General features: G+C 65.8%; 49 protein-coding genes, 1 other RNA gene and 1 pseudogene (2 of these 51 only partly in view). 34 read left to right on the top strand and 17 right to left on the bottom strand.

Annotated features, from left to right (window positions below):
- A protein-coding gene (locus KMZ68_RS21160; RefSeq protein WP_215613101.1) for a L,D-transpeptidase crosses the window boundary here: on the bottom strand, positions 1–680 show its 5' portion. 4 nt of this gene lie to the left of the window's left edge; the window shows 680 of its 684 coding nt (coding positions 1–680); its start codon is at positions 678–680; the stop codon falls past the left edge of the window.
- 239 nt (positions 681–919) lie between these two features.
- On the bottom strand, positions 920–2,326 hold the full coding sequence (locus tag KMZ68_RS21155) for a TAXI family TRAP transporter solute-binding subunit (protein WP_215613100.1): 1,407 nt from the start codon (positions 2,324–2,326) through the stop codon (positions 920–922).
- 155 nt (positions 2,327–2,481) lie between these two features.
- Between KMZ68_RS21155 and KMZ68_RS21150 the strand changes: the two genes are divergently transcribed.
- The 3 genes from KMZ68_RS21150 (at position 2,482) to KMZ68_RS21140 (ending at position 4,996) form a co-directional block, all read left to right on the top strand.
- A complete protein-coding gene (locus KMZ68_RS21150) occupies positions 2,482–3,537 on the top strand; it encodes a glycosyltransferase family 4 protein (RefSeq protein ID WP_215613099.1) in 1,056 nt (351 codons plus the stop codon).
- A gap of 22 nt (positions 3,538–3,559) precedes the next feature.
- Positions 3,560–4,246 (top strand): class I SAM-dependent methyltransferase, encoded by a 687-nt coding sequence (locus tag KMZ68_RS21145; RefSeq protein ID WP_215613098.1) that lies wholly within the window; start codon positions 3,560–3,562, stop codon positions 4,244–4,246.
- A 123-nt stretch (positions 4,247–4,369) separates the two neighbouring features.
- Complete coding sequence (locus tag KMZ68_RS21140; protein WP_215613097.1) at positions 4,370–4,996, top strand: hypothetical protein; 627 nt, start codon at positions 4,370–4,372, stop codon at positions 4,994–4,996.
- A 199-nt stretch (positions 4,997–5,195) separates the two neighbouring features.
- Here the strand turns inward: KMZ68_RS21140 and KMZ68_RS21135 are convergent, their stop codons facing one another.
- Positions 5,196–6,860, bottom strand: a complete 1,665-nt coding sequence (locus KMZ68_RS21135) for an aminotransferase class III-fold pyridoxal phosphate-dependent enzyme (protein ID WP_215613096.1) — start codon at positions 6,858–6,860, stop codon at positions 5,196–5,198.
- Between the two features lie 34 nt (positions 6,861–6,894).
- On the opposite strand from KMZ68_RS21135, the gene asd reads away from it, so the two are divergent.
- Positions 6,895–7,776, top strand: coding sequence for an archaetidylserine decarboxylase (asd, locus tag KMZ68_RS21130; RefSeq protein WP_215613095.1), 882 nt, complete (start codon positions 6,895–6,897; stop codon positions 7,774–7,776).
- 83 nt (positions 7,777–7,859) lie between these two features.
- A complete protein-coding gene (locus KMZ68_RS21125) occupies positions 7,860–8,525 on the top strand; it encodes an NUDIX hydrolase (RefSeq protein WP_215613094.1) in 666 nt (221 codons plus the stop codon).
- 39 nt (positions 8,526–8,564) lie between these two features.
- Here KMZ68_RS21125 and KMZ68_RS21120 read toward each other — a convergent pair whose 3' ends face one another.
- From KMZ68_RS21120 to KMZ68_RS21110, 3 genes are all read right to left on the bottom strand, one after another.
- Positions 8,565–9,686: a FecR family protein gene (locus KMZ68_RS21120; RefSeq protein ID WP_371741361.1), complete on the bottom strand. Its 1,122-nt coding sequence runs from the start codon at positions 9,684–9,686 to the stop codon at positions 8,565–8,567.
- Between the two features lie 183 nt (positions 9,687–9,869).
- Complete coding sequence (locus KMZ68_RS21115) at positions 9,870–10,190, bottom strand: hypothetical protein (RefSeq protein ID WP_215613092.1); 321 nt, start codon at positions 10,188–10,190, stop codon at positions 9,870–9,872.
- A 211-nt stretch (positions 10,191–10,401) separates the two neighbouring features.
- Complete coding sequence (locus tag KMZ68_RS21110) at positions 10,402–11,148, bottom strand: DUF2147 domain-containing protein (protein ID WP_215613091.1); 747 nt, start codon at positions 11,146–11,148, stop codon at positions 10,402–10,404.
- A gap of 182 nt (positions 11,149–11,330) precedes the next feature.
- Between KMZ68_RS21110 and KMZ68_RS21105 the strand changes: the two genes are divergently transcribed.
- The 4 genes from KMZ68_RS21105 to KMZ68_RS21090 all read left to right on the top strand — a co-directional run bounded on the left by KMZ68_RS21105 (position 11,331) and on the right by KMZ68_RS21090 (position 14,693).
- Positions 11,331–12,194, top strand: coding sequence for a DUF2147 domain-containing protein (locus tag KMZ68_RS21105; protein WP_215613090.1), 864 nt, complete (start codon positions 11,331–11,333; stop codon positions 12,192–12,194).
- 376 nt (positions 12,195–12,570) lie between these two features.
- Entirely contained in the window at positions 12,571–13,758 is a 1,188-nt protein-coding gene (locus KMZ68_RS21100) for an extensin-like domain-containing protein (protein ID WP_215613089.1), read from the top strand.
- A 96-nt stretch (positions 13,759–13,854) separates the two neighbouring features.
- Positions 13,855–14,457 (top strand): pyridoxamine 5'-phosphate oxidase family protein, encoded by a 603-nt coding sequence (locus KMZ68_RS21095; RefSeq protein ID WP_215613088.1) that lies wholly within the window; start codon positions 13,855–13,857, stop codon positions 14,455–14,457.
- Positions 14,458–14,477: 20 nt separating this feature from the next.
- Positions 14,478–14,693 (top strand): hypothetical protein, encoded by a 216-nt coding sequence (locus tag KMZ68_RS21090; RefSeq protein WP_215613087.1) that lies wholly within the window; start codon positions 14,478–14,480, stop codon positions 14,691–14,693.
- Between the two features lie 44 nt (positions 14,694–14,737).
- On the opposite strand, the gene KMZ68_RS21085 is transcribed toward KMZ68_RS21090, so the two are convergent.
- The 3 genes from KMZ68_RS21085 to KMZ68_RS21075 form a co-directional block, all read right to left on the bottom strand.
- Positions 14,738–14,920 carry a hypothetical protein gene (locus tag KMZ68_RS21085; RefSeq protein ID WP_215613086.1) on the bottom strand — a complete coding sequence of 61 codons (183 nt, stop codon included), beginning with the start codon at positions 14,918–14,920 and terminating at the stop codon, positions 14,738–14,740.
- Positions 14,921–15,258: 338 nt separating this feature from the next.
- Positions 15,259–16,392, bottom strand: a complete 1,134-nt coding sequence (locus KMZ68_RS21080; protein ID WP_215613085.1) for an acyl-CoA dehydrogenase family protein — start codon at positions 16,390–16,392, stop codon at positions 15,259–15,261.
- A gap of 14 nt (positions 16,393–16,406) precedes the next feature.
- Positions 16,407–17,597, bottom strand: a complete 1,191-nt coding sequence (locus tag KMZ68_RS21075) for an acyl-CoA dehydrogenase family protein (RefSeq protein ID WP_215613084.1) — start codon at positions 17,595–17,597, stop codon at positions 16,407–16,409.
- 224 nt (positions 17,598–17,821) lie between these two features.
- Here KMZ68_RS21075 and KMZ68_RS21070 point away from each other — a divergent pair, with 224 nt between their 5' ends.
- Positions 17,822–18,199, top strand: coding sequence for a VOC family protein (locus KMZ68_RS21070; RefSeq protein ID WP_215613083.1), 378 nt, complete (start codon positions 17,822–17,824; stop codon positions 18,197–18,199).
- A 33-nt stretch (positions 18,200–18,232) separates the two neighbouring features.
- Here KMZ68_RS21070 and KMZ68_RS21065 read toward each other — a convergent pair whose 3' ends face one another.
- The 4 genes from KMZ68_RS21065 to KMZ68_RS21050 form a co-directional block, all read right to left on the bottom strand.
- Entirely contained in the window at positions 18,233–19,156 is a 924-nt protein-coding gene (locus KMZ68_RS21065; protein WP_215613082.1) for an FAD binding domain-containing protein, read from the bottom strand.
- Positions 19,153–21,843 (bottom strand): molybdopterin-dependent oxidoreductase, encoded by a 2,691-nt coding sequence (locus tag KMZ68_RS21060; protein ID WP_215613081.1) that lies wholly within the window; start codon positions 21,841–21,843, stop codon positions 19,153–19,155. The genes KMZ68_RS21065 and KMZ68_RS21060 overlap by 4 nt, the downstream gene beginning before the upstream one ends.
- Entirely contained in the window at positions 21,840–22,529 is a 690-nt protein-coding gene (locus tag KMZ68_RS21055) for a TetR/AcrR family transcriptional regulator (RefSeq protein WP_215613080.1), read from the bottom strand. Before KMZ68_RS21055 ends, KMZ68_RS21060 begins: the two co-directional genes overlap by 4 nt.
- Positions 22,530–22,607: 78 nt before the next feature.
- Positions 22,608–23,249: a TetR/AcrR family transcriptional regulator gene (locus KMZ68_RS21050; RefSeq protein ID WP_215613079.1), complete on the bottom strand. Its 642-nt coding sequence runs from the start codon at positions 23,247–23,249 to the stop codon at positions 22,608–22,610.
- A 185-nt stretch (positions 23,250–23,434) separates the two neighbouring features.
- Here KMZ68_RS21050 and KMZ68_RS21045 point away from each other — a divergent pair, with 185 nt between their 5' ends.
- The 5 genes from KMZ68_RS21045 (at position 23,435) to KMZ68_RS21025 (ending at position 30,822) form a co-directional block, all read left to right on the top strand.
- On the top strand, positions 23,435–24,778 hold the full coding sequence (locus tag KMZ68_RS21045) for an HlyD family secretion protein (protein ID WP_215613078.1): 1,344 nt from the start codon (positions 23,435–23,437) through the stop codon (positions 24,776–24,778).
- Positions 24,779–24,840: 62 nt separating this feature from the next.
- Positions 24,841–26,427, top strand: a complete 1,587-nt coding sequence (locus KMZ68_RS21040; protein ID WP_215613077.1) for a DHA2 family efflux MFS transporter permease subunit — start codon at positions 24,841–24,843, stop codon at positions 26,425–26,427.
- 315 nt (positions 26,428–26,742) lie between these two features.
- Complete coding sequence (locus KMZ68_RS21035) at positions 26,743–28,089, top strand: MATE family efflux transporter (protein ID WP_215613076.1); 1,347 nt, start codon at positions 26,743–26,745, stop codon at positions 28,087–28,089.
- Between the two features lie 107 nt (positions 28,090–28,196).
- Positions 28,197–29,519, top strand: coding sequence for an O-antigen ligase family protein (locus KMZ68_RS21030; RefSeq protein WP_215613075.1), 1,323 nt, complete (start codon positions 28,197–28,199; stop codon positions 29,517–29,519).
- Positions 29,512–30,822 (top strand): O-antigen ligase family protein, encoded by a 1,311-nt coding sequence (locus KMZ68_RS21025; protein WP_215613074.1) that lies wholly within the window; start codon positions 29,512–29,514, stop codon positions 30,820–30,822. The genes KMZ68_RS21030 and KMZ68_RS21025 overlap by 8 nt, the downstream gene beginning before the upstream one ends.
- Here KMZ68_RS21025 and KMZ68_RS21020 read toward each other — a convergent pair.
- Complete coding sequence (locus KMZ68_RS21020) at positions 30,813–31,736, bottom strand: DMT family transporter (RefSeq protein ID WP_215613073.1); 924 nt, start codon at positions 31,734–31,736, stop codon at positions 30,813–30,815. The two genes, KMZ68_RS21025 and KMZ68_RS21020, sit on opposite strands and share 10 nt — an antisense overlap.
- A gap of 188 nt (positions 31,737–31,924) precedes the next feature.
- Between KMZ68_RS21020 and KMZ68_RS21015 the strand changes: the two genes are divergently transcribed.
- The gene (locus KMZ68_RS21015) at positions 31,925–32,638 is read left to right on the top strand and encodes an alpha/beta fold hydrolase (RefSeq protein WP_215613072.1); all 714 of its coding nucleotides are present in this window, start codon (positions 31,925–31,927) and stop codon (positions 32,636–32,638) included.
- A complete protein-coding gene (locus tag KMZ68_RS21010; protein ID WP_215613071.1) occupies positions 32,639–33,514 on the top strand; it encodes an MBL fold metallo-hydrolase in 876 nt (291 codons plus the stop codon).
- Between the two features lie 236 nt (positions 33,515–33,750).
- On the opposite strand, the gene rnpB is transcribed toward KMZ68_RS21010, so the two are convergent.
- The 3 genes from rnpB to KMZ68_RS20995 form a co-directional block, all read right to left on the bottom strand.
- An RNA gene (gene rnpB / locus KMZ68_RS21005) (RNase P RNA component class A) lies at positions 33,751–34,167 on the bottom strand.
- 260 nt (positions 34,168–34,427) lie between these two features.
- Positions 34,428–36,716: a heavy metal translocating P-type ATPase gene (locus KMZ68_RS21000; RefSeq protein ID WP_215613070.1), complete on the bottom strand. Its 2,289-nt coding sequence runs from the start codon at positions 36,714–36,716 to the stop codon at positions 34,428–34,430.
- 95 nt (positions 36,717–36,811) lie between these two features.
- On the bottom strand, positions 36,812–37,594 hold the full coding sequence (locus tag KMZ68_RS20995) for an N-acetylmuramoyl-L-alanine amidase (protein WP_215613069.1): 783 nt from the start codon (positions 37,592–37,594) through the stop codon (positions 36,812–36,814).
- Positions 37,595–38,204: 610 nt separating this feature from the next.
- Between KMZ68_RS20995 and rsmH the strand changes: the two genes are divergently transcribed.
- The 17 genes and pseudogenes from rsmH to ftsZ form a co-directional block, all read left to right on the top strand.
- Complete coding sequence (rsmH, locus tag KMZ68_RS20990; RefSeq protein ID WP_215613068.1) at positions 38,205–39,200, top strand: 16S rRNA (cytosine(1402)-N(4))-methyltransferase RsmH; 996 nt, start codon at positions 38,205–38,207, stop codon at positions 39,198–39,200.
- A 2-nt stretch (positions 39,201–39,202) separates the two neighbouring features.
- Positions 39,203–39,595 carry a cell division protein FtsL gene (gene ftsL, locus KMZ68_RS20985; RefSeq protein ID WP_215613067.1) on the top strand — a complete coding sequence of 131 codons (393 nt, stop codon included), beginning with the start codon at positions 39,203–39,205 and terminating at the stop codon, positions 39,593–39,595.
- A complete protein-coding gene (locus tag KMZ68_RS20980) occupies positions 39,592–41,340 on the top strand; it encodes a peptidoglycan D,D-transpeptidase FtsI family protein (RefSeq protein WP_215613066.1) in 1,749 nt (582 codons plus the stop codon). The genes ftsL and KMZ68_RS20980 overlap by 4 nt, the downstream gene beginning before the upstream one ends.
- A gap of 107 nt (positions 41,341–41,447) precedes the next feature.
- A complete protein-coding gene (locus KMZ68_RS20975) occupies positions 41,448–42,908 on the top strand; it encodes a UDP-N-acetylmuramoyl-L-alanyl-D-glutamate--2,6-diaminopimelate ligase (protein WP_215613065.1) in 1,461 nt (486 codons plus the stop codon).
- Complete coding sequence (locus KMZ68_RS20970) at positions 42,905–44,287, top strand: UDP-N-acetylmuramoyl-tripeptide--D-alanyl-D-alanine ligase (RefSeq protein WP_215613064.1); 1,383 nt, start codon at positions 42,905–42,907, stop codon at positions 44,285–44,287. The genes KMZ68_RS20975 and KMZ68_RS20970 overlap by 4 nt, the downstream gene beginning before the upstream one ends.
- Positions 44,288–44,341: 54 nt before the next feature.
- Positions 44,342–44,497, top strand: a complete 156-nt coding sequence (locus KMZ68_RS20965; protein ID WP_215613063.1) for a hypothetical protein — start codon at positions 44,342–44,344, stop codon at positions 44,495–44,497.
- Positions 44,478–45,584: a phospho-N-acetylmuramoyl-pentapeptide-transferase gene (gene mraY, locus KMZ68_RS20960; protein ID WP_215613062.1), complete on the top strand. Its 1,107-nt coding sequence runs from the start codon at positions 44,478–44,480 to the stop codon at positions 45,582–45,584. The genes KMZ68_RS20965 and mraY overlap by 20 nt, the downstream gene beginning before the upstream one ends.
- A gap of 4 nt (positions 45,585–45,588) precedes the next feature.
- Positions 45,589–46,989, top strand: coding sequence for a UDP-N-acetylmuramoyl-L-alanine--D-glutamate ligase (murD, locus tag KMZ68_RS20955; protein ID WP_215613061.1), 1,401 nt, complete (start codon positions 45,589–45,591; stop codon positions 46,987–46,989).
- 242 nt (positions 46,990–47,231) lie between these two features.
- On the top strand, positions 47,232–48,383 hold the full coding sequence (ftsW, locus tag KMZ68_RS20950; RefSeq protein ID WP_215613060.1) for a putative lipid II flippase FtsW: 1,152 nt from the start codon (positions 47,232–47,234) through the stop codon (positions 48,381–48,383).
- A gap of 205 nt (positions 48,384–48,588) precedes the next feature.
- Complete coding sequence (gene murG / locus KMZ68_RS20945) at positions 48,589–49,692, top strand: undecaprenyldiphospho-muramoylpentapeptide beta-N-acetylglucosaminyltransferase (protein ID WP_215613059.1); 1,104 nt, start codon at positions 48,589–48,591, stop codon at positions 49,690–49,692.
- A 78-nt stretch (positions 49,693–49,770) separates the two neighbouring features.
- Positions 49,771–51,180 (top strand): UDP-N-acetylmuramate--L-alanine ligase, encoded by a 1,410-nt coding sequence (gene murC / locus KMZ68_RS20940; RefSeq protein ID WP_215613058.1) that lies wholly within the window; start codon positions 49,771–49,773, stop codon positions 51,178–51,180.
- 38 nt (positions 51,181–51,218) lie between these two features.
- A complete protein-coding gene (gene murB / locus KMZ68_RS20935) occupies positions 51,219–52,103 on the top strand; it encodes a UDP-N-acetylmuramate dehydrogenase (RefSeq protein WP_249779661.1) in 885 nt (294 codons plus the stop codon).
- Positions 52,103–53,089, top strand: coding sequence for a D-alanine--D-alanine ligase family protein (locus tag KMZ68_RS20930; protein WP_215613056.1), 987 nt, complete (start codon positions 52,103–52,105; stop codon positions 53,087–53,089). Before murB ends, KMZ68_RS20930 begins: the two co-directional genes overlap by 1 nt.
- Positions 53,090–53,155: 66 nt before the next feature.
- Positions 53,156–53,478, top strand: a pseudogene (locus KMZ68_RS26070) (D-alanine--D-alanine ligase); the annotation flags it as partial.
- Entirely contained in the window at positions 53,445–54,428 is a 984-nt protein-coding gene (locus KMZ68_RS20925; RefSeq protein WP_215613055.1) for a cell division protein FtsQ/DivIB, read from the top strand. The pseudogene KMZ68_RS26070 and the gene KMZ68_RS20925, both read left to right, overlap by 34 nt.
- A complete protein-coding gene (gene ftsA / locus KMZ68_RS20920) occupies positions 54,425–55,747 on the top strand; it encodes a cell division protein FtsA (RefSeq protein ID WP_215613054.1) in 1,323 nt (440 codons plus the stop codon). Before KMZ68_RS20925 ends, ftsA begins: the two co-directional genes overlap by 4 nt.
- 90 nt (positions 55,748–55,837) lie before the next feature.
- Positions 55,838–56,400, top strand: the 5' portion of a protein-coding gene (ftsZ, locus tag KMZ68_RS20915) for a cell division protein FtsZ (RefSeq protein ID WP_215613053.1). Its footprint extends 1,246 nt past the window's final position; 563 of the gene's 1,809 nt are visible here — the first part of the coding sequence; it begins with the start codon at positions 55,838–55,840; its stop codon lies off the right edge, out of view.

Below are 56,400 nucleotides of genomic sequence, written 5' to 3'. Positions count from 1 at the left end.
CCCCGCTTGCCGATCGAATTGTCGGCGCGGCGGTCCATCGGCAGCACGATCACCTTGGTGCCGACGTTGACGCGCGAATAGAGGTCGGTGACGTCTTCATTGGTCAGCCGCAGGCAGCCGGAGGAGACGTGGGTGCCGATCGTGTGCGGCGCGTTGGTGCCGTGGATGCGATAGATGGTGCCGCCGAGATACATGGCGCGGGCGCCGAGCGGATTGCCGGGGCCGCCGGCCATGTGACGCGGCAGGTAGGGCTGGCGCGCGATCATCTCCGGGGGCGGAGTCCAATCCGGCCATTCCGCCTTCTTGCTGATGGTCTGCACGCCGGACCAGGTGAAGCCGTCGCGGCCGACGCCGATGCCGTAGCGGATCGCCCGTCCGCCGCCCAGCACGTAATAGAGATAGGTGTTGGGGGTATCGATGATGATGGTGCCGGGCGCCTCGCGGCTGGCGTAGCTGACGATCTGGCGCTTCAGGCGCGCCGGCAACTCGGCCACGGTGCCTTCATCGTCGGAAGGTGCGGCCTGCACCGGCGGCGGCGCTGCTTGCACCGGCGGGGTCATGATGAAGGGAAACAGCTGCAGCGGCGCGGCCGCGGCGGAGCCGGAAAATGCGAAAGCACCGATCGTCAGCGCGCCGACGGCGGCTGCGAGGCGGGAATTCAGCCTGAATGAGTTGAACATCGGTCGTCCCCTGTTTGCGCCTTGCGCGCCATTTTGGCGCGTCGTTGGGGAAACCAGTACCGATCAACCGTTTCAAGACGTTTGCACAATGTCGCCAAAATGGTTTCATCGCGGTAAGAATTGTTTCATCGCCGGCCTTTCGACGACATAATCCGGCTTGGGGTTATTCCTTCCCGACCCCAAGCGGTAAGTTTTTATCGATTGGTTTCAGGCATTTATTAGGGGTGGCGAGTGCCGGGCTACAGCGCCCGCATGCGCGCCGGTTCGGCGCCTTCGGAAGCCGGGCCGATGGCGGCGCGGCGGTCGGCCACCGCATGGTTGAACTGGTCGAGCACGAGGCCGATGGCCGCCAGATCGCCTTCCTCGATCGCCCCGTCGTCGTAGCAATCCAGCGTTTCCCGCAGCAGGCGGTCCGCCTCGGATTGCAGCGCCGCCAGTTCGTCGGGTGTATCCGCCAGCCGCACCCTCGAAATGATGGCGAGCAGATGATCGCGATGCTCGTCGTACTGCTCCCTCTCGTCCCGCTTCAGATAGTGCCGCAGCCAGGCGCCGGCCGAGCCGAGCCCCGAGAGCACCAGAATCGCGCCCCAGATGTAGTCGGTATATTTCTCGAGGAAGGTGCGTTCGGTGCCGTCGATAAAGGCCGCCGCGCCCTGGTGCGCGGGCAGGGCCGCGTCCTTGTCGGTATCCGGCTTCTCGATCTTGGCAGCGCTCGGCACTTCCCTGGCGAGCGAGGAGCGCACCGTGAACAATTGCCGGACGAAGGCGGCGACCGCGGTTTCCGACAGCGCCTTCGGCGCGACGATCAGATGGTTGACGCTGACGGTGTCGACCTTGTCCTCGGGGCGCGCGGGCGACGTATTGAAGGTGCTGCCGGGAATTTCCTCGGCTTCGTAGAGCGGATGTTTCTGGGCGAGCGCTTCCGACACCTCGATCGGCAGGAATTTCGGCTCGCCCCGCGCTTTCGCGGTGGCGGCGATGGCTTCGGTGGTGATCTTGCTGTTGAGCGGCCCCACCGCCATGAACGCGTCGATGGCGGGATCGCGCGCCATCTCGGCGATCTGGCTGGTCGCGAACTGGGTGACCGTCACCTTGTCGGGGTTGACGCCGGATTCGGTCAGGATCACGCGCAGCAAGTTGACGTTGGCCTTGGTCCGGCCGATGACGCCGACGCGGTGTCCGGCGAGATCGCCGATCTCCTTGATCTTCGGCGCCGGCGGTTTCTTCGAGCCCTTGGGCGGATGGCCGGCAACCGACCACAGCACCACCACGTTCTTGCGCAGGATGGCGACCGACTGGGCGTCGGCCGGCAAGTCCAGGTCGCCGCGCGCGACCGCGAGGTCGGCCTTCTTCGCCGCCATCAGCGCGATGCTCTCGACCGCGCCTTCCGTCGTGATCGGCGTCAGCCGCACCGGACTTGCGTCGCGGGCGAAGGTCTGCGCCAGCGCCTGCACCAGTTTCTGGTCGTCGCTGCCGGGCGGGCCGACGGCGATGCGCAAGGTGACCGGGCGCAGCACGTAATACAGTCCGCCCGCGGCCGCGCCGAACAGGAAGATGCCCGCCGCCAGCACCAGCAGCGAATAATCGCGCCGTTTGCGGCGCCGGGGAGCCGCGGCCGGCGTTTTGTCAAGTTCTGATGACGACATCGTTGTGCCACGCTACACGAAAAACCCGCGAGCGGCTCGAAAAAGACGGCCCCGCGCCGGGTGACGTCATACTCTTGAAGGGGTGACGTCACACGCCTGAAATATCCTTGGCCGAACGTCCGCAACTGAGAATCATTAGCTCTCAGGTTCCCTTCATGCGGATTCTAGTTGCGACCGACGCTTGGCATCCGCAGGTGAACGGCGTTGTCAGGACGCTGACCTCATTGGCCCGCAGCGCTTCCGCGCTCGGCGCCGAAATCGACTTCCTGACCCCCGACGGGTTTCCGTCCGTTGCCGTCCCGACCTATCCGGGGTTGCGGGTAGCGGTGCCGAACCGGCGCGAGATTGCCCGCAGAATAGAGGCGGCATCGCCGGACGCCATCCATATCGCGACCGAGGGGCCGATCGGATGGGCGGTCCGCGCCTATTGCCGGCGCCGCAGGCTGGCATTCACGACCTCTTACACGACACGCTTTCCGGAATACATCGCGGTGCGCTCGATCATTCCGGCTTGGCTCAGCTACGCCGTGCTGCGGCACTTCCACGCGTCGGCGTCGATGACGATGGTCGCGACCTCGTCGCTCAGGCAGGAACTCGGCGCCAGAGGTTTCCGGAAATTGGGCAACTGGACGCGCGGGGTCGACACCGATCTCTTCAAACCCGACGATCCGGCCGAGCTTGATTTGCCGAGGCCCATTTTCATGACCGTCGGCCGCGTCGCGGTCGAGAAGAACCTCGAGGCGTTTCTCGCGCTGAACCTGCCCGGATCGAAGGTGGTGATCGGGGACGGACCGCAGAAGGCGGTGCTGGAGCGCAGATATCCGAAGGCCAAGTTTCTCGGCGAAAAGACCGGCGCGGATTTGACCTCGCATATGGCGGCGGCGGACGTCTTTGTCTTTCCGAGCCTCACCGACACCTTCGGCGTCGTTCAGCTCGAGGCGCTGGCCTGCGGCACTCCGGTTGCGGCGTTTCCGGTCACAGGACCGCTGGACGTGATCGCGGATCACCCCGTCGGCGTTCTGGATAGCGACCTTCGCCGCGCCTGCATCGGGGCGCTGAGCATTTCCCGCGAAGCATGCCGGCGTTTTGCGCTGGAGCGTTCCTGGGAAAACAGCGTGCGACAGTTCATCGGCAATCTGAGCGCATTGCAGCCGAGCCGTTCGCTGCGGCCCGCCCGCCGCATGGCGAGCAGAAGCGCAGTGCAGGGCTAATCGGAAAAAAGGCAGAGTAGCGATGGCAGAAATAATCAAGCTTGACGGTGCAAGGCAGTTGGACTTCGACCGCGAGATGGTCGAGCAGGCCTATGACCGCTGGGCGCCGATCTATGACCTCGTGTTTGGCGGGGTGTTCAGCAAGGGCCGGCGCGCCGCCATTCTCGCCACCAACGGCATCGGCGGCCGCGTGCTCGAGGTCGGCGTCGGAACCGGCATCTCGTTGCCGCAATATGCCTCTCACCTTCGTATCTTCGGCACCGATATTTCGGAAGCCATGCTGCGCAAGGCGAAGGCGCGGGTAGCCGATCTCCGCCTCGAGAATGTCGAGGGTCTTGCGGTCATGGACGCCGAGAAGCTGGAATTTCCGGATTGCTCGTTCGATGTGGTGATGGCGCAATATGTCGTGACGGCGGTGCCCAACCCGGAAGCCGCGCTCGACGAATTCGCCCGGGTTCTGCGGCCCGGCGGCGAACTCATCCTGCTGAGCCGCGTCAGCGCCGATGCCGGGATACGCCGCTTCATCGAGCAGCAGCTGCAGCCGGTGGTGCGTCAACTGGGCTGGCGCACCGAATTCGCGTGGTCGCGCTACGCGCAGTGGCTGGCGGGCGCGCGCGGCATGGAACTGGTCGAACGCCGCCCGGTGCCGCCGCTCGGCCATTTCTCGCTGATCCGCTTTCGCAAGACCGAGGTTGCGGCCGCCGCCTAGGCGCGTCGGCAGGCATCCAACGACCGCCGCCCGGCGAAACGTCACATGTCATTATGATGTCGTCACGCCCCGGACATCGAATCTCGGTAAACGATATCTCGACTGATTTTGGGGGAGAAGAAGATGAAGAACTTCCGCGAACAATTGCGCACGCAACGCTGGGATGACCATCGCTACTACCATCACAGCCGCATCAATCAGAGCCTGCACTTTGTCAGCGCCGCCAGCTTTCTGATCGCCTATGCGATGCTGTTCGTCGATCCGCTCGCCGCCGCGCTGATCGGCTGGCTGGTCTCGATGACCACCCGGCAGGCGGGGCATTTCTTCTTCGAGCCCAAGGGCTACGATCATATCAACCAGGCGACCCACGATTACAAAGAGGAAATCAAGGTCGGCTACAATCTGAACCGGAAGATCGTGTTGATGGCGATCTGGGCGCTTTCGCCGCTGGTGCTGTTCCTCGACCCGACCCTGTTCGGAGTCTTTACGCCATGGAATTCGCCGGCTGACTTCATGCGGCAGGTCGCCAAGGTCTGGCTGGCAATCGGGATCGGCGGCCTCCTGTTCCGGACCGTGCACCTGTTCTTCATCCGCGACGTCGAGACCGGCCTGGTCTGGATGACCAAGATCCTGACCGACCCGTTCAGCGACCTCAAGCTGTATTACAAGTCGCCGCTGTACTTGATGAAGGGCGAGTTGATCGATCCCGGCCACGATCTAATTGATCACGGTGTCGAAAAGCACGCTTGAGTGCTTGATTCGGACAAGGGGATAGGCTGCGGTGCAACAAGACTTCGCCATGCCCGGCCTCGTGCCGGGCATCCACGTCTTGGCAGCATTGCGGCAAGGAAGACGTGGATGGCCGGGTCATAGGCGAGCGGAAGCGACGCCGTCCTTTGGACGGCTATGCCCGGCCGTGACGGAGGACAACAGATCCCGCCTCTCGCCTTCACTGCGGCCGTCTTCGCGTGATCATCTCCTTCAGGATCTGCCGGCGGATGTTCTTGTTGGTGAGCGAGGCGGCATGCCGCCACCAGCCGTCCTGCTTCATCTTCGATGCCGCAGCAACAAACCGGTCGGCCACTTCCGCAAAATCCGCATCGGTATAATTCAGGCTGAAAATCAGGCGACCGGTCCCGACCCAGCTCAGGGCGAGCCCTTCCGCCCGCAGATAGTATTGAAGCATCCAGTTATAGCGCGACGGCTCGGTATATTGCACCATCCAGATCGACGACAGGTTGGAGAGGCGGACCGGCAGATCCTGCGCGGCCAGCCTTTCGTTGAGCTGCCGCGCCCTCCCGTCCCAGGTGTCGTCGAGCCCGTCATAGACCGAACGGAACGCTGGATCGGCGAGCCGGTTGAGGAATTCGTCCATCGCCGTCATGACGTAGGGGTGCGAATTGAAGGTGCCGCGCGCGAAGCAGACATCGACCGGGCGATCCTCGCGGAAGCGCCGCATCAGGTCCCTGCGGCCGCAGACCACGCCGACGGGAAGCCCACCCGCCAGACTCTTGCCGTAGGTCACCATGTCGGCGCGCACGCCGAAATATTCCTGCGCGCCGCCGGCGGCCAGCCTGAAGCCGACGAACACCTCGTCGAAGATAAGGACAATGCCGCGCTCGGCGCAGACTTCGCGCAGCGCTTTCAGCCACTGTCCATAGGCGGCACGATCGAAATGACCGGCTCGCGAGCTGTCGACCAGCGCGGAATCGGCGTGCGCATTGGCGTTGGGGTGAAGCGCCTGCAGCGGATTGACCAGCACGCAGGCGATATCGCGCCGCGTCTTCAGCACATGCAGCGTTCGTTCCGACATGTCGGCGAGCGTATAGGTCTCGTGCGGCGAAATCGGATTGCCGACGCCGGGCTGCACGTCGCCCCACCAGCCGTGATAGGCCCCGGCAAAGCGCACCAGATGCGAGCGGCCGGTGTGATAGCGGGCAAGCCGCACCGCCTGCATCACAGCTTCGGTGCCGGACATGTGGAACGAGACCTCGTCGAGCCCCGAAATCGCGCACAGCCGCGCGACGTTGTCGGTAATGACGGGATGATAGGAACCGAGCACCGGGCCGAGCGCATGGGCGCGCGCCTCGGCCCCGGCAATGCATTCCTTGTAGAAGTCGTTGCCGAAGATATTGACGCCGTACGAACCGGTCAGGTCGTAGAACACATTGCCGTCGAGGTCGGTGAGCGTCACCCCCGCCGAGGACGCCATGAAGGCGCCGCTGCCGAGATGCTCCCGGACCAGCCGGCTGTACTGGAACGGCACCCGGTAGGCCTCGGTGAATTGCAGATCGGAGATTCTTTCCGATGCCTGCAGCGTCATCTGCCGGCCCTTGGGGAAGCGTTCCTTGTAAAGCGCCGCGAGTTTGAAGAAGCCGTCCTGCCGCTGCAGCGCGATTTCGGACGGGGCGCCATCGGAACGAAAGAAGTCGTCGATGTCGAATTCGTAGAACGGCACCAGCCGCGCGACCAGGCGGGACATTTTGGAGTGTCCGGTCAGCGAGCGATGCTTGGCCCGCGACAACGCCAGCCGGGCGTGCAATTTGGGAAAGATGGTCGCAGCGCCGGTGATCGCGGCGGCGGACAAGGCCAGAATCGGAAGAGGCGAATCCATGCCACCAGCGCTAACCAGTCCCGCTGACAGATTCATGACAATCCGGGGCCTGATCTCCGCCCTGACACAGCAGGAAGACCTGAATTTCCTCTTGACCAATCGCATCCCGCGGGCGGCGCTGACCCGGTTCATGGGTTGGTTCAGCAAGATCGAACAGCCGCAGATCCGCGATCTCTCGATTGCATGCTGGCGGCTGTTTTCCGATCTCGATCTGAGCGAGGCGCGCAAGACCCACTTCAAGAGCCTGCACGATTGCTTTACCCGCGAGCTGCGCCCCGGGCTGCGGCCGCCCGATCCCGACCCGTCGGTCGTGGTCAGCCCCTGCGACGCCATTATCGGCGCGCACGGCCGGATTCAGGATGCCGAGCTGTTTCAGATCAAGGGCGCGCCTTACTCGCTTCTGGACCTGCTCGGCGATCCTGCGCTGGTGGAGCAGCACCGCAACGGGCGCTTCGTCACCCTGCGTCTGATGTCCAGCATGTACCATCGCTTCCACGCGCCGCACGATTGCCGGATCGAGCGGGTCACCTTCATCCATGGCGACGTATGGAACGTCAATCCGATTGCGCTGAAGCGCCTTGAACGGCTGTTTTGCAAGAACGAACGCGCGGTGCTTCAGGCGCGGCTGGCGACCGGAGAGGCCCTGACGCTGGTGCCGGTGGCGGCCATCCTGGTCGCCAGTATCCGCCTGCATTTCCTCGACGTCACCCTCAACGCCCGGACCAAGGGGCCGGCCGCGTTCTCCTGCGATGCAAGCGTTCGCAAGGGCGACGAACTCGGCTGGTTCGAGCACGGATCGACGATCATCGTGCTGGCGCCCGGCGATTTCGAGTTTTGCGATGATGTCGTGGAGTCGGCGCGGATTTTCGCCGGTCAGCCGCTGTTTCGAAAGCCGTCCGTGCGATCTCGATTTTGACGCCGTGCGCCTCTATGTAGGGCGGTCGAAACCCGATTCGAGATTGCAGGGGACGCGGCAAGGGTCGTGGCAGGGGATGTGGAATGGCGCGGGCGCCGGTGCTGGCGGCGGGAGGCATTGTGCTGCGGCAGGAGGAAACGCCGCTGGTCGCGGTAGTGCGTCTGCGCAAGCGTAACGAATGGGTGCTTCCCAAGGGCAAGCTCGACGACGGTGAAACGGCGCGCGCCGCCGCCGAGCGCGAGGTGCTGGAAGAAACCGGGCATGACGTTGCCGTGCACGAATTTCTGGGCACGCTGGTCTATGAGTCCGGCGGTCGTTCCAAGGTCGTGCACTACTGGCGCATGGAAGCGGACGGCGGGCAGGTCCACGAGCTGATGAACGATGTGAAGGCGGTCGACTGGCTGCCGCTCGACGCCGCCGTCGAGCGCCTCTCGCGCGGCTATGAACGCGCATTCCTTGCCAATGTCGGTCCGCTCGCGCTGGAGGCGGCCGCGCTGGCCCGGATCGCCCGGCGGCCCAAGCCAAAGCAGCCGGTGCTCGAAAAGCGCAGCGCCCGGCAGGTTGCGGTGCCCCGGCCTTCGCTTGCGATACCGGTATCGGCTCCGCCGCCGCCCGATCCGGCGACCCCGGCGATCGGGCAGGAGCAGCGCCCGATTGTCGCGTGCGATGTCGCTGAAGCCAGGATGCCAACGCAGGGGCGGCGAAGCCTGGTGCAGAAGCTGCGGGACTGGCTGCGGCGCGCGGCCTGATCCGGTCGTAAAGCGGTCTGCTCCAATTGCGGTTCGATCCTAGCGGATGATCTGCCTCGGGAGCCGCTTCGGCGGCAATGCGGCCGGCCGGCGCTGCTGCAGCAAGGGCCGGTTCAGCAATCCGGGTTGACCCTGCACGCCCGGCTGCGCCGGCGAACCCGTCCGCTGCCGCAATCCTTGCCGGTTCGGCAGGCCCGGCTGTTGCTGCAGTCCGGGGCGGTTCAGGTTGTTCTGGCGTTGCGGCCCGTTCGGCCGCAGCACTCCGGGCTGACCGAAACGGTTGGGCCGGTTCGGATTGAGCAGTCCCGGATTGGCGCGGCGGAAGGCGCGCTGCTCGGTGATGACCCGGCGGCCGAAATTCTGCGTCGAGTGGACCTGACGCACGAAGCCTTGATCGCGCAGCAGCTGCTGCGACGAAATCACCAGCGGCACGGCGGCAAAGCGCGCGCCGCCTGAACCCGGGCGGATGGTGAAGCCGCTGGCGCCTTGGGTCAGAAAGCCGAGCCGGAGGCCGGCGCGGTCATTGACCTCGATGCGTCCGACCCTGCCGTCGGCATCGGGATAGAGCTTGACCGCGACGTTGTTTGGGCTGCTGGCGGCTGCACCTTCCGGCACCTCGACCAGTCCCGTGGTGCCGCGAATGCCGAGCGTCGCTGATGGCGTCGATATTTTCATGTCGCCGGTCTTGGCGACGGAGGCGGCGACGAACGCCACCGTGCCCCTGGCGACGTCGAACAGCGCGGCGTTGTTCTTGCCGCCGTCTTCAAAGACGAAGCCGTCGATCGTGATCTTTGCATTGGCGGTGAGATTGAAGGTGGTGGCGTCGTTGAAGGTGATGCCGAGCGAGGAATTCGCCGCGGTCTGCACCACGTCGTTGAGATAAATGTCGTCCTTGACCTTCAGCGGGATCGCCTTGTCGTTCCGCGTCACGGAGGCGTTGCCGGTCACCGTTGCGACATTGCCGATCGGCTCCTCCACGGCTTGCGCGTCGGCGGCGGCACCGGGCGCGGCAGCGGCGGGTGTTTGTGCCGGCTGTACCTGCGCCGGTTGCGCCGCCTGCGCCAGCCTGATCGATCCGGTTTCGGCTGCGGCAGCCGGCGTGGCGGCCGGCGCGAGACAACAGAGCAGCCAGCTGGCAACCAGGAAACGATGCACGATCACGATGGATTCCGGCGGGAGATGCAGAAGAAGGATACAGGACGTCTGTCGATTGAACAGCCGGCTCATTGAAAGACCGGCGCGGCTGAATGGCGGGTGAACGATCGTGGATGAATGGCCACGAGCAAGAGCCCGCCGGAGCAACCGGCGGGCTCTCTGATTGATTTTGCGATTCGATGGCGCCGGCTACTTCACCCGGGCCGGCACCAGATTGACCGGCTTGGCGGGTTTTGACGTCGTATATTTCACGGGAGTGGCCGCCGCGGGCGTCTCCTTCTGGAACACCGCCTTGCAGCCTTCGCTGAGCAAGGCGCGCTGCCGGATCATGCAGGCGGTGATGCGGCCGACGTCGGGAATTTCCGAGTTGCACAGCCGCATCGCGTCGCCGGTGCACATCTGTTCCTGCTCCGGCGTGTGGGCAAGCGACGCCGTGGTCAGCATGCCGAACGCCAGTGTGGTCGCGATCAGCAATTTGCAGCCGCGCGTATTCGAACCCGTGAAAGTCATTGAATGTCCCCTTGGTCTGCGCCCCGAGTCACGCGCCGGTCCCGGGCGCCTCGTTGTGAAGAAGCTACACGGCGACCGTTTCAGGACGTTTGCGTCGAACGCACAAATTGGTTTCGTCGCCTTGAGATTTGTTTCATCGCGTCCGTTAACCGTTAACCGTCATTCCGGGTTCGCGCTTTCGCGCGCCCCGGAATGACGAGTAACGATGGCTTCAGCTGACGCGCTTCCAAGTCTGGCCGCCGCAGAACATGCCGCCAAAGGCGCAGCCCTGAACCCGCAATGCGTTGGTTCCCTTCATCGCGATCGTCGAGTCGTAATTGCGGCCGCTGTCGGGGTCGTGGATCTTGCCGGTCCATTTCGAGTTCGACGGCTTCATGTTGATCAGGATCTTCTCGCCGGTCTTCACGGCATAGCCGCACAGATTCTGCCCGCATTCCTCGATGCGGACGTTGCCCTTGTTTTCTTCGGTCGCCCAGATGCCGAGCGGCGTGGTCGGGGCGGCAGCCGGCGCGGCGGCGACGGGAGCGGGCTGCGGCGCTGCGGCCGGGGCCGCTGCCGGAGCGGGCGTATCGAAGCCGACCGACGGCGCGGGCGAAGCGGTCGCAACCGTCGTCGGCGCGGCGGGCGCGGGGCTGACGGCGGCGGCGGAGTTGGTCACGGGCGCCGCGGACTGGGGCGCAATCGCCTGAACGGCGGGAGCAGGGGCGGGCGCCGCCTTCGGTGCCGGCTCGGCGACGACATCGTCATCGCTGGAGTTCTTCGACTTGAAGCCCTTGAAGCCGCCGAAGGAGGAGCCGGAAAGGCTCGGCGCCGAGATCTGGATGCAGGACAGCGAGTCGCAATTGCGCGGCGCCTCGATGCGGATGCGGTGTCCCTCGATCTGGAAGGAAATCGAATTGCCGGCATGGGCCGAGCTGGTGGCCATCAGCAGCGCGGCGAGAACATAAAGCTTCTTCATGTGAGCCTCCTGAAAGCGGGCTGGTGAACTTGCCGTGGACCCTATGCCGGGCCGGGGGCGCGGTTCTGTGATGCGGGTCACCCAACGAGGCGGTTACGCGGTGCGCTGCGGCACGGTGATTCAAGTCACATTCAGCGCCGCTTCCCGGCGATTAAGTTTCGCGCCAAACCCGGGAGGCTCCGATGAAACGATTCTGGTTTCTCGTTGTGCTGATGGCGCTGAGTTCATCCGCGGATGCCGGCAATTCGCTGTCCTTCGTCGTCGGCGGACACCGCATCCGCATCGAGGCGCCCCGGCATTGCCATTCCACCTCATGCGTCACGCTCTCGATCCCCGGCATCCAGGAAACGCGCCGCTGGCGCGACCTCGATGACGACGAGCGCGAGGCTGCCGCGCCGGTCACGACGGTCACCGCGGCGGCACCGGTACCGGCGCAGGCCGTTCCGCCTGCGAGCAATTCCCCTGTTGCACCCGCCGCTGCCGCGCCGCCGCCGGCGGTTTTCAAACCGGCCGCCGCCGCGACACAGCCAGTCGCCGCGCCGCCTCCGGCCGGTGCGCCGGCAACGGTGCTTCCGCCGGCCGCGCTGCCGCCGCTGCCGCCGGTCGAGCGGCCGGCCGAGGCCGCACCGCCCAGACCGGAACCCGCGCCGCAGGTTCAGAAAGCCTCGCATCGGATGGAAGACGAACCGGCCGATACGCCGCTCGGCGACTGGCAGAGCGAAGGCAGCAAGGGAACCATTCGCATCGAACGCTGCGGCCGCGCGCTGTGCGGCTATGCGATCCATTCACCGTCGAACGATAAGGGCGAAGCGGTGCTGGTCAACATGAAGCCGAAGACCGACTCGCAATGGACCGGCAGCGTCTACAGCCATGACAGCGGCGATACCTATTACGGCACCATGGCCTTGAAGGGCGCGAACTCGCTTCGGGTCGAAGCCTGCGCGCTGGGGCGGTTCTACTGTTCCGGCAACGTCTGGACCCGGATCGGCGGCAACACGGAACGGCTGATGACCTCACGGCAGATAGCGCCGCAGCCGCGGTCGTAACGGCCATGCTCGATCGGCGGTGATCGGCCGCCCATGAAAACGCCCGGCGGCTGGATCGATCCAGGCCGCCGGGCGCTCGAAATTCCGGTGTGGTGCCGGGCCCTAGAACATCCCAAGCACGATGGCGCCGACGAAGGCGATTACGACATATGCGGTCACAACGCTCATTCGGTTGACCAGAGTCACGAGAAATCTCCCTGTTTCACGTCACTGCCCGCTCTAGCGAGCAAGCTAGCAAACCGTTCCGGATGGAAAAAGTCAGCTTTGCTGTCGCTCGCGTCATCCGCTGCGATGCTGCACCGCCGTCAACGTGGTTAAAGACTCGTAAAAACAACGCATTGAAGAGTCCTTAAATAAATTCGTTGAAGTTCGCCGCATGACGCGCGGAGTTCGTTTGTATCTCGTCGGCTCCTTCGTCCTTGTTTCGTTGGCGGGCTGCGGCCGTGGATTTTTTTCCGCGGAGCGTGAACCGTGGCGGGCCGAGGCCGAAATCGCGTGCCTGAAGTCAGGCGCAGTGAAGGAAACCCCCGAACTGGTCCGGATCAGCCCGATTTCCGGCCCAGGCGCTTGCGGGGCGGAATATCCGCTCAAGGTGGCCGCGCTCGGCGAAAGCAGCGGCAGCTTCGGTTTCGCCGACGACCTGCGGCCGCCCGGCAGTATCGGAAACCAGCCGCGCTGGCCGGTCTCGCAGCAACCGGTCGCGCAGCAGCCGCTCCCGCCGGCCCGCGCCTCCTCTTATCCCGTTGAACCGATGCGGCAGCCGGGCTATGGCGCGGCTGCAGGCGGACCGATTTCGCTCGCCCCTCCCGGCGTCGCGCGCGAGGAGGACGATATCGACCTGCCGGCCGAGGGCGCGCCGGGGCGGGCCTATCCGCAGCGCGATCGCTATTCGGCGCCTTACTCGGAACGCTCCGGCGCGCCGCCGGCTCTGCCGCGGCTCGGGCCGGCGCAGGGCAATTCCGTTGCCGGTTTCGGCCCCGTCTCGATGAAGCCTGCCGCGACGCTGGCCTGCCCGATCGTCTCGGCGCTCGACCGCTGGCTCGCCGATTCCGTGCAGCCCGCGGCATTGCGCTGGTTCGGCACCCGCGTGGTCGAGATCAAGCAGATCTCCGCCTATTCCTGCCGCGGCATGAACGGCAATTCGCGCGCGCATATTTCCGAGCACGCCTTCGGCAATGCGCTCGATATCGCCGCCTTCACGCTCGCCGACGGGCGGACGGTGACGGTGAAGAACGGCTGGAAGGGCATGCCGGAAGAGCAGGGCTTTCTGCGCGACATCCAGGCCGCCGCCTGCCAGCAATTCAACACCGTGCTGGCGCCGGGCTCCAACGTCTATCACTACGATCACATCCACGTCGACCTGATGCGCCGCGCCAGCCGCCGCATCATTTGCCAGCCGGCCGCTGTCTCCGGCGAGGAGATCGCGGGCCGGGCCGGGATGCGCAACCCCTACGCGTCGCGCGAACCCTACGTGACCGGCTCGCTCGGCGGCCGCAAGACCCTGACGCACCGGCGCAAGGCCAGCGAAAAGGTCAACGAAGAAGACGAGTTCATGGACGACTAGGCGCGCGAGGTCCGTCGCGCCGCAATCCGTGCTACACTCGCGCCAGGGAGATTACGAATACGCAGCCCAACCGCATCGTGACCGAGGAGTGGGATGATGGCCGACAGCATCATGTTTCACGAGGGCAATCGCCGACTGCAGGATCAATTCGACAGCCGCCGCATTTCCGACCGCCTGGAACAGTTCGCCCGCAAGGAATTCACGCCCGACGACCGCGCGTTTATCGAGAGCGCGCCGTATTTCTTTCTTGCCACCGCAGACGCCGGGGGGCGGCCCGATTGCTCCTTCAAGGGCGGCATGCCGGGGTTCGTCGCCGTCACGGGGCCGTCCGAACTCGCGTTCCCCGACTACGACGGTAACGGCATGTTCAAGAGCCTGGGCAACATTCTGGTCAATGCCGACGTCGGCCTGCTGTTCATCGCCATGCATGGAAAGCCGCAGCGGCTGCGCGTCAACGGCACGGCGACGGTGAGCCGCCAGGATCCGCTGCTCGCCCGCACTGTCGGCGCCCAGCTGATCGTCCGTGTCATGGCGCGCGTGATCTTTCCGAATTGTCCGCGCTATATCCCGGACATGCAGTTGATCGATCCTTCGATCTACGCGCCGCGATCGGGATGCGATCCGCCCGAGCCCGCGTGGAAGGGCTTCGACAGCTTCAAGGACTGCGTGCACCCGCGGCAACCGACCTTCAAGGGGTGACTTCAAGGAGGAGGTTCGACATGCGTTGGGTCAATATGGCTGTGATAACTATCCTCGTCGTCGCAGCGCTGATTTTTGCCGTACAGAATTTTCAGAGCGTGACGGTTTCTTTTCTCAGCTTCAGGATCAGCGCTCCTCACGCGTTCCTGGTCGCGATCATCTATCTGCTCGGCATGATCACCGGCGGCAGCCTGTGGGCACTGATGCGCCGTGCATTCGAGGGCGTACGATCTTAGCCATTCGGGGCCCGGGGGCCGATGCCGAAGGGATGCGCCTGATCCTAATGAACAGTCTTGGGTTGGCGGTCCATCTGATCGGCGAGCGAAACAGCCGCATAGAGCCGATAGAGCTCGGCTTCCAGATGCTCGTTGACCAGCAACAGAGCCTCGAGCGCGCCATGCAAGTTGCCATCGCAGGATGCGATGATTCTCTCGATAACGATGTCGGTTCGTTTGGAAGCCATGTGCAATCCCCTCATACGCTTACTCGCCCGCTAGAGCCCGCTAGAGAGAGAGGGATTGGGGCGGAATTCTGCGCCCGGGAAGATCTTTTGGTGAGCCCGTAGAACTACGGGAGCGCCGATGGCCGGAGCGCAAAGCCAGCATTGGTGGTCTCCGCCCGGTCCGCAAACGTCAGGGTTGAATCGCGAAGCCGCCCCCAAGGAGCGGCTTTCGTGTCGATCGCCTCGAGGCCCGTACCTAGAGCGTTTTCAAGCGAAGATACCGGTTCGCGTGAAGAAAACGCGTCAAAACAAAAGATAGAGCCCCGTTCCGATTCAATCGGAACGGAAAGGAAAGGGCTCTAGCCGGCCGGCAGCAGCAGCTCGGCGAGCCGCCGCCGGTGATGGGTCGCGTCGCCGAAGGCATATTGCAGCCAGAGCGCGCGGCGCAGATAGAGCTGCGCGTCGCAATCGTAGGTGAAGCCGAAGCCGCCGTGAAACTGCACGGCCCGGTCGCCGGCGAAAACGAAACTGTCTCCCGCCTCGACCTTCGCCATCCGCAGCGCGACCTCGGCGTCCTCGCCGGCGGCGAGCAGGGAGGCTGCGTGATAGACGTGCGAGCGCGTGCGCTCCAGTCCGACCAGGATCTCGGCGCAGGTGTGCTTGAGCGACTGATAGCTGCCGATCTTTCGCCCGAACGCCGATCGCGTGTTGAGATATTCGACGGTCGTCTCCAGCGCGCCGGCAATGCCGCCTGCGGCCTCGGCCGCTGCGAACAGCAGCGCCGCATCGCGGATAGCCTTGAGCGCGGCGCGCGCCTTGTCGCCAGTCATCAGCGAGGAGACGGCAACGCTGACGCCGTCGAGCTCGAGGCGCCAGGCGCGGCGGGTCTCGTCGATCACCGTCTCGCGTGTCCTGCGCTCGCGCGGCAGATCGGCTGCCTTCACGATTGCGAGCGCGGGCGCGCCATCCAGCGCGACCGACACCAGAACGAAATCCGCCACCGCAGCGTCGCAGACCAGCGTCTTGGCGCCGCTCAACCGCGCCGCATCGGCCGCGATCACGGCCTGGCTCCCGATATGTTCGAGGTTCCAGTCGCCGTCGCTTTCGAACAACGCCACCGTGCCGATCGCACCACTGCAGATCTTCGGCAGCAGCTCGCGCTGCTGTTGTTCGCTGCCGCCGGCCAGCAGCGCCTGAATGAACAGCTGCGTGGAGATCAACGGCGTGCCGGCGAGGTGACGGCCCATCGGCTCGGCGATCGCCGTGACGTCAGCGAGCGAGAGCTCGCTGCCGCCGAAGCGCTCCGGCACCGCAATGCCGAGCCAGCCGAGTTCGGCGATCTCGCCCCAGAGTTCGCGGTCGAACCCGGACTCCGAGGCGATTTGCCGGCGCACGGTCGCGATCGAGCTTTTCTCGCGGAAGAAATTGGTCGCGATGTCGAGCAGCATGGCCTGCTCGTCGGTGAAGGTGATGGTGTTGCTCAGCTGCGCCATCGCATCAATCCTCATCAATCCTTGGGCAGGCCGAGCACTCGCTCGCCGACGATGTTGGCCTGGATCTGGCTGGTGCCGCCGCCGATCGTGGACGAGAACGCGTTGAAATAGCCGCGCTGCCACTTACCGCCGTCGATCGCGCTGCTGTCGCCGACGAAGCGCACCGCGTTCGCCCCCTGCAGCGACAGCGCGAATTGCATCAGCCGCCGCCGGTGCTCGCTGACGCGCAGCTTGACGGAAAGCCCGATCGCGTTCGGCCGCTCGCTGCACAACGCCGCGATCTCGCCGCGTTTGGCGCACAGCCGGTCGCCCTGGTCCTCGATCATGAAGCGGACGATCTGGTCGCGGATCGCGGGATCCTGCAGCGCCGGGGCGCCGTCGCGCCGGGAGCGGCGCGCCAGCTCGACCACGTCATTGAGGCCGGGCGCGACCCGGCTGATGCCGCCGGCCTGCCCGCCGGTGACGCCACGCTCGAAGGTCAGCGTCAGCATCGCGATCTTCCAGCCTTCGCCTTCCTTGCCCATCAGGCACTCGGCTGGAATCCGCGCGTCGGTGAAGAAGGTCTGGGTGAAACCGTACTCGCCGGTCAGCTTCTTGATCGGCCGCGGCTCGATGCCTGGCGTCTGCATCGGCACCAGGAAGAACGAGAGGCCGTCGTAGCGCGGCTGCTGCGGATTGGTCCGCGCCAGCAGGATCATGTATTTGGCGTAGCTGCCGAGGCTGGTCCAGATCTTCGAACCGTTCAGCACGTAGTCGTTGCCGTCGCGTTTGGCCGCGAGCTGGCTGTTGGCGAGGTCGGAGCCCTGGTCCGGCTCGGAAAATCCCTGGCACCAGATGTCGTCGGCGTTGAGGATGCCCTTGATGTAGCGCTTCTTTGCCTCCTCGGTGCCCATCGCCAGGATCAGCGGGCCGGCCCAGTTGAGGCCGATGGTGTTGGGCACGAACGGCACCTTCTGCCGCGCCATCTCGGCGTTGACGATGTCCTGATAGATTTGCGGCTTGCCGCCGCCGCCATATTCGCGCGGCCAGGCCATGCCGAGGTAGCCCGCGTCATAGATCTTGCGTTGCCAGTTGCGCAGGAATTCGAACTGCGCGTCGGAGCCGACTTCCATGAAGGATTCAGGCAGCAGGAAATCCGGCTCCGGCGGCCGGTTGTCGCGAAACCACGCCTCTACCGTGCGGCGGAATTCGTCAAGCTCGCTCATCTGTCGTCGCCCTCCCGGCACTTTTCTTTTTCTTCGTACCCACGTCCGATAACGGGACTTTCGATCCGGCGCAATCGCAACAGGCGAAACTCGCGCCGCCGGCGGGAAAAACCGGACCGCGGCGCTTCCGTATCCCGGCCGGCGCTGCTAGCGTTCATTCCCCAGAGACAATCAAGGGCCGGCGGCTTCGATCGTTCGGCCAACATCGGGAGGAAAGTAGCGGTATGTTTTCGCATGTGATGATCGGCACCAACGACCTGGAAAAGGCCAAGTCGTTCTATGACGCCCTGCTCGGCACCCTCGGCGTTCCACCGGGACGGGTCGACCGCCATCGCGTTTTCTACCGCACCAAGACCGGCGTGTTTTCGGTGTCGTTGCCGATCGACGGCAAGCCTGCGACCCCGGCCAATGGCGGCACCATCGGCTTTGCCGCCGGCTCGCCCGAGCAGGCCGACGCCTTCCACGCCGCCGGTATCGCCAATGGCGGCAAGACCTGCGAGGACCCGCCGGGCGTGCGCGAAGGTCCCGCCGGCAAACTCTATCTCGCCTATCTGCGCGATCTCGACGGCAACAAGATCTGCGCCATGCACCGGATCGGGTGATCCGGCGGGGTCGTCCGTTGCGCGCCGTTTCCTCTACGCCGCCAGCCGCTGCAGCAGGTCGTGCACGACGCCTTCCAGCAGATCGAGCTTGTATGCGGTCATCGGCAACGGTCTGGCGCCTGATGTCGCCTGCCTGGCCGCCTCCGCGATCACGGCCGCAGTCGCCGGTTGGCCCTGCAGCGCGGCCTCCGCCGCCGCGAGGCGAAGCGGCACCGGTGCGATGCCGCCGGCACTGATGCGGATCAACTGGAACGCGCCGCCGGTGACGACGGCGCGGGCGCACACTTCGGCCAGCGGCCACTCCGCATGGCTGCGGCTGATGGCGCGCTTGTAGAACGCGCGTTCGCCGCTGACCGGCGGCGCAAGCTCGACATTGCGGATCATTTCGCCCGACGCGAGTGCATGATCGGCAGCGCCATTGGAGCCGTCACCCAATAGATCGGCGATCGAAAGCAAGTTTCTCTGATCGGTGACGATCCTTGCGTCATAGGCGAGCAGGGCGGCCGCCATGGTCGAGGGATGCGGCGCCACGCAGGGGCCGAGATCGAAGGCGACGCCGTAGAGGTGATTGCCCGATCGCGCCGGGCAATCGCTGCCGCCCTTCTTGAGGCAGGCGATATGCGGATCGCGGAAATACCAGCAGCGCGAGCGCTGGGCGAGATTGCCGCCGAGCGTGGCGAGGTGGCGGATCTGCGGCGTGGCAAGACCGAGTGCTGCAGCCGCGATGCCCGGATAGGCCTGCGCAAGCCGTGCGTCGGCGGCGATCGCGGCGATGGTGGTGAACGCGCCGATGCGCGCGGCGCCGTCGGCGCCCCAGTCGATTCCGATCGTATCGGGCGAGGCGGCGATATCGATCAGCGGTCCGGTCGAGACGCCGCTGCGCCGCCGTTCGGAAAGGTCGGTGCCGGCGGCGCGGAATTCGGCCGCGCCGGAGACGGTGATGGCTGCGGTGGTCATGCGGCGGCCCTCCCTTTCAATGCGGCGATCAGACGATCGGGCCGGATCGGAATCTCCGTCAGCCGGACGCCGGTGGCGTTGCGGATGGCGTTGGCCAGCGCCGGCGATGTCGGCACGGTGGCGACCTCGCCGATGCCGACGCTGCCGCCGAGCACGTGGTCGAAGCCATGCTCGTCGAAGTGCACGTCGATCCCGGGCGTGTCTGATATACCGGGGATGCGGTAGTCCTCCATCCCGGCGGAGAGGATGTTGCCGCTGCGCGGGTCGGTCTCGCGCGCTTCATAGAGCGCATAGCCGAGGCCCTGGATCACCGAGCCCGCCGCCTGGCTGCGCGCCAGCGCCGGGGCGGCGATCTTGCCGACCGCGATGCCGGTATGGACGTTGAGCACGCGGACATGGCCGAGCCAGGTGTCGACCTCCACCTCGATCACCTGCACCGAACTCGGCACGCCGGCGCCGACTGCGATGTTGGAAAAGCGCCGCATCATCCAGCTGAACACCAGGCCCATGAAGCCGGCGTCCTTCAGCGGCGAGCGCACCCCGGGAGCCGTCGGCCTGGAATCCTCGGGGCGCACCGCCGAGGCGCTGAGATCGGGCGCGGCCGCGATCATTTCCCGCCACGGCGCGTTGGAGCCGCGGACCGGCTTGCGCGTCGCGCTGCGCTCGATCGCCTCCTTCAGCTTCTGCACCGCGAGCAGCGTCGGCGGAATCACCGAAGCCGTCGAGCGGCTGCCGCCGGCGCCGGGGCCTTCCGGCAGTTTGGAATCGCCGATTCTGACCTCGACCTCATGCGGCTCGAGCCCGAACGCATCCGCGACCGCGTTGGCGATCACGGTGCGGCTGCCCTGGCCGATGTCCTGCGTCGACGTGCTGGCGACGATGCGCCCGCTTTGGACCGCGACCTCGATCTTCACGCCGGGCTGCCAGAGATAGAGCCAGTAGCCGCTCGCGACGCCGACGCCGCGGCGGTAGCGGCCGGTCTGCGGTGGCGCGCTCTTCATGCCGCGCCAGACGTCGAGCTCGGCCGCCCAATCATAAAGTCGCTGGCGATTCGGATTCGGATCCCAGCGTTGGCGCAATGCGATCGGATCGACCTTCATCCGCAACGCCGCCTCATCAATCGCCTGTTCCAGCGCGAACGCCATCGGCGGCCCGCCGGGACCGCGAAACGGCGAGCCGGGCGGCAGGTTGCTGATGACGTCGTAGTCGGAAAGCGCCTTGGCTTCCGCCGGGTAGATCAGGCGGGCGAGTGCGGCCATCGTCGAATTGGTCGCCGCACCCGTATCGGCATAGGCGGTGAGCGACAGCGCCTTGAGGCCGCCTTGCTCGGAGGGCAGCAACGCGATCTTCAGTTCCGCCGCCGGCCGGTAGCCGGTGACGGAGAGTTCTTCGTGGCGGTCATAGGCGATCCTGACCGGCGCCTTGGCCTCGCGCGCCAGCTCGATCGCGGCAATGGTTTCGGTGCCGAGGCTCGCCTTCGACCCGAACCCGCCGCCGACATGATCGGCGATGACGCGGACCTTGTCGTTGGAGAGCTTGTAGCGTTTGGCGATCATCTCCATCAGATGGAATACCGCTTGCGTGGAAACGTGCACGGTGAGGCTGTCGCCGTCGAAACGCGCGACGGCGGCGTGAGGCTCGAGGCAGGCATGCGACTGCGTGCCGGTGCGGAAGGTTGCTTCGACCAGCAGCGGGTTCTCGTCCTCGCGCGCGGCCGCGATCCAGCTCCGCGCCTTGCCGGCCTTGTTCGAGAACGCCGCGGACGGTCCGCGAATGTTGCGGTTCCAGGGCGCCGGTCCTCCGGCGCCTTCGGAAACGTCGCCGGCTTTCTTGCGGGCCGATTTTTCGAACACCACCGGCGCGTCGCTCTGGCGCGCGGCATCGAGCCCGATCACCGACGGCAGCGCTTCGCTCGTGAGCCGGATGGCGGCGATGGCGGCGAGCGCGGTCTTGCGATCCTTCGCGGCGACCGCGGCGATGGGAGCGCCGACATAGCGGACGATGCGGTCGTCGCCGAGCAGCGAAACCGCGGCGCTGACGCCTGCGAGCGCGCGCGCCGGCGCGAGATCGAGTTCGGCGATGCGGGCATGCGCGAGCTGCGAACGAAGGATGACGCCCTCCTGCTGCCCGTCATGGCGGATATCGACGGTGTATTTGGCTGTTCCCGTCACCTTGGCGCGCGCCTCGACGCGCGGCGAAGCGAATTCATTGCCGTCGAACTGGCCCATGCAGGCCGCGGCCACCGCGTTGAAAATGCCTTCATAGGCGCCGCAGCGGCACAGATGCCCCGACAGCGCCGCGCCGATTTCCTCGCGCGACGGCTCCGCGGTTCCCTTCGCCGCGCGCCAGCGGTCGCAAAACGCGGCGGCCTCGACGATGAAGCCCGGCGTGCAGAACCCGCATTGCAGGGCGTCGTGCGCCATGAAGGCTTTCTGCACCGGGTGCAGCGTACCTGCGCCGATTGCCTCTACCGTCGTCACCGCCTTGCCCGCCGCTGATCGCGCCGGCAACAGGCAGCTCGCGACCGGCGCGCCGTCGACCAGCACGGTGCAGGCGCCGCAAACCCCGGACCCGCATGCCAGCTTGGTGCCGGTGAGATCGAGATCGTCCCGGATGACGTCGACCAGCAGCGCGTCGGGATCGTCGGGCAGGGCGGCGAGGCGGCCATTGATGGTCATGGTGCTCATGTTCGACCTCCAGGTCTTTTCGGCGCGGATTTTTTCGGCAGTGCTTTCTTTGGCGGTGCTTTCTTCGCGGCAGGCCTTGCCGGCCGCGATTTCGGCAAGGACACGACGGCGCCGGCGATCAGCGTCCGCGCCATGACGGTGAGATCGCGCAAGAAAGCGTCGGCCGGCTGCATCCCGGGATTGGCGGATTTGGCGCCGTTGATCGCCATCTCGACGCAGCGGGCAAGCCCCTCGGGCGTCATGCCCTTGGCCAGCGCGAGGCGTTGCCTGCGGCAAACCCGTTCAATCGTCGCCGCACCCTGCGCGACGTAAAGCCCGGCATATTTCTGATAGAGATCGCGCGCCTGCAAGAGGTGTTCGGAAAACAGCTCCTCGATATGCGGCGAGCCGTCGAACGAGGCGATGAACTGCTGCAATCGGGCGCTGATCCCGGCGAAGAGAACGTCGGCAAGGCTGCCGCCGGCCTTTTCCGCAGCGTTTACCGCCGCGATCTCGGCAGCCAGCGCATCCTCATGCACCCGCTCGATTACGGCGCGGAACAGCGCTTCCTTGGATTCGAAGTGGTGGTAGAGCGCCTGCCGCGTCAGCCCCGCGGCCTCGGCCGCCTGCTCGATCGACGAACGCCGGAACCCGTGCCGGCGGAACACGGCCATGGCGGCATCGAGAATGCGGTCGCGCGGCTTCATTTGACGATTTTGACAAAATGAGACGAAGTGTCAAATAACGGATTTGTGTAGGGGCGGCGTTGCGTCGTGCCGAAAAACTCAATCCCGCTTCTTCTGATACCCCGCCAGGAACATCCGCGTCGCGCTGCCGACCACTTCGGCGATGCGCTCGGCGGTAGGCGCCGGCGCCGCCTGAAACAGGAACGGCATGAACAGCGAGGCCTGGCACAGCTGCATGAACTGCGTCGCCGCGAGCTGGCAGTCCCCGATTTCGAGATCGCCGGATGTGACGTGAACCTCGAGATAGGCGGCGAGTTTGGCGATGGTGAGCGACACCACGTTGTCGTAGAAGCGCCGGCCGACCTCCGGCATCCGCTCGGCGATCGCCATCACCGTGCGCGTGGCCGATCCGCCGCCGGGCCGGCACAGCAACTGGATGTAGGCCTGGCCGAAATCCATCAGCGTGGTGGTGACGTCCCGTTCGGGGTCGAAGTTGAACGCGATCCTGCCCTGCGCGAGCGATTCCTCCTCGACGATGGCTTCGAACAGCCGGCTCTTGTCGGCGAAGTAGACATAGAGCGTGCCCTTGGACACGCCGGCCGAGCGGGCGATTTCGCCCATGCTGGCGCCGTCGAAGCCGAGATCCAGGAACACCTTGCGCGCGCCGTCGACAATCTGGCGCCGCTTCGAGGAGTCCTCGTCGCCGACGGGGTGGAGCGGAGTGGGCTTTGCTGCAACCATTGGTTTAGCTTTTCCGGAAAGATTCTCGCCCAGATTGGGCCGGGGAGGGGAACCGCATTGTATGGTCTGAGGAATTATATACCTTGACCGAACCGTTCGGTCAATGATACTTGAACGGTGGCGGGACGGCAGGGCCGGTTTTTTTGCCGTGCCCGCATCGCAGCATTGCAGTTGGGGAGGCCTTCATGGCCGCAGCGAGAGACCAGGCCGCACGCATCCTTCGTTCCGAGCCGGACGTGGCGGAAGACGAATTCGCGCGCGACGCCTCTGCCGCTCCGGCCGAACCGCATCGGTCTCATATTCCAGGAGAGCCTGTGGCGCGCCGCCCCGCGGAAGCGCCCGCGAGTCCTTCCATCACAAGCCCTGCCACCACGAGTCCTGCCACCACGAGTCCTGCCGGCGCAAAGCCGGCCGGCGCGCCGGAAGCAGCAGCGCCGCCATCGGGCAAGCGCAAGCTGGTGCTGATGGGCGTGCTCGCGCTGCTTGCGCTCGCCGCGGCCGGCTACGGCGTCTATTTCGTCCTGGTCGGACGCTTCTACGTCTCGACCGACGACGCCTATGTGCGCGCCAACAACACCATGCTCGGCGCACGGGTGTCCGGACACATCGCGGCGATCCTTCCCGGCGACAATGTGGTGGTGCGGACCGGCGATGTGATCTTCAGGATCGACGACGGCGATTATCGCATCGCGGTTGACGCCGCGCGTTCCAGGATAGCGACCCAGCAGGCCACCATCGACCGCATCGGCCGCCAGGTCACGGCACTGGAAAGCGCCGCCGAACAGTCCAAGGCGCAGCTCGCCTCGGCCGAAGCCGTGCTGAAGCGGGCCGGTCTCGATTTCGAGCGCCAGCAGGCGCTGAGCACGAAGGGCTTCGCCTCGCGCGCCACCTTCGAAGTGTCGGAAGCCGGACGCGACCAGGGCGTGGCGGCGGTTAAGTCGGCGCAGGCCGCCTATGACGCGGCGCGCGACAATGTCGAGGTCACCAGGGCGCAGCAGGCCGAGGCCCGCGCGCAGCTCATGGAATTGCAGGCGTCGCTCGCCAAGGCCCAGCGCGATCTCGACTTCACCAATGTGCGCGCGCCGGTCGACGGCACCTTCTCCAACCGTCTCGTCAACACCGGCGACTTCGTCCAGGCCGGACAGCGGCTCGGCAATCTGGTGCCGCTCAACGACGTCTTCATCGATGCCAATTACAAGGAGACGCAGCTCAAGCGCATTCGTCCGGGCCAGCCGGTCAGGATCTCGGTCGACGCCTACGGCCATCGCAAGTTCGCAGGCTTCGTCGACAGCATCTCGCCCGCGGCGGGCTCGGTGTTCACGCTGCTGCCGCCGGACAACGCCACCGGCAACTTCACCAAGATCGTGCAGCGGCTGCCGGTGCGCATTCGGGTGCCGAAGGACGTCGCAAGACAGAACCTGTTGCGCGCGGGCATGTCGGTCTACACGACCGTCGATACCCGCGAGGGCGCGGTGGACGCCGACAGCGAGGCCGATCTCGATGCGCCGGCCATGGTTCATCCGAAATGATTTCCTTTCGTTTCGGGCGGCTTGCCCGATCCGAACGAGCCCGTCCCTGACCCGGTTAGACCATGGCTGACGCCACCACCGCCCCGCCTTCGATGATGAGCGCCCCCGCGGTGCCGGACGAGCGCATCCCGCCGCGGCGGCTGTTTGCGTTTCTCATCATGGTGTTCGGGATGTTTATGTCGATCCTGGACATCCAGATCGTCTCGGCCTCGCTCGCCGAAATCCAGGCCGGCCTGTCGGCCAGCTCATCCGAAGTGTCGTGGGTCCAGACCTCGTATCTGATCGCCGAGGTGATCGCGATTCCCCTGTCCGGATTCCTGTCGCGGGCGTTCGGCACCAGGCTGCTGTTTGCGATTTCCGCCTCCGGCTTCACCATCGCGAGCTTCCTGTGCGGCTTCGCCTCGACCATCGAACAGATGATCCTGTGGCGCGCGATCCAGGGCTTTCTCGGCGCCGGCATGATCCCGACCGTGTTCGCCTCGGCCTATACGGTGTTTCCGCGCGCCAAATTCTACATCGTCGGCCCGATCATCGGCCTGGTCGCCACGCTGGCGCCGACCGTCGGCCCGACGGTCGGCGGCATCATCACCGACTGGCTGTCCTGGCACTGGCTGTTCTTCATCAACATCGTGCCGGGCATCGGCATCACCGTCGGCGTGCTGGCGCTGGTCGATTTCGACCAGCCGAACTTCAAGCTGCTGGAGCGGTTCGACTGGTGGGGCCTGGTCTTCATGGCGGGCTTTCTCGGCTCGCTCGAATACGTGCTGGAGGAGGGTCCGCAATATGAGTGGCTGCAGGATACCTCGGTCGCGGTCTGCGCCACGATCTGCGCGGTCTCCGCGATCGCCTTCTTCTGGCGCGTGCTGACGGTCGACGAGCCGATCGTCGATATCAGGACGTTCGGCGACCGCAATTTCGGTATCGGCTGCCTGATCTCGTTCTGCGTCGGCATCGGCCTTTACGGCCTGACTTACATGTATCCGCGTTATCTCGCCGAGGTGCGCGGCTACAGCGCGCTGATGATCGGCGAGACCATGTTCGTGTCCGGCGCCGCCATGTTCCTGACCGCGCCGATCGTCGGCCGGCTGATGCAGCGGATCGACATGCGCCTGATCATCGCCATCGGCCTCGTCATCTTCGCGCTCGGTTCCTTTCAGATGACCTGGATCACCCGCGACTACGATTTCTACGAGCTCCTGGTGCCGCAGGTCCTGCGCGGCATCGGCATGATGTTCGCGATGGTGCCGACCAACACCATCTCGCTGGGGACGCTGGCGCCGGAGCGGGTGAAGAACGCCTCGGGCCTGTTCAACCTGACGCGCAACCTCGGCGGCGCGGTGGGCCTGGCGGTCATCAACTCGGTGCTGAACCAGCGCACCGACCTGCACATCGCGCGATTGCACGAGAGGGTGACCTGGGGCAATGCCACCGCGACCGAAACCCTCAACATGTTCACCCAGCGCCTGCAGGGCATGGGCGACGCCTCGCTGATGGCGATGAAACAACTGTCACAGATCGTGCATCGCCAGGCCGTGGTGATGGGATTCGGCGACGCCTTCCTGATGCTGACGGTGTTCTATTTCGGTCTCACCGTGATGGTCGCATTCCTGAACAAGCCTGCCGGCGTTCTGTCGGAGCCCGGGCATTGAGCGCGATCGCGCGCTTGTCATGTTGCCAAAACCACAGGATGCATTTATATGCAGCACATTGTCGCTCGAACCGGGGAGGATTTGCATGATTTCGATGTATTCGCAGATCGCGTCCTCGCGTCCGAAGCGTTTTCCGGATGCCCGCGTGGCCCTCTGAGGGCCAACGCCGCCAGCATCGATCGGGCCTGACCACCCGGTTCCGCTAACTTCCCCGTCTGTACCGACTTTTTTCAACGACGCGCGTTCGGCCCGGTGCCGTCGCGCGCCAAAACGGAGCCGGCCCGCGCCCGCGCGCAGCCGGATGAGGCCGACCCCATGAAGGACTTGAGCCAGGGCTCGATCGTGAGCCACATCGCGGTGATGGCTCCGCAGATTTTCGTCGGCATGATCTTGATGATGCTGTGCGGGTTGATCGATTTGTATTTTGTCGCGGGCCTCGGTGACGCTGCGATTGCAGGCGTCGGCGCCGCAGGCAATGTCGGCTTCCTGATCAACGCGCTGACTCAAATTCTGAGCGTCGGCGCCGTGTCGCTGATTTCGCAGGCCGTCGGACGCAAGGACCGGGCCGATGCCAATCTGATATTCAATCAGTCGCTGGGGCTATCGGCGGCAGGGGCCCTGTTTACGATGGTTGCAGGATGCATGCTGGCGCGCAGCTACATGCGGTCGGTTGCCGTTGACGAGGCCGTGATCGAGGCGGGCACCACCTATCTGGTCTGGTTCGTGCCGGCGCTGGCGCTGCAATTTGTCGCGCTGGTGATGGGCTCTGCGTTGCGCGGCACCGGCATCGTGCGTCCCACCGTGATCGTGCAGGCCGTCACGGTGATCATCAATATGCTGCTTGCGCCGATTCTGATCTCGGGCTGGGGCACAGGTCTGGCGTTGGGCGTTGCCGGCGCCGGTCTGGCGAGCACGATCGCGGTCGCGATCGGCGTGGCGATGATGTGGATCTATTTCCACCGCTACGAGCACTACGTTGCCATCAACAGCGCGTTATGGCGTCCGCAATTGGCGCAATGGAAGCGCATACTGGGCATCGGGCTGCCTGCCGGAGGCGAGTTCGCCATCATATTCCTCAATATGGCGGTGATCTATTTTGCGTTGCGGCATTTCGGCGCCGCGGCTCAGGCGGGCTTCAGCATTGGCTCACGCCTGTTGGGCCTCATTCATATGCCGGGGATATCGATTGCCTTGGCGGCTGGCGCCATCGCCGGACAGAATTTTGGCGCTGGTAACGGTGAGCGTGTGAGAAGGACGTTCAAGACGGTCTTGCTATTGGTCACCGCTGTGATGATCGGCTTCATGATGATTGCGCAATGGCGGCCGGAGTTCTTCCTCGGCGGCTTTACCGAAGACGCGGCGACGATCGCGGTCGGTGCGCTGTTCCTGCGCATGGTCTCGCTGAACAATGTCGCGCAAGGGGTGAATTTCGTTTGCTCGAGCATGTTTCAGGGACTGGGCAACACCAGGCCGGTGCTGTTCAGCTCCGGCGCACGGCTGCTGACCAATACGCTGCCGCTGATCTGGCTGTCCGCGATGCCCGGTTTCCGGATCGAGCACGCCTGGTATTTGTCGATTGCCACGACGACGCTTCAGGCGGGGTTGAGTTTGTGGTTGCTGCGCCTGGAGTTCAGGAAGCGGCTGGGACCGGTACTGCAATGACTTCACCCGCGTTTCGGCCGCGGAATAGGGTTGCTGCGCCATTGCGGCGCGTCGACCGCATGAGCTAGGTATGCGTGAGCCGTGTCGGGCGCGCCAGGGAACCGGGGATGATTGAAGCTGCAAGACGAGAGCCGGGCCGGTCCAGGCTTGCGCTGGTTCTTCCCGCCCGGTTCAGCCCGGCGGCGTGGATCCTCAGCGTCGATCTGCTGACGGTGCTGATCGCGGTGCTGCTGCCGTGGTCGACCTCCGGCGTGGCGATTGCCGCGGTGCTCTGGCTGATCGCGCTGGTTCCCGCCATCGAGTTGCGCGCCTTCTGGCGCTCGCTGATGCGGCCGGTCTCCGCGCTGCCGATCGCGATCTTTGCGCTGGCGCTCGCCGGAACCCTGTGGTCGGAAGCAGCCTGGGGCGCGCGCCTCTATGCGGTCGGCCCCGCCGCAAAACTGCTGGTGCTGCCGCTGCTGCTCTATCATTTCGAACGCTCGTCCCGCGGCGCATGGGTGTTCATCGCCTTCCTCGTCTCCTGCACGCTTCTGATGCTGGTGTCCTGGGCGGTCGCTTTCGAGCCCAGCCTCACGCTCAAGCCCAACGCCGAGATGCGGGGGATCTTCGTCAAGAACTACATCGATCAAAGCCAGGAATTCGCGCTGTGCGCGGTGGCGCTGGCCTATCCGATCATGACCTTGCTGCGAGCCAACCGGATCCGGCTTGCGGTGCTGCTCGCGGCGGTTTCGCTCAGCCTGCTGGCGAACATGATGTTCGTCGTGGTTTCGCGCACCGCGCTGGTGACCATGCCGATCATGCTCGCGGTATTCGCGCTGCTGCATTTGAAATGGCGCACCAGCCTCGCGATATCAGGCGCCGCTGTCGCCATCGTCGGCCTGGCGTGGACGATGTCGCCCCAGTTGCAGTGGACCACCACGACGTTCCTGAGGGATTACCGGATCTACAAGGAACTGGATCAGCCGACCTCGATCGGGTTGCGGCTTGAATTCTGGCAGAAGTCGCTGCGCTTCATCGCCGAGGCCCCGGTGATCGGGCACGGGACCGGATCGACGCGGGGGCTGTTCGAGCAGGCCGCGACCGGACCCAAGGTGCTGGCCGGCAGTCAGGTCGTCAGCAATCCGCACAATCAGACCCTGCACGTCGCGATCCAATGGGGCATGCTCGGGGTCATCGTGCTCTATGCGATGTGGTGGCGGCACTTCGTGCTGTTTCGCGGCGAGGGCCTGGCGGCATGGATCGGCCTGCTGGTGGTGGTGCAGAACATCTTCACCTCGCTGTTCAATTCGCATCTGTTCGATTTTCACGAAGGCTGGATGTACGTGCTGGGCGTCGGCGTCGCCGGCGGCATGGTGCTCGGCGCGCGGCGCGATGCCGGAACGACGGCCTTCGCCGCTGTCTCCGGCCCGCAAGGAACCAGGGATGGCTGAAGCCGCAAGAACACAGCCCGGCCGGTCCGGCCTTTCGCTGGTTCTTTCCGCATGGCACGATCCGGCGGCGCGGATCTTCAACATCGATCTGCTGACGGTTCTGATCGCGATCCTGTTGCCCTGGTCGACCACCGGTGTGGTGATCGCTGCGGCGCTCTGGATCGCCGCGCTGGTTCCCACCATCGAACCGCGCGCCCTGCTGCGGTCGCTGCTGCGTCCGGTCTCCGTGCTGCCGATCGCGATGTTTGCGCTGGCGCTCGCCGGCACGCTGTGGTCGGAGGCATCCTGGAGTGCGCGGCTGTATGCGGTCGGCCCGACCGTGAAACTGCTGGTGCTGCCGTTACTGTTCTATCATTTCGAACGCTCGCCCCGTGGCGCATGGGTTTTCATTGCCTTTCTGGCATCGTGCGCGCTGTTGATGCTGGGGTCGTGGCTGGTCGCCTTCGATCCGGATCTCTCGCTCAAGCCCTATTTTTCACGCGGCCCCTATGCCCCCGCCAGCGGGATTGTCGTCAAGAACTACATCGCCCAGAGCCAGGAATTCGTGCTGTGCGCGCTGGCGCTAGCCTATCCGGTCCTGACTTTGCTGCGAACCAACCGAATTTGGCTGGCGGCGGTGGTAGCGGCGATCGCCCTGAGCTTCCTCGCCAACATGATGTTCGTGGTGATTTCGCGAACGGCGCTGGTGACGATGCCGGTCATGCTGGCGATATTCGCGCTGCTGCATCTGAGATGGCGAACGGCGGTTGCCGCCTTGTGCGCCGTTGCACTGCTTGCAGCCGTGGTCTGGAACATATCTCCCCAGCTGCGCGCGACCGTCTCGAAGTTCTTTACCGATTACCGGCTCACGGCGATCCAGAATGACGAGTCCGGCATCGGTTCGCGGCTACTGTACTGGCAGAGATCGCTGCAGTTCTTCGCCGCGGCCCCCGTGATCGGCCATGGCACCGGCTCGACGCGCGGGCTGTTCGAGCAGGCCGCGATCGGCGAGGTCGGCGCGCGTGCCATCATCGTCGCCAACCCGCACAACCAGACCCTGAACGTGGCGGTGCAATGGGGAGCGGTCGGTGTCGCCGTGCTCTACGCGATGTGGCTGGTCCATTTGCTGCTGTTCCGCGGCGAGGGCCTGGCGGCGTGGATCGGCCTCCTGGTGGTGGTGCAGAATATCTTCACCTCGCTGTTCAATTCACATCTTTTCGATTTCAGCGAAGGCTGGATATATGTGCTGGGCGTCGGCGTCGCCGGCGGCATGGTGCTCGGCGCGCGGCGCGAAGCCGCAACCAGGGCCCCGGGTCAGCCCTGAACGACCGGGGCCGGGCGGCTTCGGGTGCGCGTGCTGATCGCCACCGTCGCCACCACGGCGGCTGCGAACAGCAGGATCTGCAGCGTGATGGTCTCGTCGTTGAAGAACGCCGCCAGCGCGAAGGTGACGAACGGCTGCAGCAATTGCACCTGCGACACCCGCGCGATGCCGCCCATCGCCATGCCGGCATTCCAGGCGAAGAACCCGATCCATTGCGAGAACAGCGCGACGTACAGCAGCGACAGCCATGGTTTCAGCGCGATCTGGCCGATATCGGCGGGCATCGTCAGCGCCGCCGCCGGCAGCGAGATCGGCAGCGCCATCACCAGCACCCAGCTGATGACCTCCCAGCCCGGCATCTGCGCCGTCAGCCTGCCGGAGAAGGCGTAACCGATCGCGGATACGGCCACCGCCGCGAACAGAAAGAGGTCGCCGGCCGAGAACGTGCCGCCGCCCTGGCGCAACGCGAACGCAATCACCAGCGCAGCACCCGCCATCGACGCGATCCAGAACAGCGGCCTTGGGCGCTCGTGGGTAATGACGACGGCGACCAGCGCGGTGGCAATCGGGAGAATCCCCAGCACCACCCCGCCATGCGAGGCGTCGACGGTCTGCACCCCGAGCGCCATCAGGAACGGAAAGGCGATGCTGACGCAAATCATCGCGATCGCCAGTTGCGGCCACAGCCGGCGCGGCGGCGGCGGCCGGCGCAACACGACCAGCAGCGCCAGCGAACACAATCCGGCAATCGCGGTGCGCAGCGCGGTCATGGCGAGCGGATCGATCGCGGACACCGCGATGCGGGTCGCGGGCAGCGTGCCGCCGAAGATCGCCATGCCGACAAAGCCCAGCACCAGGCCGAGATGCTCGCGCGGCAGCGCAGGAGAGGTGAGGGTGCGTGAGGTGGAGGACATCTGCGAGAGGTAGCGAGTTTGACGGCGCGCGTACAGCGCCCGGGCGCGCCCGCATGGCGGGCATGCATCGCGGCGATCGCGCCCCGGAATGATTATTTTCCGAATTTGCGGGTGACGTTTACATCACGCGAGGGCTCGCTAGTATCGCCAAACCGCCATTGCCGCACTGCCCAACAAGGAAAAACATCATGGGAGCAACTTTTCTCGTCTGCCACGGCGCGTGGTCGGCAGGATGGGCGTGGAAGAAGATGCATCCATTGATGGCCGCGGCAGGTCATCGCCTGCTGACGCCGACCTATACCGGCCTTGGCGAGCGCGCGCATCTGGCCAACCCGTCGATCGATCTCGAAACCCACATTCAGGACGTCCTGAACGTCATCAAGTATGAAGACCTGCGCGACATCGTGCTGGTCGGCCACAGCTATGGCGGCATGGTCGCCACCGGCGTCGCCGACCGCGCGCGCGACCGCGTCACGCAGCTGATCTACATCGATGCCTTCGTGCCCGGCGACGGGCAATCGCTGCTCGACCTGAACGAAGTGGCGCGGGCGCCGATGACGGAGCTTGCGAAATCCGGCGACGGCTGGCGGGTGCCGCCCAATCCGACGCCGCCGGATACGCCGCAAGCCGATCTCGAATGGCTGACCGAGCGCCGCGTCAATATGCCGGTCAAATGTTTCGAGACGAAACTCAAGCTGCATGGCGGCGCGCTGACGTTGCCCCGCAGTTACATCTACGCCACGCGGATCACGCCGGCGGATACTTTCGGCCGGTTTGCGAAGATGGCCAAGGCCGATCCCGCCTGGCGCTATGAGGAGATCGATGCCAGCCATTCGCCCAACGTCACCGCGCCGGAAGCGCTGATGTCGCTGCTGCAGAAGATCGTCGAGGGGCAGAGGTAAATGAAGCAGATCCGGATCGGCGACATCACCATCGACGCGGTGATCGAACGTGAAGGCCCGTGGCGGCGGCCGCAGGATTTCTTCCCGGCCTATGATGACGCCGTCTTCAAGCGCCATCTGTCTTCCATGGAGCCGGAGGTGTTCGACGCGGCGTCGGGAAGGATGGTCATCACCTACCAGACCTTCGTGGTCCGCACGCCGCGCCACACCATCCTGGTCGACACCTGCACCGGCGAGGACAAGGGGCATCCGCCGCCGTTCGACTTTCCGGGCAAGGAGCGCTGGCGCAACGAGCTGTTCGCGCTCGGGGTGAGTTACGATGATGTGGACTATGTGTTCTGCACCCATCTTCACATCGATCATACCGGCTGGAACACCATCCTGCGCGACGGGCGCTGGGTGCCGACGTTCCCGAACGCGAAATACGTCTTTCACAAGAAGGAGTATGCGGCCTGGGAGGCGGAGCATGCGCGCGGCGCCAATCCGCCCGGCACCGTGTTCCGCGACAACTGCCTGCCCGTCGTGGAAGCCGGCCAGGCGCTGCTGGTCGACGACGATTACGCGCTCGACGACACCATCACGCTGACGCCGACGCCGGGGCACTCGCCCTGCCATTGCTGCGTCAACATCTTCTCCCGCGGCCAGCGCGCGGTGGTGGCGGGCGACCTGATGCACCACGCGATCCAGTGTCGCGAGCCCGACTGGTCGCCGGGCGTGGACTGGGATGCGAAGCAGTCGGCGGTCTCGCGCCGCAAATTTTTCGCCGAGGTGGCCGACACCGATACGCTGATCCTGCCGGTCCACTTCCCGGCGCCGACGGCGGGATGGCTGAAGGCGGATGGAACGCGGTTCGACTACCGGTTCAAGCGGGATTAGTGCAGGCGCTGCAGCGATACAGACCTCATCCTGAGGAGCTTGCGAAGCAAGCGTCTCGAAGGACGGCCGCGAGTCCATACCGTGCCGCCATCCTTCGAGACGCCCGCCTGCGGCGGGCTCCTCAGGATGAGGTTCCCGGAAACTCAAACCACGCATAAATGGCGAGGGGTCCGGCGCGTTACGCCGAACCCCTCATTCTCAGCAGACGCGTTTTCTTCGAAAACGCTTTCGTTAGAAGCATCAGCCAGCCTGTAAGCCGGGTTCTGTAGGGCACCGCCTGCTTGCGCAAGCGGTACGTGACGGCCATTCCTCTGGGACAACGTTTGCACGTTGCCTCGAGCAACCTACCCGGACGGCGAGCCTGACATCGCCCTGCGGAGTTATCGCTTTCGCGAACATCCCGCGTTGCCGTCCCTATTCGGTTTTGCTCCCGGTGTGGTTTGCCATGCCGGTTCCGTTGCCGGACCCGCGGTGCGCTCTTACCGCACCTTTTCACCCTTACCTCCTCCGGAGAGGAGGCGGTTCGTTCTCTGTGGCACTGTCCCTGGGGTCGCCCCCGCCGGACGTTATCCGGCACCGTATGTCGATGGAGCCCGGACTTTCCTCTCCCGCAGCCTTTCGACCGTAGCAGGAGCGGCCGTCCGGCCGACTGACACCCTTGTGATGGGGGCTCGAGGCCGCCGCGTCAAGCTCATAGCGGCCCCGGTGGCGGTCAAAATATTCCATCCTGAAGATGTTGCTCGGTGCTTTCGCCGTTGTCAGGGATGCCGGGAGGCCTAGAGTTCACTCTTTATTGGGGTGTAGGGCGGACCGGCGGTAACGTAGTCCGCCGTCTTTGCTCCAGCCATGCCCTGCGCGATGCTGCCGGTTACTTTGCATGGGGTTGTTTTCGATATTTTTGGTTTGGGGTTGCCTAGCGCGCCGCGACCGCCTCGTAGATGTCTTCTTCCTGCGCGGTGTGCAGGCGCACCAGCGTCTCCACCGCCTCGATCAGGCGCTGGGCGTCGCGGACGAGATAGCGGTCGACCTTCTCGGTCGGCAGGTCCTCGGCGACGCGGGCGAGCAGGCGGGCGAGATGCAGGATCTCGCGGTGCGCGCGGCTCATCGCCGAGAGGCCGTGGCTTTCCCGCAAGACCGTGGCGAGCTGCGGATAGACTTGGCCCTCGTCGTCGCGCTCGTGGGCGACCACCTGGTCCTGAACCAGTTTGTTGGCCTCGGCGATGATGACGGCGGCGCGCTCCGGGCTGGCATCGTCGAGCTCGTCGACGATCGATCGCAGCCGGTCGAGATTGCCGATCAGCTCGAGGTGACTGCGATGCAGCTCGTGTCCGGCCGCAGCGGTCATGCTTCCGCCGGCGCGGCCGCGACCCGGGTTGAGGGCGCGCAGCGCGTTGAGGATCACGGCGACATCGATCACCTCCTGGACGATGGCGGCCGGAACCGGCAGCAGCCAGCCCAAGGTCGCCGCCAGCATGGCGAGCGTCGACAGCGCCATGCCTGCGACGATGCTTTCGATGGCGATCCGCCGCGCGCGTTGCGCGATCTCGATCGCCTCGCCGACCCGGTCGAGCCGGTCGGCCAGGATCACCACGTCGGCGGCTTCCGACGACGCGCTGGCGCCGCGGGCGCCGAGTGCGATCCCGACGTCGGCCGCGGCCAGCGCCGGCGCGTCGTTGATGCCATCGCCGACCATGATGGTCGGATTGAGTCGCTGCTCGGAGCGCACCGCGTCGACCTTGTCGGAGGGCACGCGCTCGGCCAGCACCGAGTCGAGATCGAGCGCTGCGCCGATCGCCTGCGCGGCGCCGGCGCGGTCGCCGGTGACCATGACGATGCGGGCAATGCCGGCCTCGCGCAGCAGCCGGATCGCCCGCGGCGTGTCGGAACGCAGTTCGTCGGCGAGCAGCAATGCGCCGATCGGCCGTCCCTCGACCGCGACGAAAACGATCAGCGCCGATCGCCACGAGGCGCGCCGGATCGCGCGCGTTGCCCATTCGGCGACTTGCGAGCCTGCAAGGATCATTTCGCGCGAACCCGCGCTGACGCGCCGTCCCTCGATCACGCCGTGCAGGCCCGAGCCCATGGCCTCCCTGACCTGTTCGGGCAGCTTGAGATGCAGGCCGCGCTCGGTGCCGGCCTGCACGATGGCGCCCGCGATCACATGATGCGACGCCTGTTCGAGCGAGGCGCCGAGCAGCAATACCTCTTCGGCGGTTTCGCCCGGCGCGACTTCGACGGAAAGCAATCGCGCGCCGCCGACCGTCAGCGTCCCGGTCTTGTCGAACAATACGGTGTGGGAGCGCGCCAGCGCCTCCAGCGGGCCGCCGCCCTTGACCAGGATGCCGCGCCGCGCCGCCCGGGCCACGCCGGCGATGAAGGCGACGGGAGCCGCCAGAATCAGCGGACACGGCGTCGCCGCCACCAGCACTGCGAGGCTGCGCAGCAGATCGCCCGAGATCAGCCAGGCGACGAGCGCCAGCGCCAGCGTTACCGGCAGGAATACCAGCGCATAGCGGTCGGCCAGCCGCACGAACGGCGCTTTCGCGGTCTGCGCCGCGGTCACCAGCCTCACGATGCCGGCATAGGTGCTGTCGCCGGCGACCGCCGTGACCGTCATTTCAAAGGTCTCGCCGGCGTTCAGCGCGCCGGAGAGGATGGCCGCGCTACGCGTTTTGGCCACCGGGATCGGCTCGCCGGTCAGCGCCGACTCGTCGACGACAGCGGTGACCGAACTGACGACGCCGTCGACCGGAACGACTTCGCCAGCCCGCACCAGCAGCCGGTCGCCGACCGCCACCGTGCCGACCGCCACTTCCTCGATTCGGCCATCGACGCAGCGGTGGGCCTCGCGCGGCGCGCGATCGACCAGCGAACGCAGATCATGCTCGGCGCGGGCAACCGCGATATCCTCGAGCACATTGCCGCCGGAATACATCAGCGCGACCACGGCGCCGGCCAGCGGCTGGCCGAGCGCCAGCGCGGCGCTCATCGACACCAGCGCGATGGCATCGACGCCGAACCGGCCCGCCAGAAAATCTCGCACGATCGAGACCGCCAGTCCCGCCACCACGGGTACGGTCGCCAGCGTCCAGCAGAGATCGGCAAGGTCGGTGCGGCCGGCCAGCGCGGCGAGAATTCCCGCCGTCAGGCCCGCGATGGCGATCGCAACCAGCGCCGATCGCAGAACGCGCTCAAACGACATCGATCCATTTCCTGCTCAAGCCATGGCGGCTTGTCGCCGAAAACGCGCCGGTCGCACTTGATGAAAGTCAATGGCCGGGCCGAATTGTCCCGATGTTACCGTGCCGCGACGGCCACGGCCTCGGCCGGCAGGCTCTCGAGCAGCGCCTGCAAGGTAACCAGCGTCGAATGATCGGCGACGCCGTCGACGCGGGCAGGGCGGAAATGGCGCTGGAACGCGGCGACCACTTCCATGGTGGCGCCGTCGTATTTTCCATGGGTCGGGATGCCGTAGCCGTATTTGGCCAGCGCCCGCTGCAGGCCGAGCACGTCGTCGCCGATGCTGCCGAGTTTCATCGCTTCGCCGCGCACGATCGGCGCCGGCTGCACCCAGTGCCCGACGCCCGAATTGGCCAGCGAATGCCAGGGAAATTTCTCGCCCGGGTCTTTCTTGCGGGAGGGGGCGACATCGGAATGGGCGAGCACGCGATGCGACGGCACCTTGCGGCGGAGCATGATGCCCCGGCACAGCGCGATCACGGCGGCGATCTGGCGCAGCGGAAAATCCGGGTAGCCCCAGTCGTGGCCGCGATTGACGATCTCGACGCCGATCGAACAGGAATTGATGTCTTCTTCGCCGGCCCAGGACGCCGCGCCGGCATGCCAGGCGCGCTTGGCCTCCGGCACGCACTGCACGATGCGGCCGTCTTCCAGCACGATATAGTGCGCCGATACGTCGGTGCCCGCCGTGCACAGCTGCGCGATCGCGCCTTCGACATCGGGCATGCCGGTGTAGTGCAGCACGATCATGTCGGGCAGGCGGCCCTTGTTCCGCTCGCCGTAATTCGCCGACGGGATCACGTCGGAGGCGATCGAGGAATCCGGGGTGAATGTCTTCATACTGGCGTTGGCCTTGGGCAACGGGACGGCGCGACGCCTCGAATCAATTCCAACAGGCGGTGCGAACGAACCGAGCGACATAGGAAGGCTCAAACCGGGCAGGAGAACGGCAATGGCGCGTTTTCAGGACGACCTCGTTTACTATTCCTTTACGATGTCCTCAGCGCAATCGGGCAGCGCCTCGCCGCTTCGCATTTTGGCCGAGTGTGTGCGGGAAGCATCACCGGCCGTCCGGTTCCCGGCAATGGACTGTTGTCGCGGCGAGGGGCGGACGCGCGGCTTGCCCGCGACCCAAATCCTCCCCAATCCTTCAACGCTTTCTTAACGCTAGCTGACGTTACTAAGTGGTGAAGAGCCGAACCGGTTTTGGGGGACGGCCGAGGCCCTCTTTGACGCTCGAAATCCCATGGCAGCCCAGCAAATTCCATCGGGAAATCCGGGCTTGCGATGGGGGACACGCGGGATCGGCAATCGTGCCTCGCACGGGCTTTTTGATCGAACGCCGCCTTTCGAGACGAAAAGTCCGGCGAAGCGCAGGGATTTGAGGCGCAATGGGCCTGTTCGCGTCCAGTTTCCGCAACTTCCCCCGGATCGTGCCCGGAGCCGGGGCATGAATCCGGCTGGCCCGCGTCATATCCCCGTGCTCGGCCGCCAGGCGATCGAGATGCTCGCCCCGCGCGACGGCGGCATCTATGTCGACGCCACCTTCGGGGCCGGCGGCTATAGCCGGGCGATCCTCGACGTCGCCGGAACCCGCGTCATCGGCATCGATCGCGACCGCACGGCCATTGCGGGCGGCTTCGATCTGGTGGATCGATCCGACGGCCGGCTCACGCTGGTCGAGGACCGCTTCTCCAATCTCGCCGAAATCTGCGCCGCGCAGGGCGCCGCCGCGGTCGACGGCGTGGTGATGGACGTCGGGGTGTCCTCGATGCAGCTCGACCAGGCCGAGCGCGGCTTTTCGTTTCGCCTCGGCGGCCCGCTCGACATGCGGATGGGCCATGACGGGCCGAGCGCGGCCGACGTGGTCGCCAAAGCGTCCGAGGCCGATCTCGCCAATATCATCTACATCTTCGGCGAAGAGCGTCACTCCCGCGCCGTCGCCAGGGCCATCGTCGCCGCGCGCAAGGAAGCGCCGATTACGACCACCCGCGCGCTGGCCGACGTCGTCTCGAAGGTGGTGCGGTCGAAGCCGGGCGAAATCCACCCGGCCACCCGGACATTCCAGGCGCTGCGGATTTTCGTCAACGAGGAGCTCGACGAACTGCATCTGGCGCTGTCGGCGGCCGAGCAGGTACTGAAGCCGGGCGGCCGGCTGGTGGTGGTGTCGTTCCATTCGCTGGAAGACCGCATCGTCAAGAACTTCCTGGTCGAGCGTGCCAGGGCCGGCGGCGGATCGCGGCATCTGCCCGAGGTCAACCAGGCCGCGCCGAGCTTCGTCATTCTGACCAAGCGTCCGGTCACGGCCGACGACGAGGAGATTGCCGCCAACCCGCGCGCGCGCTCGGCAAAGCTGCGCGCGGCCGAGCGCACCGCCGCACCTGCGCATGCCGGCGCGGCATTGCCGGCATGGCCTGTTCTCGATGACGTGATGAGGGGAGGCTGACCATGCGGATCATCCATCTCCTCGTGATCGCCGCTCTGGTGTTCGCCGCCGCCTATGTCTACCGGATCAAGATGGAATCGACTTCGCGTACCGAGCGCGTGCTGCGGCTGCATGCGGAAATCCGCGAGCAGCGCGACGCCATCGCAGGCTTGCGGGCGGAATGGGCCAAGCTGGACTCGCCGCTGCGGCTGCAGGGCCTCGCCGAGCGTCACCTGGGACTGAAACCGGTCACCGCAACCCAATACGATTCATTGAAGAACCTGCCCGAGCGGCCGCCGCGCTTCTTCAAGCCGGGCGATCCCGATCCGATCGGGGCGATGCTCGAGACCATCGATGCCGCGGCCGATGCTTCCGTAGTGACGGGTTCGGTGCCGGCGCCGGAGGATCGGCGATGACCGGTTCCGCGCCCAACACCGTCAAGCCCACGGAACCGTGGCGGCAACGGCTGATCCGCAGCCTGCTGTACGGGCGCAATGTCGACCGCGCCGCCAAGGCGCGCGCCCGTGTCGGACTGGCCATCCTGGCGTTCGCGGCGATCTACGCCGTCATCGGCGGCCGGCTCGTCATGTTCGCGATCGGCGCCGACAATCACGCCGCGCGCCGCACCGCGGCGCAGGACGCCATCGCCACCGCGCGGCCGGACATCGTCGACCGCAACGGCGAGGTGCTCGCCACCGACGTCAAGTCGCCGAGCCTGTTCGGCGAGCCGCGCCGGATCATCGACAAGGACGAGGCGATCGAACTCCTCACCGCGACGCTGCCGGATCTCGACACCGGCGAAGTGCGTGAACGGCTGTCGTCGAAAAAGGGCTTCGTCTGGCTGAAGCGCGAAATCACGCCGAAGCAGCAGCAGCAAATTCACCGCCTCGGCATTCCCGGCATCGGCTTCCTGCGCGAGAACAAGCGGGTGTACCCCACCGGCGCCGAGGTGGCGCATCTGATCGGCCTGGTCAACATCGACAACCAGGGCATCGCCGGGATGGAGAAATGGCTCGACAACAACGGCCTGGCCGATCTGCATCGCGCCGGCTTCGCCACCGACCGGCTGCAGCGGCCGGTGGAATTGTCGATCGACCTGCGCGTCGAGCACGCGCTGCGCGACGAACTCCTGAAGGCCAAGGACAAATACAAGGCCAAGGCGGCCTCCGGCCTCGTCTCCAACGTCAAGACCGGCGAGATCGTGGCGATGGTGTCGCTGCCCGACTTCGATCCGAACAATCCGAAGGAAGCGCATGACCCCGATCGCATCAACCGGCTGACCACCGGCGTCTATGAGATGGGCTCGACCTTCAAGGCGCTGACGCTGGCGATGGCGCTGGATTCCGGCAAGGCCAACCTGAATACGCCGTTCGATGCGCGCGGCGCGCTGCACTACGGCAAATTCACCATTCACGACACCCATCCGCTGGGCCGCTCGATCTCGCTGTCGGAAGTGTTCACCTTCTCCTCCAACGTCGGCGCGGCGCGGATCGCGCTGGCGCAGGGCGTCGAGGCGCACAAGGCGTTCCTGAAGAAACTCGGCCAGCTCGACCGGCTGCGCACCGAACTGCCCGAAAGCGCTTCGCCGATCGTGCCGAAGCGCTGGAGCGAACTCAACACCATCACCATCGCCTTCGGTCACGGCATCGCGGTCGCGCCGCTGCAGGCGGTGATGGGCATCAATGCCGTCATGAACGGCGGCTATTTGATCCCGCCGACCTTCCTCAAGCGGTCGGAAGCGGAAGCCAGGGCGATCGCCAAGAAGGTGCTCAAGTCGGAGACATCAGACAAGATGCGCTATCTGATGCGGCTCAACGCCGAAATCGGAACGGCCAAGCAGGCCGACGTCAAGGGCTACTATATCGGCGGCAAGACCGGCACCTCGGAAAAGGTCGTTGGCGGCCGTTATTCCAAGAAGCAGGTGCTGAACTCCTTCACCGCGATCATGCCGGCCGACAATCCGCAGTTCCAGGTGCTGGTGATGCTGGACGAGCCGAAGCCGCTGCCGGAAACCCACGGCTTCATCACCTCGGGCTGGAACGCAGTGCCGACCGGCGGCAAGGTGATCGCCCGCATTGCGCCGCTGCTGGGGGTCGAGCCGCGGTTCGATCTGCCGCCGTCCGAGCGCCTTATTCTTGCGGCATCCAGGGGAAGCCAGTAAGGCGTATATCATTGTCGCCGGTTTGAAGTTCCTGCCGTGGGTGCCGCGAATTCCTTTAGAGACTTCAAACCGATAAGCGGCGCCAAGGCCGGCCGGACTGGAACATCATGAGACTTCGCGACTTGTTCAGCGACGACGCCACGCTTCCCCCGCAGGCGGACGCGGTCGCGGTGTCGGGGCTTGCGGTGGACAGCCGCGCGGTCAAGCCCGGCGACCTGTTCTTTGCGCTCGCCGGCAGCAAGACCGACGGCGCGCGTTTCATCGATGCGGCGATCTCTGCCGGCGCCGTGGCGGTCGCGGGCGATCATCCGCCGCCGGATGGCATCGGTGTGCCCTTCGTCATGACGCCGAACCCGCGCCGTGCGCTGGCGCTATCAGCGGCGAAATTCTTTTCCCGGCAGCCTGCGACCATCGCCGCGGTCACCGGCACCAGCGGCAAGACGTCGGTGGCCGCCTTCACCCGGCAGATCTGGCAGCGGCTCGGTCATGAATCCGCCAGCATCGGCACCATCGGGCTGGTGTCGCCGAAGCGCACCGTCTACGGCTCGCTGACGACGCCGGATCCGATTGCGCTGCATCGCCAGCTCGACGAAATCGCGGGCGACGGCGTCACCCATCTGGCGTTCGAGGCCTCCTCGCACGGGCTCGATCAATACCGGCTCGACGGCGTGCGCATCGCCGCCGGCGGCTTCACCAATCTCTCGCGCGACCACATGGATTATCATCCCGACGTCGCCCATTACCTCAATGCCAAGCTGCGGCTGTTCCGCGATCTGGTCGCGCCCGGCGGCGCCGCGGTGATCTCGGCTGATCATGATTGCTCGCAGGACGTCATCGACGCCGCGCGCGCGCGGGGCTTGCGCATCGTCGCGGTCGGCAGCAAGGGCGACGGCGCAAGCGATGGCATTCGCCTGGCCGGGGCTGACATCGACGGCTTTGCGCAGCAGCTGATACTCGAACATCGCGGGCGCCGATATCCGGTGCGGCTGCCGCTGGTCGGCGCATTCCAGATCGAGAACGCGCTGGTGTCCGCCGGGCTCGCGATCGGCACCGGCAGCGAGCCCAAAGCGGTATTCGCCTCGCTCGAACTGCTCGAAGGCGCAAAAGGCCGGCTGGAGCGGGTCGCCGAGCGCAACGGCGCGCCGATCTTCGTCGATTACGCGCACAAGCCGGATGCATTGGCCAAGGCGCTGCAGGCGCTGCGGCCCTATGCCAAACGCCGGCTGGTGGTGGTGTTCGGCGCCGGCGGTGACCGCGACGCCGGCAAGCGGCCCTTGATGGGTGCGATAGCCGCCGGCAATGCCGACAGCGTCATCGTCACCGACGACAACCCGCGCAGCGAAAATCCGGCGGCGATCCGCGCCGCTATCTTGAGCGCCGCCACGGGCGCCAGCGAAATCGGCGACCGCGCCGAGGCGATCCGATCAGCGATAGCGGCGCTGCAGCCGGGCGATGCGCTGCTGATCGCCGGCAAGGGCCACGAGACCGGACAGATCGTCGGCGACAATACCTTGCCGTTCAACGACCACGACGCGGTTGCATCCGCGCTGGCCTCGAGGGTGGCATGAGCGCAGCGCCGTTATGGACGATTGCCGAAGTGGCCCGGGCACTGGGCGTGTCCGGCACCTTTCCCGAAGCCAGCATTGACTTCGTCACCCAGGACAGCCGGCTGGTGAAGCCCGGAAGTTTGTTCGTGGCGCTGAGCGGAACGCCGAGCGGCGGCTTCGTCTCGAGTTTCGCCAGCGCGCGCGACGGATGGGAGTTCGCCGCAAATGCCGAGAAGGCCGGCGCGGTGGCGATGATCGTTCCGCACCGGATCGACGGCGTGAGTGTGCCTCAACTGGTGGTGAAGGACACGCTGATCGACGGCCTGTGGGCGCTCGGCCGCGCGGCGCGCGCGCGCTTCAAGGGCCCGGTGATCGGCCTGACCGGCAGCGCCGGCAAGACCAGCACCAAGGAATTCATCGCGGCCTATCCGGGGGCCTATGCCAGTCCGAGCAGCTTCAACAATTTCTGGGGCGTACCGCTGACCCTGTGCAACGCCAACCCGGCTGCGGCCGTGTGGGTGGTCGAAATGGGCATGAATCAGGCGGGCGAGATTGCGCGGCTGAGCGATCTGACGCGCCCGACCGTGGCGCTGGTCGTCAACGTGCAGCCGGTGCATCTGGAAAAGCTCGGCAGCCTGGACGCGATCCGGCAGGAGAAGGTCAGCATTGCCCGCGGCCTGCCCAGCGACGGCGTCCTGGTATTGCCGGCGGGAATCGATGCGCCGGAATGGCGCGGCAAGATCATCCGCTTCGGCGGCGCTTCGGAGGTGCGGGAGCTGAAGCATTCGGCGCGCGGCGAGAGCTGGGACGTATCGGCCGAAGTCGGCGGCAGGCAGATCGGGTTCGGCCTGACGCCAGGTGCGCCGCACCGGCTGCAGAATGCATTGGCGGCGCTGGCGGCGGTTCACGCCGCGGGTCTGGATGCGACGGCGCTTGCCGCCGAACTCGACGACGTCGGTATCATGACCGGACGCGGGGTGGAGCAAACCGCCGGCGGCGCCGTTCTGATCGACGACAGCTTCAACGGCAATCCGGCCAGCATGGCGGCGGCGCTGGACAGCCTGAAGGCGCGGCCGGTCAAGAGCGGCCGGCGCATCGCGATCCTGGGCGACATGCTGGAACTCGGCGTCGAGGCGCCTGCCTATCACGAGGGCCTGGCCGAACATCTGGCGGGAATCGATGGTGTGTACTGCGTCGGTGCCTTGATGCGCCATTTGTACAGGCTGCTGCCGGCGGGCCAGGCGCTCGGCTGGCATGAAGACCCGGCCACGCTCGAGCCGCGGCAAATCGCCGGCTTGCTCAGGGAAGGCGACGTCGTGGTGGTCAAGGGCAGTAAAAAAATGTTCTGGGTCAACAAGTTCGTGCCACGGCTTGCGGCGGCCCTGCAGGCGAGGGCCTAAATCGGTCGATATCTCACGGCTTTGTGAGACGCTCTTCCCAGGGGTAAAGGGGGCTTGTATGCCGATAAAGTGGACCGCAGCCAGTTTCCGCGATTCGCGCTGGCGAAAATGAAAATGATTGCAACCGCGCTCGAAAAGCGCTTTCCCGGCAAGGTCGCGCACGACGAAGCCGCGGTACAGGGCGGATTGAATGTTCTATTGGCTGATTGACCTTTCCAATACGGTTCCCGGTCTGGGCGTGTTCCGTACATTCCTCAACGTGTTTCGCTACATCACCTTCCGCACCGGCGGCGCGATGGTGACCGGCGCCCTGTTCGTTTTCCTGTTCGGCCCCTGGATCATCGATCACCTGAGGCTTCGCCAGGGCAAGGGCCAGCCGATCCGCACCGACGGACCGCAATCGCACCTCATCAGCAAGAAGGGCACGCCGACCATGGGCGGGCTGATGATCCTTTCCGGGCTGGTGGTTTCGACGGTGCTGTGGGCCAATCCGCTCAACCCCTATGTCTGGATCGTGCTGGCGGTGACGCTCGGCTTCGGCTTGGTCGGCTTCTATGACGACTATCTGAAGGTGACGAAGCAGACCCATAGCGGTTTCGCCGGCAGGATCCGGCTCTTGATCGAGGCGGCGATCGCGCTCGCCGCCTGTTACGCGCTGACCCGGCTCGGCCGCGTCCCGTTCTCGACCTCGTTGGTGATTCCCTTCTTCAAGGACATCGTGCTGAACTTCGGCTGGTTCTTCGTGATCTTCGGCGCCTTCGTCATGGTCGGCGCCGGCAACGCCGTCAACCTGACCGACGGTCTCGACGGCCTCGCCATCGTGCCGGTCATGATCGCGGCGGCGAGCTTCGGCATGATCGCCTACCTCACCGGCAACGCGGTGTTCTCGGATTACCTGCAGATCAATTACGTCGCCGGCACCGGCGAGCTCGCGGTGCTGTGCGGCGCGGTGCTCGGCGCGGGGCTGGGATTTCTGTGGTTCAACGCGCCGCCGGCGTCGATCTTCATGGGCGACACCGGCTCGCTGGCGCTCGGCGGCATGCTCGGCGCGATCGCGGTGGCGGTCAAGCATGAGATCGTGCTTGCCGTAATCGGCGGCCTGTTCGTGCTGGAAGCGATTTCGGTGATCGTGCAGGTGGCCTCGTTCAAGCTGACCGGCAAGCGGGTGTTCCGGATGGCGCCGCTGCATCATCACTTCGAGCAGAAGGGCTGGACCGAACCGCAGATCGTGATCCGGTTCTGGATCATCTCGGTGATGCTGGCGCTGGCCGGCCTCTCCACGCTCAAGCTGCGGTGATCAATTGATTCCCGTCACCTCCTTCGCGGGCAAGACGGTCGCGGTGTTCGGCCTCGGCGGATCGGGCCTTGCGAGCTGTCACGCGCTGAAGGCGGGCGGGGCGGAGGTGATCGCCGGCGATGACAGTGCCGACAATGTCGCCAAGGCCGCGCAAGCCGGTTTCATGACAGCGGATCTGCGCAAAGTGTCGTGGGCGAATTTCGCGGCCCTGGTGCTGACGCCCGGCGCGCCGCTGACCCATCCGGCGCCGCACTGGTCGGTGCTGGCGGCGCGCGAGGCCGGCGTCGAGGTGATCGGCGATATCGAATTGTTCTGCCGCGAGCGGCGGCGGCACGCGCCGGATGCGCCGTTCGTCGCCATCACCGGCACCAACGGCAAATCGACCACTACAGCGCTGATCGCGCACCTGATGCGGGTGGCGGGTTACGACACCCAGATGGGCGGCAATATCGGTACCGCCATCCTGTCGCTGGAGCCGCCGCGCATGGGGCGGGTCCATGTCATCGAGATGTCGTCGTACCAGATCGACCTGTGTCCGTCGCTCGACCCTAGCGTCGGCATCCTGCTCAATGTCAGCGAAGATCACATCGACCGCCATGGCACGGTCGAGCATTACGCCGCCGTGAAGGAGCGCCTGGTCGCCGGCGTGCAGCCGCAGGGCACCGCGATCGTCGGCGTCGACGACGGCTGGAGCCGCAATACTGCCGACCGCATCGAACAGTCCGGCAAGCGCGTGGTTCGCATCTCCGTGAAAAATCCGCTGGCCGACGGCATCTATGTCGAGCGTGAAACCATCCTGCGCGCTGCCGGCGGCGCCCGCAGCGAGATCGCGCGGATCGGCGGCATCGGCTCGCTGCGCGGCCTGCACAACGCGCAGAATGCCGCCTGCGCCGCAGCCTGCGCGCTGGCGCTCGGCGTCTCCACCGAGGTGCTGCAGAACGGCCTGCGCAGTTTTCCCGGCCTCGCGCATCGCATGGAGCAGGTCGGCCGCCGCGGCAAGGTGCTGTTCGTCAACGACTCCAAGGGCACCAATGCGGACGCCGCGGCGCATGCGCTGTCGTCGTTCGCCGATATCTTCTGGATCGCCGGCGGCAAACCAAAACTCGGCGGCATCACGGGCCTCGCCGAATTCTTCCCGCGCATCCGCAAGGCCTATCTGATCGGCGAAGCCGCACAGGAGTTTGCCGGCACGCTGGGCGACCGGGTGCCGCATGAGATCAGCGAGACGCTGGATGTCGCGGTCGCCAACGCCGCCCGCGACGCCGAAGCCTCGGGGCTGGCCGATCCCGTGGTGCTGCTGTCGCCGGCCTGCGCGTCGTTCGACCAGTACCGCAATTTCGAAATCCGCGGCGCGGCCTTCCGCGACCTCGTCACCGCGCTGCCGGGCGTCAAGCCGGTGGTGTGAGGGCTGACGGCCGCGTCGCCTACAACTGTCGTCGCCCGCGAAAGCGGGTGACCCAGTATTCCAGAGGCGCCAATGATAGAAGCGATGGGCCGCGGCGTACTGGATCCCCGCTTTCGCGGGGATGACGACTTTTTTGTGGTGCAGCTCTCGTGCCCAATCTCAAAAGTTGACCCGTCCCATTAACCCCTTGGAAACCATCCTCGGCCACCAATGGGCGTTACCTCTGCCTTTTGGGGACGCCCATGATCTCCCGTGAAGAACGCACCCCCCTCAGCGAATGGTGGTGGACCGTCGACCGCCTGCTGCTGGCGGCGATCATCGCGTTGATACTGGGCGGCGTGATCCTGTCGCTGGCGGCCAGTCCGCCGGTGGCGACAAGGATCGGGCTCGATCCGTTCCACTTCTTCAACCGCCACGTGCTGTTTCTGCTGCCGTCCTTCATCGTGTTGATCGGCGTCTCCTTCCTGTCGCCGCGGCAGATCCGGCGCGCCGCGCTGATCGTGTTCACGGTCTCCGTGGTGCTGATCGTGGCGACGCTCTTGATAGGGCCGGAGGTCAAGGGATCGCGGCGCTGGATCACCCTGATCGGCGTCAACATCCAGGCGTCCGAATCCGCCAAGCCCGCCTTCGTGGTGCTGGCGGCGTGGCTGTTTGCGGAATCGGCGCGGCGGCCGGAGATGCCGGCCACCTCGATGGCGATGGCGCTGCTGCTGACGCTGGTGGCGCTGTTGGTGATGGAACCCGATTTCGGCCAGACCATGCTGATCCTGATGGTGTGGGGTGCGCTGTTCTTCATCGCGGGCATGCGGATGATCTGGGTGCTGGGACTGGCGGGCGTCGCAAGCGCCGGGCTGTTCGGCGCCTATCTGTTCGTGCCGCACGTCGCCGGCCGCATCAAGCGCTTCATGAATCCGGCCTCGGGCGACACCTTCCAGGTCGATACCGCGATGGAAGCCTTCTCCAACGGCGGCTGGTTCGGGCTCGGGCCGGGCGAGGGCATCGCCAAACGCAGCCTGCCGGACAGCCACACCGATTTCGTGTTTGCGGTGGCGGCGGAGGAATTCGGCATCATCCTTTGCCTGGCGCTGCTGGCGCTGTTCGCCTTCGTCGTGATCCGCACGCTGACGCGCGCCTATGCCACCGAGGACATTTTCTCGCGGTTCGCAGCCTCCGGCCTGGCGATCCTGTTCGGGGTGCAGGCCGCCATCAACATGTCGGTCAATTTGCAGCTGATCCCGGCCAAGGGCATGACGCTGCCGTTCATTTCCTATGGCGGCTCGTCGATCATCTCGCTGGCTTACGGCGTCGGCATGATGCTGGCGCTGACCCGGCACCGGCCGCGCACCGAGATGGAATCGATCGGCAACGCCAACGCCGCGCCCAACTACGCTTGATGACCAACGCCGCGCGCTAGTACTGACTATGTGAGCTTGGTGAGCCGCTTGCGGCCCATGCTTCGAGACGCTCGCGTTGCTCGCTCCTCAGCATGAGGTTGTTGTGTTTCAGCAGGTTAAACCTCATCCTGAGGAGGCCACGAAGTGGCCGTCTCGAAGGATGGGCAGCAACACCGATTTGTGATTCCAAGTACTGGGCTATCTCATGGACAACTCTTCGCCCCTGATTCTGCTGGCCGCGGGCGGCACCGGCGGCCATCTGTTTCCCGCCGAGGCGCTGGGCGTCGAATTGATCCGGCGCGGCTATCGCGTGCGCCTCGCCACCGATTCCCGCGCGCTGCGCTACAGCGGCCTGTTCACCAGGGACATTATCGACGTGGTGCCGAGCGAGACCCTGCGCGGCCGCTCGCCCTGGTCGCTGGCCCGGACGGTTGTACTGCTCGCCGCCGGCACTGTGGTGTCGCTCAACCTGATGCGCAAGCTGAAGCCCAAAGCCGTGGTCGGTTTCGGCGGCTATCCGACATTGCCACCGCTGCTCGCGGCGCGGCTGTTCGGCGTGCCCGGCATCATCCACGACGCCAATGCGGTGCTCGGCCGCGCCAACCGCTTTCTGTCGAGTCGCGTCAGCGCGATTGCGACCTCGCTGCCCGGCGTGCTCGATCGCGATCCGCAGCTTTCGGGCAAGACCACCACGGTCGGCACGCCGATGCGTCCGGCGGTTCTGGCGGCGGCCGCGGTGAAATATGCTTCCCCCGAAGCAACCGGCCCACTGCGCCTGCTGGTGGTCGGCGGCAGCCAGGGCGCGCGGGTGATGGCGGACATCGTGCCGCCGGCGATCGAGCGGCTGGAGCCGGCGCTGTGGAACCGGCTGATCCTCACCCAGCAGGTGCGCGAAGAGGACATGGCGCGGGTGCGCGCGGTCTATGACCGGCTCAATTTATCAGCCGAGCTGGCGCCGTTCTTCACCGATCTGCCGGCGCGGCTGGCATCGAACCATCTGGTGATCTCGCGTTCCGGCGCCGGCACGGTGGCCGAACTCGGCGCCATCGGCCGGCCGTCGATCCTGGTGCCGCTGCCCGGCTCGATCGATCAGGATCAGTTCGCCAATGCCGGCGTGCTGGTGCAGGTGGGTGGCGCGCTCCGGATTCCGCAAACGGATTTCACGCCCGACCGGCTGGCCGCCGAGATCTCCGCGCTGGCCGCCGAACCGGAACGGCTGACCGCGATGGCGGCGGCCGCCCGCACCGTGGGCCGGCTGGACGCCGCCGAGCGGCTGGCCGATCTGGTCGAGAAAGTCGCCGGAATCTAGGCGATTGCGGGCAAAATTGCCCTTGTCATGCCGTGCCGAAGCAAGGCATCCAGTAGGCTCAATGACAGGGACAACCTCATGAGACTGCCGCGCGAGATCGGACCCATCCACTTCGTCGGGATCGGCGGCATCGGCATGAGCGGCATCGCCGAGGTCTTGTGCAATCTCGGCTACACCGTGCAGGGTTCCGACGCTTCCGAAGGCGCCAACGTCAACCGGCTGCGCGACAAGGGCATCAAGGTCACCGTCGGCCACAAGGCCGAGAACGTCGCCGGCGCCGATGTGCTGGTGGTCTCGACCGCGATCAAGCGCGACAATCCCGAACTGATGGCGGCCCGCGCGCAGCGCATCCCGGTGGTGCGGCGCGCCGAAATGCTCGCCGAGCTGATGCGGCTGAAGAGCTGCGTCGCTATCGCGGGCACCCATGGCAAGACCACCACGACCTCGATGGTCGCAGCCCTGCTCGATGCCGGCGATCTCGATCCGACCGTGATCAATGGCGGCATCATCAACGCCTACGGCACCAACGCCCGGCTCGGGGCCGGCGATTGGATGGTGGTGGAGGCCGATGAGAGCGACGGCACTTTCCTCAAGCTGCCGGCCGACGTCGCTATCGTCACCAATGTCGACCCCGAGCATCTCGATCACTTCAAGACCTTCGATGCCGTGCAGGAGGCGTTCCGCAATTTCGTCGAGAACGTGCCGTTCTACGGCTTTGCCGTGATGTGCATCGACCATCCGGTGGTGCAGACCCTGGTCGGCAAGATCGAGGACCGCCGCATCATCACCTATGGCGAGAATCCGCAGGCCGATGCGCGGCTGGTCGATCTTGCTCCAATGGGCGGCGGCTCGAAATTCAAGGTCGCATTCCGCGATCGCAAGGCCGGCACCTCGCACGAGATCGCCGACCTCGTGCTGCCGATGCCCGGAAGGCACAATGCGCTCAACGCCACCTCGGCGATTGCGGTGGCGCACGAACTCGGACTGGCCGATGACACCATCCGCAAGGCGCTCGCCGGCTTCGGCGGCGTCAAGCGGCGCTTCACCAGGACCGGCGAGTGGAACGGCGTCACCATCATCGACGATTACGGCCATCACCCGGTCGAGATCGCGGCGGTGCTGAAGGCGGCGCGGGAATCCACCGTGGGCAAGATCGTCGCCGTGGTGCAGCCGCATCGCTTCACCCGGCTGCAGTCGCTGTTCGAGGAATTCTGCACCTGCTTCAACGATGCCGACACCGTCGTGGTCGCCGAGGTCTATCCGGCGGGCGAGGCGCCGATTGCGGGCATCGACCGCGATCACTTCGTGCTCGGCCTGCGCGCGCATGGCCACCGCGAAGTGATTCCGCTGCAGAATGCGGCCGATCTCGCCGGCATCGTTGCCGGGGTGGCGAAGAGCGGCGATCTCGTGGTCTGCCTCGGCGCCGGCAACATCACGCAATGGGCCTACGCGCTGCCCGGCGAATTGAAGGCCTTGGGCCAGAGGTGACGGACTTTCCCGACATCACGCCCGAACTCAAAGCCGCGATGCCTGGTTTGCGCGGACGGCTGTTGGCGAACCAGTCGCTGGCCGAGCTGACCTGGTTTCGGGTCGGCGGCCCGGCGCAGGTGCTGTTCACCCCAATGGATGAAGACGATCTGGCCTATTTCCTGAAGCATCTGCCGCGCGAGCTTCCGGTCATCGTCGTCGGCGTCGGCTCCAATCTGATCGTGCGCGATGGCGGCATTCCGGGTGTGGTGATCCGGTTGTCGCCGCGCGGTTTCGGCGACGTCCGCGCCGAAGGCGACATCGTCAGCGCCGGCGCCGCCGCGCTCGACAAGCGCGTGGCCGAGACAGCGGCGGCGGCCAATATCAGCGGGCTGGAATTCTACTTCGGCATTCCCGGCACCATCGGCGGCGCGCTGCGGATGAACGGCGGCGCCAACGGCAGCGAGACCAGGGACGTGTTGATCGAGGCCACCGGCATCGGCCGCGACGGCACCAAGCATACCTTCAGCAATGCCGACATGAAATTCGTCTACCGGGGCAGCGGCGTCGATCCCTCCATCATCTTCACCTCGGCGCGCTTTCGCGGCACCATCGCCGCGCCGGAAGCGATCCGCGCCCGGATGAACGAGGTGCAGAACCACCGCGAAACCGCGCAGCCGATCCGCGAAAAGACCGGCGGATCGACCTTCCAGAATCCGCCCGGCAACAGCGCCTGGAAGCTGATCGACGCCGCCGGTTGCCGCGGCCTGCGCGTCGGCGGCGCGCAGGTATCGGAGATGCACTGCAATTTCCTGATCAACACCGGCGCCGCCACCGGCCACGATATCGAGACCCTCGGTGAGACGGTCCGCGCCCGGGTGAAGGAAAATTCAGGAATTGAGCTACACTGGGAAATCAAGCGGATCGGAATCGAGCAAAACTGATGCGGGCTACCATCCTTTTCGGCGGCACCAACAAGGAGCGCCTGGTTTCGGTCGCTTCCGCCCAGGCGCTGCATCAGGCCTTGCCTGAAGCCGACCTGTGGTTCTGGGATGTCGACGACACCGTGCATGACGTCCGCTCCGAGGCGCTGCTTGGCCATGCGCGGCCGTTCGAGGATGATTTCAAGCCCGGAAACCGTGGCGTCGGGCTCGAACAGGCGCTCGACAAGGCGAAGGCGGAGGGCCGCGTGCTGGTGCTCGGCCTGCACGGCGGCAGGGCGGAGAACGGCGAGCTTCAGGCGATGTGCGAGATGCGCGGCATCCCGTTCACCGGCTCCGGCTCGGCGTCGTCGCATCTGGCCTTCGACAAGGTGGCGGCCAAGCGCTTCGCCGCGATCGCGGGGGTGAAGGCGCCGGCCGGCATTGCCCTGGCAGATATCGACGCGGCGTTTGCCGAATACGGCAAGCTGATTGCCAAGCCGGCGCGCGACGGCTCGAGCTATGGGCTGATCTTCGTCAACGCGAAGCAGGATCTCGCCGCCGTCCGCAACGCCGCCAGGACCGAAGATTATCTGATCGAGCCGTTCGTCTCGGGCGTGGAGGCGACCTGCGGCGTGCTGGAACAGTCCGACGGTTCGGTGTTCTCACTGCCGCCGATCGAGATCGTTCCGGCCGAGGGCGGCTTCGACTACACTGCCAAATACCTGCTCAAATCGACCCAGGAGATCTGCCCCGGGCGCTTCACGCCCGAAATCACCAGGCAAATCATGGACGAGGCGCTGAAAGCCCATAAAGCACTTTCATGCAGCGGCTACTCCCGGTCGGACTTCATCATCTCGGAGAGGGGACCGGTCTTCCTCGAAACCAACACCCTGCCGGGGCTGACCAAGGCTTCGCTCTATCCGAAGGCGCTCAAGGCCCAGGGCATCGGGTTTGCCGATTTCTTGCACGATCAGATCGTTCTGGCGACACGGCACACGCAAAAGTAGCCGGCTCCGCGCGGTCGCCTCGGGCGCGCCCGGGCGCCGGGCTGGCTTGAATAGTTCCATTGATAAAAATGTTACGATTGCCGGGCAAAGTACGGAGAAGGCGGACCAAAACGGCTCCAGCCTGCACCCGGTTTACCCTTTGTTTACCAGGAAGTCCGAAGGTTAACGCTGGCGGCGCATGTGGCGCTTGGCTGCCGGGGCGTGAGCTGTTGCGGATTTCCGCTTCGACGACCGCATCGAGGGAAAAGTGGCCTCTGCTGCCTTGAGGCCAGTACCCCAGCCCGGCATGTCCGAGACGTCATTTGTGCCAGATCTCGCAAGCGTTTGCGGGGATAACATTTGACGAGCTCGTGCAATGGATGGTGCAGGACGCCTCGCCCGATCGCTGAGATCGCTGGGGCCCCAAGCTGACCTGAAAGCGGCCGCCATTGGCGCGGTCGTGCTGCTGCGCGAGCGGCTGGGCCTGCCGCGGGCAAAGGCCAGGCCGCACCTCGAACGCCAGCCGCCGCCCCGCCTGATCGGATTTATCGAGCAGCATCTGCCGCGCCGCGCCGGCCTTGCCGCCACCGTGCTGCTGCTGCTCGGCAGCGCCGGACTCGGCGTCGTCAAGGGCGGGCATCTCGAAGCGTTCACCGCGGCGCTGAGCGACACCCGCAATGCGATCGCCAATTCCGCCGGCTTTCGCATCACCACGGTCGCCATCAACGGTCGCAAGCAGCTGACCCAGGACGAGGTGCTCGGGATCGGCGGCGTCAACGGCCGCTCGTCGCTGCTGTTTCTCGACGCCGCCACCGTGCGCGACAAGCTGAAAGCCAATCCCTGGATCGCCGAAGCCACGGTGCTGAAGCTCTATCCCGGCCGGCTCCAGATCGACATCGTCGAACGCTCGGCGTTCGCGCTGTGGCAGCATGACGGCCGGCTGGCGGTGATTTCCGACGACGGCGCGGTGCTCGAGCCCTATCTGTCGCGGCGCTTCATCTCGCTGCCGCTGGTGGTCGGCAAGGGCGCCGAAACCCATGCGCGCGATTTCCTGGCGCTGCTGGCGCGCTATCCGCAGGTGAGGAACCTCACCAAGGCCGCGATCTTCGTCGGCGAGCGGCGCTGGAACCTGCGTCTCAGGGACGGTCTCGATATCCGCCTGCCGGAAAACAACGTCGGCAATGCGCTGGCGGCGCTGTCGAAACTCGACAAGGAAGAACGGCTGTTCTCGCGCGACATCGTCGCCGTCGACATGCGCCTGCCTGACCGGCTGACGGTGCAGCTGTCGGAAGACGCGGCCAAGGCCCGCGAGGAGCTGTTCAAGGACAAGAAGTCGAAGAAGAAGGCCGGTGACGCATGACCGGCCTTGACCGCTATCAGACCCCGAAGACGCGCCCGATGCCGCAGAAGCGCACCGCGCTGGTGGCGTCCCTCGATATCGGCACCAGCAAGATCGCCTGCATGATCGCGCGGTTGAAGCCGTGCCCGCCGAACGAGGCGCTGCGCGGCCGCAGCCATGCCGTCGAGCTGATCGGCTACAGCCAGATCCAGTCGCGCGGCGTCAAGGCCGCCGCGGTGGTCGATCTTGCCGAATGCGAGCAGGCGGTGCGCCAGGCGGTGGCGCTGGCCGAACGCATGGCCAAGGTCCGGGTCGAGTCGGTGCTGCTCTCGGTCTCGGGCGGCCGGCTGCAGGGTCATCTGGTCGAAGCCGCGGCCGACATCAAGGGCGGCGCGGTCACGCAGGCCGACGTCAGCCGCATCACCTCCGCCGGCATGCGCCATGCCACCGGCGAGGGCCGCACCGTGCTGCATGCGCTGCCGGTCGATTACGCCCTCGACGGCGTCAAGGGCATTCGCGACCCCAGGGGCATGGTGGCGCGGCAGTTCGGCGTCGACATGAACGTGGTCACGTCCGATGCGACCGTGGCCAAGAACCTGATGCTGGTGGTCGAGCGCTGCCATCTCAACGTCGAAGCCATGGCGGCGAGTCCTTATGTCGCAGGCCTTTCGGTCTTGACCGACGACGAGGCCGATATCGGCGCCGCGGTGGTCGAAATGGGGGCCGGCACCACCACCATCGCCACCTATTCCGGCGGGCGCTTCGTGCATGCCGGCGGATTTGCGGTCGGCGGGCAACACATCACCATGGATCTTGCGCGCGGCCTCTCGGCATGCATTGCGGATGCCGAGCGAATCAAGACGTTATATGGCACCGTGCTGACCGGCGGGTCCGACGCGCGTGAGTTGATGTCCGTGCCGGCGGCCGGCGACAACGAGCGGGATGCACCGCAGATCGTGTCTCGAGCCACGATCGCGAACATCGTCCGGCACCGCGCCGAGGAGATTTTTGAAATGGTCAGGGACCGGCTCGCGGATTCCCCCTTTGCGGCAGAGCCGAGGGCGCGAGTTGTCTTGAGCGGCGGCGCTTCGCAGCTCACCGGCCTTCCGGAACTCGCGACCCAGATCCTCGGCCGGCCGGTGCGCATCGGCCGTCCGCTCGGCTTCGGCCGGCTGCCCAACGAGGCCAAGAGCGCGTCGTTCGCGGTGCCTTCGGGCCTGCTGGTCTATCCGCAATACGCTCACCTTGAACATGTCGAACCGCGGCATACGCGGCAGCTCAGGACAGGGACTGACGGTTATTTCGGAAAGGTCGGACGATGGCTTCGCGAGGGCTTCTGATGAATTTTTTCCGCAACCCACGGCTTTCACCAACTCCCGCGGCCGCCGGCCGGGGCGAACCAACGCGCGCGTCGTAATCGAGAGGCAACCATGGCACTCAATCTTACCCCCCCTGACATCAGCGAGCTGAAACCGCGGATCACCGTCTTCGGCGTCGGCGGAGCTGGCGGCAATGCCGTCAACAACATGATCACCGCCGGGCTTCAGGGTGTCGATTTCGTCGTCGCCAACACCGACGCGCAGGCGCTGACCATGTCGAAGGCGCAGCGCATCATCCAGATGGGCACCCAGGTCACCCAGGGCCTGGGGGCCGGTTCGCAGCCGGACGTCGGCGCGGCCGCGGCCCAGGAAGTGCTCGACGAAATCCGCGACCATCTCTCGGGCGCCAACATGGTGTTCGTCACCGCCGGCATGGGCGGCGGCACTGGCACCGGAGCCGCCCCCGTCATCGCCAAGACCGCGCGCGAGATGGGCATCCTCACCGTCGGCGTGGTGACCAAGCCGTTCCACTTCGAAGGCCAGCGCCGCATGCGCACCGCGGAGTCCGGCATCGCCGAACTCCACAAGGTGGTCGATACGCTCCTGATCATCCCGAACCAGAACCTGTTCCGGGTCGCCAACGAAAAGACCACCTTCGCCGACGCCTTCGCGAT

The organism is Bradyrhizobium sediminis (assembly GCF_018736105.1).
GTDB lineage: Bacteria > Pseudomonadota > Alphaproteobacteria > Rhizobiales > Xanthobacteraceae > Bradyrhizobium.
The sequence above is the reverse complement of the archived record's forward strand: the minus strand, read 5'-3'. Positions and strand labels throughout refer to the sequence as shown.

What these genes read in the sequence shown, in the direction of transcription:
- KMZ68_RS21155 (WP_215613100.1), bottom strand. Translation starts at nt 2,326, where the DNA reads ATGTCGTCATCAGAACTTGACAAAACGCCGGCCGCGGCTCCCCGGCGC.
- KMZ68_RS21150 (WP_215613099.1), top strand. Translation starts at nt 2,482, where the DNA reads ATGCGGATTCTAGTTGCGACCGACGCTTGGCATCCGCAGGTGAACGGC.
- KMZ68_RS21145 (WP_215613098.1), top strand. Translation starts at nt 3,560, where the DNA reads ATGGCAGAAATAATCAAGCTTGACGGTGCAAGGCAGTTGGACTTCGAC.
- KMZ68_RS21140 (WP_215613097.1), top strand. Translation starts at nt 4,370, where the DNA reads ATGAAGAACTTCCGCGAACAATTGCGCACGCAACGCTGGGATGACCAT.
- KMZ68_RS21135 (WP_215613096.1), bottom strand. Translation starts at nt 6,860, where the DNA reads ATGGATTCGCCTCTTCCGATTCTGGCCTTGTCCGCCGCCGCGATCACC.
- asd (WP_215613095.1), top strand. Translation starts at nt 6,895, where the DNA reads ATGACAATCCGGGGCCTGATCTCCGCCCTGACACAGCAGGAAGACCTG.
- KMZ68_RS21125 (WP_215613094.1), top strand. Translation starts at nt 7,860, where the DNA reads ATGGCGCGGGCGCCGGTGCTGGCGGCGGGAGGCATTGTGCTGCGGCAG.
- KMZ68_RS21115 (WP_215613092.1), bottom strand. Translation starts at nt 10,190, where the DNA reads ATGACTTTCACGGGTTCGAATACGCGCGGCTGCAAATTGCTGATCGCG.
- KMZ68_RS21110 (WP_215613091.1), bottom strand. Translation starts at nt 11,148, where the DNA reads ATGAAGAAGCTTTATGTTCTCGCCGCGCTGCTGATGGCCACCAGCTCG.
- KMZ68_RS21105 (WP_215613090.1), top strand. Translation starts at nt 11,331, where the DNA reads ATGAAACGATTCTGGTTTCTCGTTGTGCTGATGGCGCTGAGTTCATCC.
- KMZ68_RS21100 (WP_215613089.1), top strand. Translation starts at nt 12,571, where the DNA reads ATGACGCGCGGAGTTCGTTTGTATCTCGTCGGCTCCTTCGTCCTTGTT.
- KMZ68_RS21095 (WP_215613088.1), top strand. Translation starts at nt 13,855, where the DNA reads ATGGCCGACAGCATCATGTTTCACGAGGGCAATCGCCGACTGCAGGAT.
- KMZ68_RS21090 (WP_215613087.1), top strand. Translation starts at nt 14,478, where the DNA reads ATGCGTTGGGTCAATATGGCTGTGATAACTATCCTCGTCGTCGCAGCG.
- KMZ68_RS21085 (WP_215613086.1), bottom strand. Translation starts at nt 14,920, where the DNA reads ATGGCTTCCAAACGAACCGACATCGTTATCGAGAGAATCATCGCATCC.
- KMZ68_RS21080 (WP_215613085.1), bottom strand. Translation starts at nt 16,392, where the DNA reads ATGGCGCAGCTGAGCAACACCATCACCTTCACCGACGAGCAGGCCATG.
- KMZ68_RS21075 (WP_215613084.1), bottom strand. Translation starts at nt 17,597, where the DNA reads ATGAGCGAGCTTGACGAATTCCGCCGCACGGTAGAGGCGTGGTTTCGC.
- KMZ68_RS21070 (WP_215613083.1), top strand. Translation starts at nt 17,822, where the DNA reads ATGTTTTCGCATGTGATGATCGGCACCAACGACCTGGAAAAGGCCAAG.
- KMZ68_RS21065 (WP_215613082.1), bottom strand. Translation starts at nt 19,156, where the DNA reads ATGACCACCGCAGCCATCACCGTCTCCGGCGCGGCCGAATTCCGCGCC.
- KMZ68_RS21060 (WP_215613081.1), bottom strand. Translation starts at nt 21,843, where the DNA reads ATGAGCACCATGACCATCAATGGCCGCCTCGCCGCCCTGCCCGACGAT.
- KMZ68_RS21055 (WP_215613080.1), bottom strand. Translation starts at nt 22,529, where the DNA reads ATGAAGCCGCGCGACCGCATTCTCGATGCCGCCATGGCCGTGTTCCGC.
- KMZ68_RS21050 (WP_215613079.1), bottom strand. Translation starts at nt 23,249, where the DNA reads ATGGTTGCAGCAAAGCCCACTCCGCTCCACCCCGTCGGCGACGAGGAC.
- KMZ68_RS21045 (WP_215613078.1), top strand. Translation starts at nt 23,435, where the DNA reads ATGGCCGCAGCGAGAGACCAGGCCGCACGCATCCTTCGTTCCGAGCCG.
- KMZ68_RS21040 (WP_215613077.1), top strand. Translation starts at nt 24,841, where the DNA reads ATGGCTGACGCCACCACCGCCCCGCCTTCGATGATGAGCGCCCCCGCG.
- KMZ68_RS21035 (WP_215613076.1), top strand. Translation starts at nt 26,743, where the DNA reads ATGAAGGACTTGAGCCAGGGCTCGATCGTGAGCCACATCGCGGTGATG.
- KMZ68_RS21030 (WP_215613075.1), top strand. Translation starts at nt 28,197, where the DNA reads ATGATTGAAGCTGCAAGACGAGAGCCGGGCCGGTCCAGGCTTGCGCTG.
- KMZ68_RS21025 (WP_215613074.1), top strand. Translation starts at nt 29,512, where the DNA reads ATGGCTGAAGCCGCAAGAACACAGCCCGGCCGGTCCGGCCTTTCGCTG.
- KMZ68_RS21020 (WP_215613073.1), bottom strand. Translation starts at nt 31,736, where the DNA reads ATGTCCTCCACCTCACGCACCCTCACCTCTCCTGCGCTGCCGCGCGAG.
- KMZ68_RS21015 (WP_215613072.1), top strand. Translation starts at nt 31,925, where the DNA reads ATGGGAGCAACTTTTCTCGTCTGCCACGGCGCGTGGTCGGCAGGATGG.
- KMZ68_RS21010 (WP_215613071.1), top strand. Translation starts at nt 32,639, where the DNA reads ATGAAGCAGATCCGGATCGGCGACATCACCATCGACGCGGTGATCGAA.
- KMZ68_RS21000 (WP_215613070.1), bottom strand. Translation starts at nt 36,716, where the DNA reads ATGTCGTTTGAGCGCGTTCTGCGATCGGCGCTGGTTGCGATCGCCATC.
- KMZ68_RS20995 (WP_215613069.1), bottom strand. Translation starts at nt 37,594, where the DNA reads ATGAAGACATTCACCCCGGATTCCTCGATCGCCTCCGACGTGATCCCG.
- rsmH (WP_215613068.1), top strand. Translation starts at nt 38,205, where the DNA reads ATGAATCCGGCTGGCCCGCGTCATATCCCCGTGCTCGGCCGCCAGGCG.
- ftsL (WP_215613067.1), top strand. Translation starts at nt 39,203, where the DNA reads ATGCGGATCATCCATCTCCTCGTGATCGCCGCTCTGGTGTTCGCCGCC.
- KMZ68_RS20980 (WP_215613066.1), top strand. Translation starts at nt 39,592, where the DNA reads ATGACCGGTTCCGCGCCCAACACCGTCAAGCCCACGGAACCGTGGCGG.
- KMZ68_RS20975 (WP_215613065.1), top strand. Translation starts at nt 41,448, where the DNA reads ATGAGACTTCGCGACTTGTTCAGCGACGACGCCACGCTTCCCCCGCAG.
- KMZ68_RS20970 (WP_215613064.1), top strand. Translation starts at nt 42,905, where the DNA reads ATGAGCGCAGCGCCGTTATGGACGATTGCCGAAGTGGCCCGGGCACTG.
- mraY (WP_215613062.1), top strand. Translation starts at nt 44,478, where the DNA reads ATGTTCTATTGGCTGATTGACCTTTCCAATACGGTTCCCGGTCTGGGC.
- ftsW (WP_215613060.1), top strand. Translation starts at nt 47,232, where the DNA reads ATGATCTCCCGTGAAGAACGCACCCCCCTCAGCGAATGGTGGTGGACC.
- murG (WP_215613059.1), top strand. Translation starts at nt 48,589, where the DNA reads ATGGACAACTCTTCGCCCCTGATTCTGCTGGCCGCGGGCGGCACCGGC.
- murC (WP_215613058.1), top strand. Translation starts at nt 49,771, where the DNA reads ATGAGACTGCCGCGCGAGATCGGACCCATCCACTTCGTCGGGATCGGC.
- murB (WP_249779661.1), top strand. Translation starts at nt 51,219, where the DNA reads ATGCCTGGTTTGCGCGGACGGCTGTTGGCGAACCAGTCGCTGGCCGAG.
- KMZ68_RS20930 (WP_215613056.1), top strand. Translation starts at nt 52,103, where the DNA reads ATGCGGGCTACCATCCTTTTCGGCGGCACCAACAAGGAGCGCCTGGTT.
- KMZ68_RS20925 (WP_215613055.1), top strand. Translation starts at nt 53,445, where the DNA reads ATGGATGGTGCAGGACGCCTCGCCCGATCGCTGAGATCGCTGGGGCCC.
- ftsA (WP_215613054.1), top strand. Translation starts at nt 54,425, where the DNA reads ATGACCGGCCTTGACCGCTATCAGACCCCGAAGACGCGCCCGATGCCG.